General features: G+C 43.7%; 49 protein-coding genes and 1 pseudogene (1 of these 50 running past the window's edge). 18 read left to right on the plus strand and 32 right to left on the minus strand.

Annotated features, from left to right (window positions below; genetic code table 11):
- Positions 1–497 (minus strand): annotated as a pseudogene (locus IQP38_RS26305) (ATP-dependent RNA helicase HrpA); the annotation flags it as partial.
- A 185-nt stretch (positions 498–682) separates the two neighbouring features.
- On the opposite strand from IQP38_RS26305, the gene IQP38_RS05350 reads away from it, so the two are divergent.
- Positions 683–1,267, plus strand: coding sequence for an FMN-dependent NADH-azoreductase (locus IQP38_RS05350; protein WP_025766683.1), 585 nt, complete (start codon positions 683–685; stop codon positions 1,265–1,267).
- A 94-nt stretch (positions 1,268–1,361) separates the two neighbouring features.
- Here the strand turns inward: IQP38_RS05350 and IQP38_RS05355 are convergent, their stop codons facing one another.
- On the minus strand, positions 1,362–1,751 hold the full coding sequence (locus IQP38_RS05355) for a hypothetical protein (RefSeq protein ID WP_228009997.1): 390 nt from the start codon (positions 1,749–1,751) through the stop codon (positions 1,362–1,364).
- Positions 1,752–1,813: 62 nt separating this feature from the next.
- Positions 1,814–3,118, minus strand: a complete 1,305-nt coding sequence (locus tag IQP38_RS05360; protein ID WP_193837385.1) for a MipA/OmpV family protein — start codon at positions 3,116–3,118, stop codon at positions 1,814–1,816.
- 235 nt (positions 3,119–3,353) lie between these two features.
- Between IQP38_RS05360 and IQP38_RS05365 the strand changes: the two genes are divergently transcribed.
- The 3 genes from IQP38_RS05365 (at position 3,354) to IQP38_RS05375 (ending at position 6,284) form a co-directional block, all read left to right on the plus strand.
- Entirely contained in the window at positions 3,354–3,704 is a 351-nt protein-coding gene (locus IQP38_RS05365; RefSeq protein ID WP_005377676.1) for a hypothetical protein, read from the plus strand.
- Positions 3,705–3,713: 9 nt separating this feature from the next.
- Entirely contained in the window at positions 3,714–5,654 is a 1,941-nt protein-coding gene (locus IQP38_RS05370; RefSeq protein WP_193837386.1) for an alkaline phosphatase D family protein, read from the plus strand.
- 189 nt (positions 5,655–5,843) lie between these two features.
- The gene (locus tag IQP38_RS05375) at positions 5,844–6,284 is read left to right on the plus strand and encodes a TerB family tellurite resistance protein (RefSeq protein ID WP_017820644.1); all 441 of its coding nucleotides are present in this window, start codon (positions 5,844–5,846) and stop codon (positions 6,282–6,284) included.
- A gap of 241 nt (positions 6,285–6,525) precedes the next feature.
- Here the strand turns inward: IQP38_RS05375 and IQP38_RS05380 are convergent, their stop codons facing one another.
- Entirely contained in the window at positions 6,526–7,056 is a 531-nt protein-coding gene (locus IQP38_RS05380; protein ID WP_005377684.1) for a 3'-5' exonuclease, read from the minus strand.
- 83 nt (positions 7,057–7,139) lie between these two features.
- The gene (locus IQP38_RS05385) at positions 7,140–8,681 is read right to left on the minus strand and encodes a sensor domain-containing diguanylate cyclase (RefSeq protein ID WP_005377686.1); all 1,542 of its coding nucleotides are present in this window, start codon (positions 8,679–8,681) and stop codon (positions 7,140–7,142) included.
- A 291-nt stretch (positions 8,682–8,972) separates the two neighbouring features.
- Here IQP38_RS05385 and IQP38_RS05390 point away from each other — a divergent pair, with 291 nt between their 5' ends.
- The 3 genes from IQP38_RS05390 to IQP38_RS05400 are packed head-to-tail and all read left to right on the plus strand — an operon-like array spanning position 8,973 to position 14,450.
- Positions 8,973–9,605, plus strand: coding sequence for a DUF2760 domain-containing protein (locus IQP38_RS05390; protein WP_005389474.1), 633 nt, complete (start codon positions 8,973–8,975; stop codon positions 9,603–9,605).
- The gene (locus tag IQP38_RS05395) at positions 9,605–11,569 is read left to right on the plus strand and encodes an Hsp70 family protein (RefSeq protein WP_193837387.1); all 1,965 of its coding nucleotides are present in this window, start codon (positions 9,605–9,607) and stop codon (positions 11,567–11,569) included. The genes IQP38_RS05390 and IQP38_RS05395 overlap by 1 nt, the downstream gene beginning before the upstream one ends.
- 55 nt (positions 11,570–11,624) lie before the next feature.
- Positions 11,625–14,450 carry an Hsp70 family protein gene (locus tag IQP38_RS05400; RefSeq protein ID WP_193837388.1) on the plus strand — a complete coding sequence of 942 codons (2,826 nt, stop codon included), beginning with the start codon at positions 11,625–11,627 and terminating at the stop codon, positions 14,448–14,450.
- A gap of 85 nt (positions 14,451–14,535) precedes the next feature.
- Here the strand turns inward: IQP38_RS05400 and IQP38_RS05405 are convergent, their stop codons facing one another.
- Complete coding sequence (locus IQP38_RS05405) at positions 14,536–14,730, minus strand: hypothetical protein (protein ID WP_005377692.1); 195 nt, start codon at positions 14,728–14,730, stop codon at positions 14,536–14,538.
- 86 nt (positions 14,731–14,816) lie between these two features.
- On the opposite strand from IQP38_RS05405, the gene IQP38_RS05410 reads away from it, so the two are divergent.
- The gene (locus IQP38_RS05410) at positions 14,817–15,503 is read left to right on the plus strand and encodes a DNA-3-methyladenine glycosylase I (protein ID WP_005533850.1); all 687 of its coding nucleotides are present in this window, start codon (positions 14,817–14,819) and stop codon (positions 15,501–15,503) included.
- Positions 15,504–15,593: 90 nt separating this feature from the next.
- Here the strand turns inward: IQP38_RS05410 and IQP38_RS05415 are convergent, their stop codons facing one another.
- Positions 15,594–16,571, minus strand: coding sequence for a Gfo/Idh/MocA family protein (locus tag IQP38_RS05415; RefSeq protein ID WP_193837389.1), 978 nt, complete (start codon positions 16,569–16,571; stop codon positions 15,594–15,596).
- A gap of 11 nt (positions 16,572–16,582) precedes the next feature.
- Positions 16,583–16,870: a putative quinol monooxygenase gene (locus IQP38_RS05420; RefSeq protein ID WP_193837390.1), complete on the minus strand. Its 288-nt coding sequence runs from the start codon at positions 16,868–16,870 to the stop codon at positions 16,583–16,585.
- A 103-nt stretch (positions 16,871–16,973) separates the two neighbouring features.
- On the opposite strand from IQP38_RS05420, the gene IQP38_RS05425 reads away from it, so the two are divergent.
- From IQP38_RS05425 to IQP38_RS05450, 6 genes are all read left to right on the plus strand, one after another.
- Positions 16,974–17,852 carry a LysR family transcriptional regulator gene (locus IQP38_RS05425; protein WP_025998568.1) on the plus strand — a complete coding sequence of 293 codons (879 nt, stop codon included), beginning with the start codon at positions 16,974–16,976 and terminating at the stop codon, positions 17,850–17,852.
- A 426-nt stretch (positions 17,853–18,278) separates the two neighbouring features.
- On the plus strand, positions 18,279–19,622 hold the full coding sequence (locus IQP38_RS05430; protein ID WP_017634031.1) for a sodium/glutamate symporter: 1,344 nt from the start codon (positions 18,279–18,281) through the stop codon (positions 19,620–19,622).
- 204 nt (positions 19,623–19,826) lie between these two features.
- Positions 19,827–20,318: a type II secretion system protein gene (locus IQP38_RS05435; protein WP_005377704.1), complete on the plus strand. Its 492-nt coding sequence runs from the start codon at positions 19,827–19,829 to the stop codon at positions 20,316–20,318.
- Positions 20,319–20,589: 271 nt separating this feature from the next.
- Positions 20,590–22,329 carry an ABC transporter transmembrane domain-containing protein gene (locus tag IQP38_RS05440; RefSeq protein ID WP_193837391.1) on the plus strand — a complete coding sequence of 580 codons (1,740 nt, stop codon included), beginning with the start codon at positions 20,590–20,592 and terminating at the stop codon, positions 22,327–22,329.
- Between the two features lie 3 nt (positions 22,330–22,332).
- Positions 22,333–24,108, plus strand: coding sequence for an ABC transporter transmembrane domain-containing protein (locus tag IQP38_RS05445; protein WP_193837392.1), 1,776 nt, complete (start codon positions 22,333–22,335; stop codon positions 24,106–24,108).
- A 251-nt stretch (positions 24,109–24,359) separates the two neighbouring features.
- Positions 24,360–24,908, plus strand: a complete 549-nt coding sequence (locus IQP38_RS05450; RefSeq protein WP_017634028.1) for a hypothetical protein — start codon at positions 24,360–24,362, stop codon at positions 24,906–24,908.
- A 42-nt stretch (positions 24,909–24,950) separates the two neighbouring features.
- Here IQP38_RS05450 and IQP38_RS05455 read toward each other — a convergent pair whose 3' ends face one another.
- The 8 genes from IQP38_RS05455 to IQP38_RS05490 all read right to left on the minus strand — a co-directional run bounded on the left by IQP38_RS05455 (position 24,951) and on the right by IQP38_RS05490 (position 35,596).
- Positions 24,951–27,173 carry a TonB-dependent siderophore receptor gene (locus IQP38_RS05455; protein WP_193837393.1) on the minus strand — a complete coding sequence of 741 codons (2,223 nt, stop codon included), beginning with the start codon at positions 27,171–27,173 and terminating at the stop codon, positions 24,951–24,953.
- 199 nt (positions 27,174–27,372) lie between these two features.
- Positions 27,373–29,349 carry a Fe(3+)-hydroxamate ABC transporter permease FhuB gene (gene fhuB, locus IQP38_RS05460; RefSeq protein WP_193837394.1) on the minus strand — a complete coding sequence of 659 codons (1,977 nt, stop codon included), beginning with the start codon at positions 29,347–29,349 and terminating at the stop codon, positions 27,373–27,375.
- Positions 29,346–30,230: an iron-siderophore ABC transporter substrate-binding protein gene (locus IQP38_RS05465; protein ID WP_193837395.1), complete on the minus strand. Its 885-nt coding sequence runs from the start codon at positions 30,228–30,230 to the stop codon at positions 29,346–29,348. The genes fhuB and IQP38_RS05465 overlap by 4 nt, the downstream gene beginning before the upstream one ends.
- Before the next feature lie 11 nt (positions 30,231–30,241).
- Positions 30,242–31,006, minus strand: a complete 765-nt coding sequence (locus tag IQP38_RS05470; protein ID WP_005377721.1) for an ABC transporter ATP-binding protein — start codon at positions 31,004–31,006, stop codon at positions 30,242–30,244.
- A gap of 324 nt (positions 31,007–31,330) precedes the next feature.
- Complete coding sequence (locus IQP38_RS05475) at positions 31,331–31,549, minus strand: hypothetical protein (RefSeq protein WP_005377723.1); 219 nt, start codon at positions 31,547–31,549, stop codon at positions 31,331–31,333.
- Positions 31,550–31,636: 87 nt separating this feature from the next.
- Positions 31,637–32,761, minus strand: a complete 1,125-nt coding sequence (locus tag IQP38_RS05480) for an HD-GYP domain-containing protein (RefSeq protein ID WP_193837396.1) — start codon at positions 32,759–32,761, stop codon at positions 31,637–31,639.
- 274 nt (positions 32,762–33,035) lie between these two features.
- Positions 33,036–34,241, minus strand: coding sequence for an aromatic amino acid transport family protein (locus IQP38_RS05485; RefSeq protein ID WP_033905238.1), 1,206 nt, complete (start codon positions 34,239–34,241; stop codon positions 33,036–33,038).
- A gap of 161 nt (positions 34,242–34,402) precedes the next feature.
- A complete protein-coding gene (locus IQP38_RS05490; protein ID WP_170890611.1) occupies positions 34,403–35,596 on the minus strand; it encodes an iron-containing alcohol dehydrogenase in 1,194 nt (397 codons plus the stop codon).
- Between the two features lie 629 nt (positions 35,597–36,225).
- Here IQP38_RS05490 and IQP38_RS05495 point away from each other — a divergent pair.
- Positions 36,226–37,491, plus strand: a complete 1,266-nt coding sequence (locus IQP38_RS05495; protein ID WP_025766702.1) for an HD domain-containing phosphohydrolase — start codon at positions 36,226–36,228, stop codon at positions 37,489–37,491.
- A 54-nt stretch (positions 37,492–37,545) separates the two neighbouring features.
- Here IQP38_RS05495 and IQP38_RS05500 read toward each other — a convergent pair whose 3' ends face one another.
- Both IQP38_RS05500 and IQP38_RS05505 read right to left on the minus strand, forming a co-directional pair.
- Positions 37,546–38,148, minus strand: coding sequence for a 2OG-Fe(II) oxygenase (locus tag IQP38_RS05500; RefSeq protein ID WP_062730627.1), 603 nt, complete (start codon positions 38,146–38,148; stop codon positions 37,546–37,548).
- Positions 38,149–38,308: 160 nt separating this feature from the next.
- Entirely contained in the window at positions 38,309–39,079 is a 771-nt protein-coding gene (locus IQP38_RS05505) for a TerC family protein (RefSeq protein ID WP_005377734.1), read from the minus strand.
- A gap of 411 nt (positions 39,080–39,490) precedes the next feature.
- On the opposite strand from IQP38_RS05505, the gene IQP38_RS05510 reads away from it, so the two are divergent.
- Entirely contained in the window at positions 39,491–40,429 is a 939-nt protein-coding gene (locus IQP38_RS05510; RefSeq protein WP_005377737.1) for a LysR family transcriptional regulator, read from the plus strand.
- A gap of 19 nt (positions 40,430–40,448) precedes the next feature.
- On the opposite strand, the gene IQP38_RS05515 is transcribed toward IQP38_RS05510, so the two are convergent.
- The 4 genes from IQP38_RS05515 to IQP38_RS05530 all read right to left on the minus strand — a co-directional run bounded on the left by IQP38_RS05515 (position 40,449) and on the right by IQP38_RS05530 (position 45,153).
- A complete protein-coding gene (locus IQP38_RS05515; RefSeq protein ID WP_193837397.1) occupies positions 40,449–41,330 on the minus strand; it encodes a YjjW family glycine radical enzyme activase in 882 nt (293 codons plus the stop codon).
- A 22-nt stretch (positions 41,331–41,352) separates the two neighbouring features.
- Positions 41,353–42,897 (minus strand): YjjI family glycine radical enzyme, encoded by a 1,545-nt coding sequence (locus tag IQP38_RS05520; protein WP_193837398.1) that lies wholly within the window; start codon positions 42,895–42,897, stop codon positions 41,353–41,355.
- 212 nt (positions 42,898–43,109) lie between these two features.
- On the minus strand, positions 43,110–43,733 hold the full coding sequence (locus tag IQP38_RS05525) for a LysE family translocator (protein ID WP_193837399.1): 624 nt from the start codon (positions 43,731–43,733) through the stop codon (positions 43,110–43,112).
- A 202-nt stretch (positions 43,734–43,935) separates the two neighbouring features.
- The gene (locus IQP38_RS05530) at positions 43,936–45,153 is read right to left on the minus strand and encodes an HD-GYP domain-containing protein (RefSeq protein WP_193837400.1); all 1,218 of its coding nucleotides are present in this window, start codon (positions 45,151–45,153) and stop codon (positions 43,936–43,938) included.
- A 487-nt stretch (positions 45,154–45,640) separates the two neighbouring features.
- On the opposite strand from IQP38_RS05530, the gene IQP38_RS05535 reads away from it, so the two are divergent.
- Entirely contained in the window at positions 45,641–47,344 is a 1,704-nt protein-coding gene (locus IQP38_RS05535) for a putative bifunctional diguanylate cyclase/phosphodiesterase (RefSeq protein ID WP_005377743.1), read from the plus strand.
- A gap of 107 nt (positions 47,345–47,451) precedes the next feature.
- On the opposite strand, the gene IQP38_RS05540 is transcribed toward IQP38_RS05535, so the two are convergent.
- The 5 genes from IQP38_RS05540 to IQP38_RS05560 form a co-directional block, all read right to left on the minus strand.
- Entirely contained in the window at positions 47,452–47,925 is a 474-nt protein-coding gene (locus tag IQP38_RS05540; protein ID WP_005377744.1) for a response regulator, read from the minus strand.
- A complete protein-coding gene (locus tag IQP38_RS05545) occupies positions 47,912–49,249 on the minus strand; it encodes an ATP-binding protein (protein WP_005389108.1) in 1,338 nt (445 codons plus the stop codon). Before IQP38_RS05545 ends, IQP38_RS05540 begins: the two co-directional genes overlap by 14 nt.
- 3 nt (positions 49,250–49,252) lie before the next feature.
- Positions 49,253–50,671 (minus strand): SLC13 family permease, encoded by a 1,419-nt coding sequence (locus IQP38_RS05550; protein WP_017634015.1) that lies wholly within the window; start codon positions 50,669–50,671, stop codon positions 49,253–49,255.
- A gap of 237 nt (positions 50,672–50,908) precedes the next feature.
- The gene (locus tag IQP38_RS05555) at positions 50,909–51,373 is read right to left on the minus strand and encodes a GNAT family N-acetyltransferase (RefSeq protein WP_137281954.1); all 465 of its coding nucleotides are present in this window, start codon (positions 51,371–51,373) and stop codon (positions 50,909–50,911) included.
- Positions 51,374–51,408: 35 nt separating this feature from the next.
- Positions 51,409–51,771 carry a hypothetical protein gene (locus IQP38_RS05560; RefSeq protein WP_025766707.1) on the minus strand — a complete coding sequence of 121 codons (363 nt, stop codon included), beginning with the start codon at positions 51,769–51,771 and terminating at the stop codon, positions 51,409–51,411.
- Positions 51,772–52,251: 480 nt separating this feature from the next.
- Here IQP38_RS05560 and IQP38_RS05565 point away from each other — a divergent pair, with 480 nt between their 5' ends.
- Positions 52,252–52,809: a DUF3750 domain-containing protein gene (locus tag IQP38_RS05565; protein ID WP_064353879.1), complete on the plus strand. Its 558-nt coding sequence runs from the start codon at positions 52,252–52,254 to the stop codon at positions 52,807–52,809.
- A 51-nt stretch (positions 52,810–52,860) separates the two neighbouring features.
- Here the strand turns inward: IQP38_RS05565 and IQP38_RS05570 are convergent, their stop codons facing one another.
- The 5 genes from IQP38_RS05570 to IQP38_RS05590 all read right to left on the minus strand — a co-directional run.
- The gene (locus IQP38_RS05570) at positions 52,861–54,438 is read right to left on the minus strand and encodes a sensor domain-containing diguanylate cyclase (protein ID WP_137281953.1); all 1,578 of its coding nucleotides are present in this window, start codon (positions 54,436–54,438) and stop codon (positions 52,861–52,863) included.
- Positions 54,439–54,623: 185 nt separating this feature from the next.
- Positions 54,624–55,094, minus strand: a complete 471-nt coding sequence (locus IQP38_RS05575) for a heme-degrading domain-containing protein (protein ID WP_053306491.1) — start codon at positions 55,092–55,094, stop codon at positions 54,624–54,626.
- Positions 55,091–56,131: an oxidoreductase gene (locus IQP38_RS05580; protein ID WP_137281952.1), complete on the minus strand. Its 1,041-nt coding sequence runs from the start codon at positions 56,129–56,131 to the stop codon at positions 55,091–55,093. Before IQP38_RS05580 ends, IQP38_RS05575 begins: the two co-directional genes overlap by 4 nt.
- 11 nt (positions 56,132–56,142) lie before the next feature.
- Entirely contained in the window at positions 56,143–56,916 is a 774-nt protein-coding gene (locus IQP38_RS05585) for a DeoR/GlpR family DNA-binding transcription regulator (protein WP_193837401.1), read from the minus strand.
- 184 nt (positions 56,917–57,100) lie between these two features.
- On the minus strand, positions 57,101–57,671 hold the 3' portion of the coding sequence (locus IQP38_RS05590) for an HAD family hydrolase (RefSeq protein ID WP_193837402.1). The gene runs 431 nt beyond the window's last position; only the last 571 of its 1,002 coding nucleotides appear in the window; the start codon falls outside the window, past its right edge; it ends in the stop codon at positions 57,101–57,103.

Genomic DNA, 57,671 nt, shown 5'->3' on the forward strand with positions numbered 1-57,671 from the left:
GCTGCAAGACGACGAGGCTGAGTATGACCAATCAGACCAAATTTACCGCGACCAAGCTCAGCACAGATTTTTGGTAGCTGAGTGGTTTTACCAGAACCGGTTTCACCCGCGACGATAACCACTTGGTTTTCTTCGATCGCTTTCGCAATATCGTCGCGTTTTTGGCTTACAGGCAGGATTTCTGGGTATTCAATCGTTGGTTTGTAGTTGCTGCGCTGCTCTGCGACCATCATGGATTTTGCGATGTCTAATGCGATTTCGTCGAACACAGCATTACGCGCTGCGTCCTTCTTAATTTTGCTTGCACCAGAAATACGTTTACTCAAGCGGAAACGGTCGCGCATCATGCACTGATTCAGCGCTTTACGCAGAGATGCCGCGCTATTCACTTGAGCCTGAGGTGTTTGAGCTTGTTTCGCTGTCGCTTTTTGCGCACCATTTGACGGTGTCGCTTGCTCTTCAGCTAGATTCTTTTTTGGGGGCTGTGACGAAGTCAAAGCGTTTCCTATTCTTTTCATTACAAAAACTGCGCGGATTGTATCACACAAGATCTGTAACAAGATAACCGAAAGCTCATTCAATTTTTTCGAACATGTTCAGCGAATCGCTAGGCTTTTGAACTCACTTACGTTGCTTATAATGGCTCCCATAGTCGAAAGCACTTATTTAAGGAATAACCATTATGTCTCGTGTACTAGCTCTAAAATCAAGCATCCTTGGCGATTACTCTCAATCAAACAAATTGGTTGAAGACTTCATCAAAAATGTAGACCAAGACAAGCTTACTGTTCGTGATTTGGCTGCAAACCCGCTACCTGTTTTGGACTTCGCCGTTGCGACTGCACTGCGCGCTACGGAAGACCTTTCACAAGAACAGCAAGCGGTGGTCGACTTGTCTGACACCCTTATTGAAGAAGTAAAGGCCGCAGACACTTTGGTTATTGCCGCTCCAATGTACAACTTTACCATCCCGACTCAGCTTAAAAACTGGATTGATTTGATTGCTCGTGCAGGCGTGACATTCAAATACACAGAAAACGGCGTTCAAGGTTTGATTGAAGGTAAAAAGGCGATTGTAATAACGACTCGTGGTGGTATTCATAAAGATTCACCAACTGACAACGTTACGCCATACCTACGCACTGTGCTGGGTTTTGTAGGAATCACTGATGTGGAATTTGTTTACGCAGAAGCGCTAAACATGGGTGAAGATGCGGCTGCAAAAGGCATTTCAGAAGCGCAAAGCCAACTTGCAACAATGGCGTAAGTTAGAATAAACCAGAATACAAAAGGGATTGGTTCGCGCCAATCCCTTTTTGGATCCTGATGCCTTGATCGTATTTATAGGGTCTCTAACATCGTCAAAAACGATTCACTTTCTCCAAGTTGCGTATTGCATCGAGGTAGACTTTTTCTAAAGACCGCTCAGCTTCGCTTATCATATTCTCGATCATCGCATTAAACGCGACATCGCTACGGATTTCTATATTGTCTCCCGCCTTAACGTCAAGAGAGTTGACGTACAACACCAACCATTCATCGCCCTCCAAGTGCCCTTCTCCGTGAATGGCAAAAAAGCGTTTGGCAAATTCAGCGTTGGTACAATTTATCGCTTCAATTTGAAGATTGAATGAGGAGTCGATACTCATGGTGCTTATGCCATCCGATTCATCAGATGCATCACAAACAGCCTTAACTCTGGCACGATATACGAAATTTCTCGTTGAAAGCAGCATAGTATTATTCATCATTACTCATAATGGGCGATAAATAAGTCAGTTGCAAATCCGACCTATATGCATCTCGCGATGCGCTAAAACTCGAACTGGAAATAAATAGTATTGTAGTTGCTCCCACCTTTAATTCGCCCAAACTGGGAAGCGCTTTCAAAAATCGCCGAGCGGTGATGCAATGAATAGCCCACCCACATATTGTTCCAGCTCTTTTGGTTGAAGAGATCGCCTACATTGACATCAAACGAGAAATCTAGGTAGTTGAGCAACTTGCTTGGTGTATAACCCTTGTCTTCCATTTCTGTGCCTTCAATATAGGTAATGCTATCAATGTATGACACACCTTCCGCTACACCAAATCGCCAAGTCGTAGGCCAATTAACCGTATAATAAGCCTTAATCGCCATGACGTATTCTGTGCTCGCAGACTGAACACTGGACGACCAGTGATGAACCAACCCTGGCGTTAAATAAATATCAAGAGGAAAACCAAACAGCTCGTCCGTTAATGGATGCCCATAAAACAATGAAGTAAGTTGATTGTCGTATGGGTCTTTTTCTCTCTCAAAGCTAAATATTTCACCGATGTTCGAAGGCGTCGCCCAACCATGCGCAATACGTAGATATGCTTTATTGCTCAGTGTTGGTTTCGGAGCTTTGTTTTTATCGTTGAAAAAGCCAAAACCAACAAACACTTCTCCCTGATACCGATCTTCTACAAGCTGACTGTTGTAGGCGTTATCATCTAAGCGAGTAACACTCGTCTCACCCAATAAATACAAATTTGAAGTTACATGGTAACGCGCTTTAATACCAAGATTGGTGTCAAGTCCAGATCCAATTCTCTCGCCAGTAATATCCTTAAAGGAATAATATTCACTGTTGAAATCAGCGTCTTTGTATCGAATCGTAATCGATGGCTCTAATTCCCAATCCCCAAATACATAATTGGCAGCAAGGCGGTAATTAGAGTGAAACTGGAGTTCGTCGTCCGTCATCAACTCTACTTCTGCGCGCCAAGTGTCGTTAATGCTATAACGCACTTGCCCACCGAAATCGACTCTGTCCCCTTCATTAGCATTTTGTAGCGACATGGGAATATCGACAAATCTCAATCGCATGAGTGCGCTCGCGCGCCAGTCGGAATCACTCTCGTTATACAAAAAAGCGCCACCTTCAATGCCATTGATATACACATGTTCGTTTTCAAAGAACATCATTGGTACAAATGTACTCACCGTAGAGTCATTATCGGCGGTGTAAAACGGAATCGATGCTGTGCGATACATCGCAGCAATCCCCCACGTTTGTTCGTCTGCACCATGCGCAGAAGAAACTGCCGCAGCTAAAGGTAAAGCGAGTGTTGTTAGAATTAATCTCTTCATGAGTTCGAAAAATGTTGGTTGAGAAGCAGGCAAACATCAATGATTTGCCATTAAAAGCTTATGTTCTGCTGATGATAGCCGTTACAATGGCAAATGTTGTCATCCTCGTGACAGTTTGAGTCCCAAGATCATATTAATATTGCACGACTAGGTGAGCTTGTTTGCGAATATTTTACCATCACAACAAGCGCTTAAACTCTAGCTTAGTTCTAAATCAAACATAATGAAGTAAAAAGTGAAAGCATCAGAACTCATCTCTACCTTGAATCATTTACCCGCAGATACAGACCCAGACATTGTGATGGGAGAAGCATGGCTGCCAGAGAGGTTGATAGGGACTCAACTCGATGGTGACATGTTGTTTTTGCACTTTGATAATGCACCAGAAGATGGTCAAGGTGACGAAGAAGGGCGTGGCTTCGTCGAACACGAAATCGACCTAATTAGAACTCGGCTTCAGCAAATTTTGGATGAAGACAGTGATAACGCGTCAAAAGCCGATGCGATGCTTGGTTTGTTCCTTATGGGACATGAACTTAGTAGCTCGCAAGTTATCGAAATATTAGAAGAAGAAGCTGACACATAAGGAGCCGTTTTGCCAGCATTGATGAACACGACTGAAATTTCTTCACTTCCTCTTGTCGTTGCAGGTCCGATCCTACGTAAAGTGACCGCAACTGAAATCAATATTTGGCTAGTCACCACCCAACGCTTGGAGGGTATGGTGCAAATTACGGATGAAAATGCCTCCATCCTTTATCAAGCCCCTTTAAGTGAACAAAAAGAACAGCTTCAAATCGGCCTCAATGCGTGGTGTTGCTTACTTAAATTAGAAGGCGAGTTTCCAACCCATCAAGCGTTACGCTATCAAATAAAAACGCAATATGGATTAGTGACGGAACTGCTCCCTCACCTGACTTATGAGCAAGATAATACGCCAAACTTGGGTATTGAGTTCCTCGTTAGTGAAAAAGCGGATTATCTCCTACATGGCTCTTGCCGTAATCCCCATCACTTCAGTGATGATACATTGGTCGCTGCGGATCATAAAATCGCGTCTCAATCCATTGAAGAAAGACCGGATATGCTCATCATGAGTGGTGATCAAATCTATGCAGACCATGTTGCAGGCCCCACTCTCGATGCCATTGAGCAAGTCATAGCTTTATTGGGTTTGCCAGGCGAAGAATTCGATCAAGCTCCGATAAAAAATACCAATGAGCTCTACCAACACCCTGCTTGCTATTATGGTCGAGATAAATTGTTGCCTCATTATGTGAGTGATGACAGTTTACTAAGTAAGTTTTTTCCACACCGAGGGACACCAATATTCAGCGCCAAAGAGTGTGAGAATCACCTAATAAGCTTTGCTGAGTGCTTTGCAATGTACTTATTGGTTTGGTCTCCGACCTTGTGGAAGCTTGTTCGAACGGATCGTTTGTTAGAAAACGAATTTACTGTCGGCGGAGAAGTTCTTGAACCCAAATGGCAGCAGCAATGGCGCGAAGAAAAAAAGCAAATTGATAAATTCGTCGCAGGTCTGGACAAGGTTCAACGCTTACTCGCTCACATTCCAACCTATATGATCTTTGATGATCACGATGTTACCGACGATTGGAATCTCACCATAGGCTGGGAACAAGCCGCATACAGCAACACGTTTGCAAAACGCATTATCGGTAATAGCTTGATAGCTTACTGGCTTTGCCAAGGTTGGGGAAATGCGCCAGAAAAATTCAATGATGAATTTATGAGCCTCGCTCAACGCTTTATCGATGAGCGAACCTCGCAAACCCAAGATGCATTTATTCAATATTTGTATCGCTTTGAGAATTGGCACTACACCATTCCTACGACACCAAAAGTTGTCGTGCTAGATACACGAACCAGACGCTGGCGTTCTGAGTCTAAAATGAACAAACCTTCTGGCTTAATGGACTGGGAAGCGATGATTGAGTTCCACCAAGAACTCGTGCACCAAGACAAAGTTGTTATTGTTTCTGCCGCGCCAATGTTTGGTGTGAAATTTATCGAAGCACTACAACGTGTGGTGACCATGCTTGGTAAACCATTGATGGTTGATGCTGAAAACTGGATGGCTCACCCCGGAAGTGCGAATACTCTTATTAGTATTTTCACACACACAAAGACACCAACTAACTTTGTTATTCTCTCTGGCGACGTACACTACTCTTTTGCATACGATATTAAGCTCCGCTATCGAAAAAACAGTCCGAATATCTATCAAATCACCTGTAGTGGAATTAAAAATCAGTTCCCTACACAACTGCTCAATATTTGTGATGGCCTAGATAGACTGCTATACAGCCCTCGCTCACCTTTAAACTGGTTCACAAAACGTAAACGACTCAAGATTTACAAACGCGCACCAAGTACGCACAACTTTTATCGCTTGGTTAACCATAGTGCCATTGGTGAGCTACGTCTTGATGATGAAGGCAAACCAAGTCAAATTAGTATTCTGACGAGTGATGGTGACGAAGTTCATTTTCCACCGACACGTGCTGAAAGCTGAGTATCAATCCCAAAATGACTTGCCCTTTGTAAGTGGCAAGTCACCTTGAACTAACTCAGGAGTTTAGGTTTTTTGGGGAGAAAGTGGCCGTTCTTAAATGTCAACGGCGTGCTAAATTTGGTATCGCACCTTGAGATCTTCCGTATTTATTACCATGTTAACCAAATAAACAATAGCTCGGTGTTCACTATGTTTAATTCTCTCACATCATTATTTAAACAACTCATTGATGGCTCTGATTTAAGCCAAACCAACACACTTTCCCCTAACATGGCTATCGCGTGTTTGCTTTGTGAAGTTTCTGGCGCAGACCATAGTGTCGATGATAGAGAACAAGAAACAAAGCGCTCTTTATTGATGAAACTGCTTTCGTTAAATGAAGAAGAATCAAATACTTTGTTAGAGCAAGCGCAACAGAAAATAAAAGATTCCGCTTCGCTGTACGACTTTACCTCTCAACTAAGAGAACTGACTCAAGAAACTCGTTACAACTTAATCAAAAGCATGTGGGAAGTCGCTTACGCAGACGGCGAAATTGACCCGCTAGAAGACGCGGTGATCCGTAAAACAGCAGAGCTACTCTATGTTGATCACAGCGAGTTCATTCGAGCGAAGTTACAGTCTCAGTAAAGTGACGAGATGAGTATATAAGTCGCTGGCTAACTCTAAGCTACCCCTAGAATGACAACAGATATCGCTTCTGTAGCCATAAAAAAACGCGCACTCTGCGCGTTTTTCAATAAGCCAATGACATTGTTATTAAAATACTGGTCAAGGTATGTGTTTAGCTCTTTCCACACTAAACAGACTGCATGACAAAACAACAATGGTTGGATGATTATTTAATTACAAGCTAGCTAGGTTCGAATAACTAAAACATGGTCAAAGCAAGCTTAGCTAAGTTGTATGCATCTACATAGCCAGAGTGTTGACGCCCTTCCCAGTCTATTCCTTTTGCTTCTTGAGCGGCTCGATGGCCTATACGTTTATCTTTAAGACGATTTTGAATACGGTAGAGTGTCGCTAAGTTGATGAACTCTGTGAACGGTGCTTCAATACCTTTTTGCTTACACTCTTCTAGAAGAATGAGGTCATCTCGCCCCCAAGATGCAAAGATTTTGTTGCGACCACCGAAGTTCTTAACCATGGATTTAAGCACTTCTTCTAGTGGGCGTCCTTGTTTTTCAATCTTACGTGGTGTGATGCCCGTTAACTCAGCGCAAAACAGAGACACTTCATCGTGTTCTGGTTTCACGTAGTATTGAGCACGCTTGACTATCTCACCTTTAGACAAATCTATTTCAGCTAACCCCACTTCGATAATTTCACCCGTGCTGCCGACGCCATTTTCGTTCCAGCAACACATTTCTAAATCGAAGCATACAATACGGTTATGGTTCATAGTTTGCCTTGGTTCCTAACATAAAAATTTAAAGCGTGCGATTCTATCGTAACACGGCGTAAAACTCGAATTTGTGCGCCCATTTAATCGCCGATCGACACATTATTACGGCCGTTTTTTTTACTCAAATAGAGTTGACTGTCCATTTTGTGATACAAGCTCTCAGGATCTTCTTCTTTATGGATAACCGCACCGATACTCAACGTACAGATGATTGACGCATCACCATAATCAAAAGCCGTACTTGCCACAACACTCCGTAACTTTTCTAGGTAAGCTTCTAGCACCGCTCTATCAATGACTTTAGAAATAATACAAAACTCGTCACCACCAGCGCGGTAAAACTTATCTCCCGGTTTTAAATTAGCACTGACCAGCTTAGTGACATGTTGCAACGCTTCATCTCCACCTAAATGGCCGTGTTTGTCATTAATCACTTTGAAGTGGTCGATATCAAAACCAACCAAGGCGAAGTTAACACCTTTGTTTATCTGATTAAGCAAGTGATCGTTGAATGCTCGGCGATTCAGTAGTTGAGTTAGAGGGTCTCGCTCTGCCATTCTTTTTAATTCAACGGTTTTGAGCTCCAACATGACCGCTAAGCGCTCTTTTTCTCGAGACTGTAAATTCACAATCCAACTGATCAAAAAGGCGATTACCAATCCGGCTAGCGTCGTGCCCGCTAAAATAGAACGCTCCCAAGCTGAGACTGCGTCAGAAAGTTTAAAGTCAATACGCCATTCACGGTTAGGCAGTTGAATGGTTCGGCTTATAACGGTTCCTCGAATGTTATCCCAGCTAGCACTTTGAAAGAGAACAGGGTCATCTGCTGCGTCGAATCCCAAGTCTTCTACGCGCACCGACATATCGAGCTCCGTCGCGGTTTTCGTAATCAAATCCTCAAAGTAAACCGTACTTCGGATAACACCGGTCACTACTCCTAATAAATATTTGTTCTCGAAGTCGAACACTGGATGGAACACCAGCAACCCAGTCTTAGGTATGGACTTGTCATAACCATCTTGCAGTAAGCGAACTTTATCCGAGACATTCGCTCGCCCATTTTCGGAAATATCATCCAAGATTAAATCGAAGCGTTTGCGCGAAAAATAGAAACCCAATAGAGAAAGGTTTTCCGGTGTTCTTGGGTAAATATCCGACGCGATAAAAATTGGCTCATTGTGTTCAAAAATGTACCCGTAGGTTTTGGGACCATCTTTAGGAACGGTAAACGGTTGGAAGTTTGGAAATTTTTGACGGGTCTTTAAAATATGTTCATCAAGATCTTCGAATTCGACCTTTTGCATCCATTGAAGTCCAATGAGACTTCGCGAGCTATTAATCACTTGTTCCGCATACATGGGAAACGATGGCCAATAGCTTCGCTCAATCGAATGGAAAAAGTTTGCGCCCGCACCAATGAACTTTAGATCATTCTCGACGTTTGCTTTAAGTGATTCTGCTTGTCGGTCGGCTAAAGTATCAAACGTCGTCTGTGTATACCGTTGCTGCATTGTATAAGCAGCACCGACTACACCAGCAGTGACACATAAAGTCGCCAAAAAAGCTAAAATAGAGTCTGAATGTCGTTTTATAAAGCTCTTATGAGCGGTGCTTTGTGTCATATCGTAATTTTTGATACTTCCGTAAGTTAAACTTCGGGATCTATTGAAATACTGCGTTAGCAATGCACAAACATCAAGCAACAACCTATATTGGGGAGTCTGATCGTCGATTTTTCACGCTGTTCGTACGGTATAGTCACGAATTATTACAGCCTTAAGCCTTGAATATGCTACCATCCGTCATCATTTTAATGTCTAAACTTGGTGCAAGATCGCAAAGACGATCGTTTTAGTGAACAAATATGAGCCAATACTGAGCACCAATAAATCAATAGAAAGAGAAAAAACGTCATGAACATTGATTTGAACCTAATTCCTCAAACGTTCGATATGCTTCACGCTGGCCTAACCGCATCGAGCGTTTTGCTTCTTCTAGTTGCAGTGTCGCGCAAATCAAAAGTGGTCGAGAAAGTGGTAGAAAAACCAGTCGAGAAAATCGTCGAGGTTGAGAAACCAGTTGAGAAGATCGTTGAAGTAGAAAAAGTAGTGGAAGTAGAGAAAGTCGTCGAAAAAGTGGTGGAAGTTGAATCAAAACTTGCAACCGCGTCAACGGACTCTGCAATGCAGCTGCTTTCTATCATGCAACAAGAAGCTCGCCTGATTGACTTCCTAAAAGAAGACCTAACGTCATTCTCTGATGAAGAAGTAGGCGCAGCCGCTCGCGTAATCCACACTGGCGGTCAGAAAGTACTGAACGACTACGTGACGCTAGCGCACGTTCGTAACGAAGACGAAGAAACTCGCATTACGGTTGAAGAAGGCTTCAACCCACAAGAAATCCGCCTAACTGGCAACGTAACAGGCAGCGCGCCATTCAACGGCACGCTAGTTCACAAAGGCTGGAAAGCAACATCAATGACGTTGCCTAAACTTGCTGAGAACTACGATGCTTCTGTGATCGCTCCAGCTGAGGTTGAGCTGTAATGGAACACATGAACCAAGAAAACCATTCTCAAGAAGCGTCTGTTGAAACTCAACAGACACCTAAATTCAGTGTTGGTATCGACTTAGGTACAACACACTGTGTCATGTCTTTTGTTGATACACACAACGAAGATGTTCGCGTTGAAGTGATGCCAATCCCGCAGTTGACTGCGCCGGGTACGGTAGAGACTCGTAGCCAATTAGGCTCTTTCCTTTACCAACCACACGAACACGAAATGAACCCGCAATCACGCGTTCTTCCGTGGTCGAGCGAGCCAAAAGCTCTGGTTGGTGCGATTGCACGTAACCTAGGTTCGAAAACGCCAATTCGTCTTGTTGCAAGTGCGAAATCTTGGCTTTGCCACGCTGGTGTAAACCGTCGTGATGCTTTCCTGCCAGCAGGTAGCCCAGAAGAAGTGGAAAAAGTATCCCCTCTTCGCGCGACAGAGCTTTACCTAGAGCATCTAAAAGACGCTTGGAATCACGCGAATCCAAATCACAACCTTGCCGATCAAGACGTGACTATTACGGTTCCTGCTTCCTTTGATCCTGCTGCTCGCGATCTAACTGCAGAAGCAGCACGCAACGTTGGTTTTGTGCACCTAACACTTCTAGAAGAGCCACAAGCTGCACTTTACAACTGGATCGATAACAGCAACGACAAATGGCGCGATGAAGTTGAAGTTGGCGACATCGTGCTTGTGGTCGATATCGGTGGTGGTACAACCGACCTTTCTTTGGTTGAAGTAACTGAAGACGACGGCAACCTAACTCTGAACCGCATCGCGGTAGGTGAACACATCCTACTTGGCGGTGACAACATGGATCTTGCACTTGCGTACCGCTTGAAAATGAAGCTAGCGCAAGAAGGCAAAGAGCTACAGCCATGGCAAGTTCAGGCAATGACACACGCATGTCGTGACGCGAAAGAAGCGTTATTGAACGACAGCGAACTTCAGTCAGTGCCAATCGTAGTACCAAGCCGTGGTTCTAAACTGCTTGGCGCAACGCTGAAAACAGAACTGACTCAAGAAGAAGTACAACAAACACTGGTTGATGGCTTCTTCCCTCAAGTTGCAATTACTGACCACCCTGTTCAACGTAACCGTGGTGCACTAACGCAAATGGGTCTGCCTTACGCACAAGATGCAGGCATTACTCGTCACATTGCAGCGTTCTTGTCTAAGCAAGCCAATGCTCTTTCTGCTTCAGGAAATGGCGCAGAAGCAGCAGCTCAAGATTTCAACCCATTCGCTAACATGCCTGGTATGCCAGATTCGGATGCAGCGCAATCGGCTGACTTCATCAAGCCAACGGCAATCCTATTCAACGGTGGTGTTCTGAAATCGAAACTTCTAGCAACTCGTCTAGAAGACACGATCAACGAATGGTTAATTGAAGCAGATGCAGAATTGGCGAAGCGCCTAACAGGTGTGGATCTAGACCTTGCGGTTGCTAGCGGTGCGGCTTACTACGGCTCTGTACGTCGTGGTCAAGGCGTTCGTATCCGTGGTGGTATTGCTTCGGCGTACTACGTGGGTATCGAAAGTGCGATGCCTGCGATTCCTGGCATGGCGCCTCCAATGGAAGCACTTTGCGTTGCACCATTTGGTATGGAAGAAGGTTCCAGCGTTGACGTACCAAGCCAAGAGTTTGGTTTGATCATCGGTCAGCCGGTTAACTTCCAATTCTTTGGCTCAACGGTTCGTCGTGATGACCTAGCAGGTACTCACCTAGACTACTGGGCACCAGAAGAGCTTGAAGAGCTTCCAGAGATCCAAGTAACGCTGCCTGTATCTGAAGGTCGTCGTGAAGGCGAAGTGGTTCCAGTAACCCTAGCCTCTCGCGTCACTGAGCTTGGTACGCTTTACTTAGAAGCCATTGCCGCTGATAACGGTCAAAAATGGCATGTTGAGTTCGATGTGCGCGAAGACGCGAAAAGCAACTCAAACGAAGAAGAATAAATAGAAATCAAACGGCATCCAATCGGGTGCCGTTTTTAAATACACGAAGGTTTGTATGGCATCTCCTCGTTTTCTTGTTGGTATTGACCTTGGCACCACAAACACTGTGGTGGCGTATTGTGAAATTACCGACAACCTTGAACAATCCGAAGTATCCCTATTCGACATCGACCAATTGATTGGTCCGGGTGAAGTGGTTCGTAAGCCATTGTTGCCCTCTTTCCGCTATCACCCAGCGGTTGGTCAAATCTCCCCTTCTGACCAAACACTTCCTTGGGAAAACGAACCTGTATCTGGCGACATTAGTAATGTGATCGTGGGTGAATGGGCTCGTGAATTAGGCGCTAAGGTGGAAGGACGTCAAGTATCCAGTGCTAAAAGCTGGCTATCGCACCAAGCAGTGGATCGTAGTTCAGACATTCTTCCTTGGGCTGGTGCGCAAGACGTAGATAAAGTCTCTCCCGTCATTGCCAGCGCAAGCTACCTCAACCACATTCGCCAAGCATGGAACTACCGTCATCCTAGCAATAAGTTAGAAGACCAAGATGTGGTTGTGACCGTTCCAGCGTCGTTCGATGAAACCGCTCGTAAACTCACGCTTGAAGCGGCACAGCTAGCTGGTTTAAAGAAAATCGTCCTGCTCGAAGAACCACAAGCCGTATGTTACGACTGGTACGCACGCCACCAGCAAACCGCAGCTGATGAACTCAAAGAGTTACCGCTGATTCTGGTGTGTGATGTGGGCGGTGGTACTACCGACTTGAGCTTGATTGAAGCCAGTTTCTCTTCTCAAGATGAGCTAGCCCTTGACCGCATTGGCGTTGGCGAACACTTGATGCTTGGTGGTGATAACCTCGATTTAGCATTAGCGCACCTTGCGGAGAGCCGCCTTTCTCAAAATAAAGGGGAACAAAGTAAGAAGCTCACTGCCGCAAGCCTGACTAAGTTGATTCAGCAAACGCGTAAAGCGAAAGAAAACCTGCTTTCAGCGAATGCACCTGAAGAAGTGAAAATCACCATGCTGGGCAGCGGCTCGAAACTTCTTGGCGGAACAAAGAGTATTGGGCTGAGCAAACAAGAAGTGCACCAAATCGCTTTAGATGGCTTCTTCCCGCTTTCTGATTTCAGTGAAGTACCAGATAAACGCCGCAGCGCGGTTGTCGAGTTTGGTCTTCCATACGTTGCTGACCCAGCGGTGAGCAAACACGTAGCCGAGTTCTTAACTCAGCACCAACAAGTTGCTCGTGCCGCTCTCGGCATTGAAGACGACAAACAAAATGCAATTCCAGTCGGTTTGCTACTTAACGGTGGTGTGTTCAACAGTGAACTTGTGATTGAGCGAGTCACTACCCTACTGTCCGATTGGCGCGGCGCTCCGGTTACGGTATTAGATAACCCACATCCAGATTGGTCTGTTGCACTAGGTGCTGTTGCGTTTGGTAAAGCACGTCGTGGTGCACAGCTAAAAATTGGTGGTGGTGCAGCGCGTTCTTACTTCTTGCATCTTCAAGAAAAGAACAAGATGGGCAAAGCGCTCTGTTTGCTTGCAAAAGGGACAGAAGAAGGTCACGAGATCCGCTTAAGTGGTCGTCGTTTCTCGCTTACCTTGGGTGAACCCGTTCGCTTTAACCTGCTGACTTCTACCCACGACACCTTAACCAATAACACCGCCATTCAAAACGGTGTAATGGTTGACGTTGATCCGGACTTGTTTGCTCCCCTGCCGCCTTATATCACCACCCTTGAAGGTGAAGGTGCTGAACTGCAAGCCAACCAGAAAGAGCGCGTAGAAGTGCAACTGGCGTGTCAGTTGACTGAAGTCGGCACACTTAAGATGGAATGTGTCAGCGCAGAAGATGACAGCAAACGTTGGGAGCTGGAATTCGAAGTTCGTAACAAGCAAACCGACGACAGTGAACAAGTTAAACTTCACCCTAAGTTGAACGAATGTAAGGAGCTGATCGCTCGCCTTTACAGCGGTAACAAGAAAAGCGCAGAAGGCAAAGAGATCAAAACCTTAGCCAAAGACCTTGAGAAGAAGCTCGGCAAACGTGACGCATGGGACTTCACCACACTCCGTCAACTTTTCGATACTTTTGCACAAGGTCGTAAGCGTCGCCGTCGTTCTGAACAGCACGAGAAAAACTGGCTTCGTTTGGCGGGCTTTGCACTGCGTCCGGGCTTTGGCGATCCAACAGACTCTTGGCGTATTGAGCAAGTTTGGGGACTGTATCAACAAAATATTCAGTTCAAAAACCATCAAGGTTGGACAGACTGGTGGGTATTCTGGCGACGTATCGCAGGTGGTTTGAGCCAAGAGCAACAAGAGACCATCTTGGCGGACATCGCGAAATACCTACACCCTGGCGCGATGAAAAACCCACAATCCGCCAAAGCAGCGCAAGATATGGGTTACGAGTCAATGGTGCGCTTGTCTGCCTCTCTGGAGCATTTAGAAGTCGAAGACAAAGTTCTATTGGTAACGTGGTTCTTGAGCAAAGCCATCAACCAAAACCAGTTTGAACAAGCGCACTGGTGGGCATTGGGACGCTTGGCATCGCGAACGCCACTTTATGGCAGCCAGCACAACGTCATTCCTCGTGAACAAGCGGAACAGTGGCTACCTAAATTACTGGAACAAAACTGGCAGAAAGAACCAATGATCGCGTTCGCAGCCGTAATGATTTGTCGTAAGACGGGCGACCGCCTATTTGATATCTCAGACGACTACCGTGAGCAGGTACTGGCTAAGTTGAAGCAAAGCAAGGTGCCTGAATCTTGGGTATCACTGGTTGAAGAAGTCAAAGAGCTATCTGAGAGCGAATCGAAGCGTATCTTCGGTGATGCACTCCCAAGCGGCCTGACGCTGGTAAATAACTAAGCTCCCATGCTTATAAACGCAACAAAGCCCTTCGAGTGAAGGGCTTTGTTTTATCTGATTCTGCTTGCTGACGATAGTCGACTCGTTAGTTCATTTCCGTATTGATTACCACATCACGCGTTTCATTATCCATATCACTGATGCCGACCACTGAGATTTCACGGTCAGATAAATTCTCAATCATGCTGTCTTCTAACCCACCATCCGTCATCCACGCATAGAATTTTTCTGCAATACGATCCGAACCTTCTCCGACAAACGTTAATGTGACCTTCTTCATTTGTGACACTCCATCAATTTACGATTCAGCCACTTAAGCGTAGTATGTTTCGCAAATATCGACATAAACTAGGACTAACTTCTTTTATGAGTATCGAAAAATTTGACGCGATTTATCAGCGCGCTGCCGAGCGTAAAGGTGGTGAAGATCAACTTGAAGCGCTTTTGTCTCATCCACTAAGCAAAGAAGAGCTGGCAGCGATTCCCGACGACCGTTGGCTGGCCGCTTTTTCGATGAAAGTATTCCAAAGTGGGATTTCGTGGAGCGTGGTTCGCAACAAGTGGCCGAACTTCGAAGAAGTGTTCTTCGGATTTAAGATTGAGCCGCTGTTGATGCTGTCAGACGAGCAATGGGAAACCAAAGCAACCGACAAACGCATCATTCGCCACCTCACTAAAGTCATGTCGATTCCTGCCAACGCACGTATGATCCACGAAGCAAAAATCGAATATGGCTCGTTTGGCAAAATGGTTGCCGATTGGCCGCAAGAGAAAATCACCGACCTGTGGGCGTATTTGAAGAAACGCGGTAATCGCCTAGGGGGCAATACCGGTCCTTACACACTTCGCCAAATGGGCGTTGATACCTTCATCTTGTCTAGCGACGTTGAAGCTTACCTGCGTAATTGCAAGATCATTGAAGGTGGCAAAGATACGAAAAAATCGCTCGATGCAACCAACAAAGCGTTTGTTCAATGGCAGCAAGAAAGTGGCAGAAGCCTGACTGAAATCAGTCAAGTCATTGCATTTAGTACCGGCGACAACCGCATTTAATCCAGACTGAACACAAAATAAAAACGGCGCACTGATAATTGTTAGTGCGCCGTTTTTATTTTCATTGGTCTATTTCACCTAAACACAGGCTTACTTTGAAGCCAGTGATTCCCACTCCGTCAGTAGCTGCATAATACGGTGAGAGTCTTCCCATGTTGCACAAGGGTTCTCTAACGATGTACGCCCTGCTTCAACCGCTTGGCGAATATTGCGCACTTGATAGAAGAAAGCGTCTCCAGCTGCCGATACAGACACCTCGCGCTTCGACGTCTCGTAAATTTCCACACTAAACTGGTTGTCTTGCGTTGGTAGCCATGGATTCGAGTCTAACGTAATACTGCCTTTACTACCCAGAATAGTGAATTGGTGTTTCAATCCATGATCTTCGGCGGTGTGTACGCTCGCCGTTTGTTGCTCACCGAATTGCATCATCAAACTCGATTCACAGATATTCCCATCGTTACCTCGTCGACCAATCGCCGTCATAGAGCGGTTTCCAACGGCTTGTTCACCCAACATGGTTTTCACCACCAAATGCACTAATGACATTGGGTAGCAACCTAAGTTATACAAAGCACCTTTGCTGTCTGGATTAACAAACTGCGCAATCGACGCAATATAAGACGTGTGGATGGAGTGAAGTTCACCAATCTCTCCCGATTCAAGCACCGAAATCAACTCGCTGATCAACGGGTGATGTAAATACATTAAGCCTTCAGCAAAGAACACCTTGTGTGCTTCTACTGCTTGAAGTGCCAGCTCGGTTTTTTCCATATCGACAGAAAGCGACTTTTCACACAGAATCGCTTTGCCCTGCTCAGCCGCTTTGACGATAAAGTCATGATGAAGGTGATTTGGCAATGCGATGTAAATAATGTCGACTTGCTCATCGGCAATCAACGCATCGTAATCGTTGAACGTATTCTCGATGCCATATTGCTCAGCGAATGTCTTTAAGTTCTGCTCCGAACGCCCAGCAACCGCGTACAGTTCACTCTTGTCATCGCCTTGGATTGCCTCAGCCATGACACCTGAGATAAAGCTTGTGCCTAAAATACCCCATTTCATGTTCGCCTCTCCTATTGAGCTTGGGTTTCGAATGCTTGAACTAACTCCGCCATTTCAGCCGCAATAAACGCTTGTGTATGCGGCATAGCAAAATGCGCTTCAATCACGGTGCGGTTTTCATATCGCTCCCAAAGAATCACACGTTGTGGATCTTTAGAATCGTAGGTCGCATTCGCTTGCAAGCACCCCGCTTCGCTTTGCATATCAAGGCAAAATTGTTCAATGGCTTCAACTACTTGTTGTCTTGGCTTATCGGCATTCATTTTCAGTTCGGCGGTAACAAAAATCGTCTCATTCATGATGGATCTCTTTCTCCATTCTTAATCATACGCCCACTGTAATTAACCTCGTTTGATTGATAAACTCTGCTTTAGTTATTTCTTTATCAACTCTGGGTGTGCAATGGATAAATTAACAAGCATGAAAGTTTTCGCTTACGTGGTCGAACACGGCAGCTTTCGTAATGCTGCACACCACTTTGATATTTCACCGACTATGGTTGGCAAGCACGTGAGCTTTCTTGAGCAAAGCTTAGGTACACAGCTGATTCATCGCACCACGCGTAAACAGTCCCTGACCGAAGCTGGCAGACTCTACTACCAAGAGTGCCACCGCATTATTGAAGACATCACCAACGCAGAGAACCTGATCCAGACGCTGATCAACCGTCCAACCGGAACTGTAAAAGTTAACTGCCCTGTCACGTATGGCAAAAAGGTCATTGCTCCTATCGTGGCTGACTTCTTAGCTGAATTTCCCGATTTGAACGTTGAGCTGATGTTGGACAACAATTTGATTGACCCATATCGAAGCGAAGCTGACGTGATTATTCGAATCGGTGAGTTGGTCGATTCGTCGTTAGTCGCGAGAAAATTGGGTGAATACCACATGACTTACTGCGCCTCACCCTCTTACCTTGAGCAACATGCCCCTATCCAATCACTTGATGACTTAGCACAGCATCATTGTTTGGGGTTTCAGTATCACCAAGGAGAAAGCCAACAAGTGGTGAACATGCCATCTAATACCTTTGGAAACAGCAACACCCGATTAACGTCTAATAATGGCGATGTACTTAAGTTTGCCGCGTTAAAAGGCTCTGGTGTTCTTCTGCAACCAAAGATCTTAGTTGAGCAGGAAATCCAATCTGGCGCCTTGGTAGAAATTCTCCATTCACACATTCCCAAGCCAAAACCGATCCACCTGCTTTACCGTTCAAAACAGCTTTCCCTTAAAAATCGCACCTTAGTCGATTTTGTTCTTTCGCATGTGAATCCGTAACGCCACACCATAAAGCGGCGACAATTTAACCATTTAATTAACTTTTATTGTCGATATGACAAATATTATTGCTTATTAATTGTCTTTATTTTTCATGTTGTTAGTAAAGAACGCTCATTTAGTGAACATCATTTATTGATTCACACCAATTGCATTGCTCTGACAAAGTGACTACGATTGCCGCCTTTCCTGAGTGAACTATCAAAAAAATATCGAGAAATTTAATCTAATTTCTCTTCCTGTTCGTGTGCAATCACAACATTTACACTCATTTCAAATTGCATAAGCACATTCCTTTGCTTATGAAAACGACATTGATTTCTCAACGCTTTTAGTCACGTATGTGACTTTTTGGCTTGAGAGAGATTTTTATTCAAGGTAGGTCACAAGGACGCTACCCCTTGACTGCATTTACTGGAGGATAAGATGCCTAAAGGTCTAATGCTGACTGACTTAGCCATCGCTGGCTTACTATTGATTTTGGCAAAAGTCATTCGCGTTCACGCGCCATTACTACAGCGTATGTACATTCCATCGGCGGTTCTCGCAGGATTATTCGGTCTAATTTTTGGACCAGCCCTGTTAGACGTACTGCCTTGGACCGATACGTTTACCGCTAACGCAAGCCTATTAACTGCTGCACTTTTTTCTGCGTTAGGTCTGGCAACGGATGTTCCATCACCTAAAGCCGTCGCACAGCGTGCTGGCTCATTGTGGGCATTTAACCAAATCGCTTCTGTTTCTCAGTGGTTGTTTGCGGCAATGTTTGGTCTAGTTCTCACAACCTTCTTCTGGCCAGAGATTAATCCCGGCTTTGGTGTGACAATGTCTGCGGGTTTTATGGGCGGACATGGCTCTGCATCTGTTGTTGGTGAAATCTTCACGGGGCTTGGCTGGGAAGATGGCTTCACACTTGGCTTAACGTTCGCAACCGTGGGTATTTTCATTTCAATTTCTGTCGGCATGCTCATGCTGCAATTCGCATTGAAGATGGGTTGGATTCGTAGCTTTACGACATTCGATAGCATGGATGAACACGAACGCAAGGGGCTCGTTAAGCCTGATGATCAAGAGCCGGTAATGAAAGACACCATGTCTTCCCTGTCGGTTGATTCTTTTGCGATTCACGCGGCGTTGGTTGTAGTGGTAACAGCTTTCTCGTATGTAGCGGCTAACTACTTATCTTCTTTCCACGATAAGGTACAAATCCCTACGTTCGTAACTGGCTTCCTTGGCGGCATGCTCGTGCGAATCGTCGCGAAACAAACGAAAGCTTCACGCTATCTTTGTGACGGTGCATTCAAACACGCTGCGGGCATCAGTACCGATTATTTGATTATCTTTGGTATCTCAGCCATCAAGATTACCGTCTTAGCCCAGTATTTAATGCCGATGGTAGTGCTTGCAATCGGCGGTATCGCCTTCACACTATGGCTAATCTTCTGGGTTGCCCCACGTATCATGGGAGAAGATTGGTTCGAGAAAGGCATTTTCTCTTGGGGTTGGTTAACCGGTACGGTTGCCATGGGTATTGCGTTGCTTCGTATTGTTGATCCAAAAATGCGTAGCAAGGTGCTTGATGATTACGCCATCGCTTATGTCCCTGGCTCAATCACTGACATCTTCATCATCTCTTTGATGCCAATCGCGATGTATAACGGCATGCACTGGCAAGCGCTTGGTGTAGGATTAGGTTACATCGCAATTGTCTTATTTATTTGGCGATTCATTTTTAAACGTAACAGCAGTGCTCTGACACACGAATCTTAGTCGCTTTACTCGGGAGGATTTTATCCTCTCGAGTTCATTCCTTGGTTTTTATCAAAATCACTCCTCATCTCGAAAGTAAGCAACTTGTTTTATATTTGAGATTTGCAATCCCGATCTCTTACTATCATCCTTTTTTAATACTTGACCTGAAAGTTTCTATATCAGAATAGCCGCCTATTCGTTTCTAAAACATGGAGAAAGGCTGTGCGTCGCTCTCAAGGATTTACTCTTATTGAACTCATTGTGTGCATCATCATTCTTGGTATTGTAAGCGTCGTTGCATTTCCTAAATTTCTTGGCTTACAAAAAGATGCCAGAGTGGCGGTTCTATATGGAGCCAGAGAAGCACTCATGACCGCCAACAACTTTGTCTACACCAAAGCAGTGATTCAATCTCAAGAGACAGTAGATGGCGGCATACAATATAACATTGATCTAGATAATGACGGCCATAACGACCTAATTGGTTACTTTGGATTTATCAAAAATGTTATTCCAGCAAAAGAGCTAGCAGGCTTTGATCCGCAACTCACTATCAACACTTGGTATGGGGTAGATAGCCCAGACGAGCCCTACTTCCTTATTGGTTTTGCAAACAAGCCTGTTGGTCCAGAACATATGTGTTATGTCGAAGTTTACTACCCAGAAACTCCTGGTGGCCAAGTGAAATACAAAATACAAACTGACGATTGCTAATTCCCATAGAGAGTGGCAGTAACACTTTTACTTTTGGTGTCTTCATCGTTATTGCAAGGTCATGGCTCCAAAACCACCATTAACAACTATTTCACATAATGTCGTCGCACAGTTAGCTCATAGAGATAAAACCAGTAATTTGCGCCGACACATGGTTATAATTGAAACAATCTATCGTTTTTAAACCCGCCTATAACTTGTGCTTGTAAACTCATCATTTCGCTCAATAATAGTTCCATAACCAATTCAATAATTTAAAGCGGGAGGCGTAATGAGAATATTCTGGCAGCTACGTTGGTATTTCCAACAAAAGTGGAGGCACTATGTCGGATCCATTCTGCTTTTCGCTGTGATATCAGCACTACAGCTTGTTCCTCCCAAAGCGGTCGGTATCATTGTCGATGGCGTGGTCGATAATACCCTCGAAACCAGTACCTTAGTTATGTGGTTATTGGGTCTTATTGTGCTGTTTTTTGCGATATATGGCTGTCGAATACTGTGGCGGATCTGGTTATTTGGCGCAAGTTGGGAACTAGGCACCATTTTGCGTAATCGCCTTTATCGTCATGTCTCTACTCAGCCCCCTCGATTCTTTGAACGCTACAAAACTGGCGACCTGATGGCGCGTGGAACGAACGATGTTCGCAACATTGTTATGACCGCAGGTGAAGGCGTGTTAACAGCGGCCGATTCTCTGATCACAGGTATTGCGGTTTTAATCATTATGGTAACGCAAGTAAGCTGGAAGCTCACCGTAATGGCGCTTCTTCCAATGCCATTTCTTGCCATCATCATCTTCTTTATCGTTCGTATTCTGCATAAACGATTCAAAATCGCACAAGAAGCCTTCTCTACGATGTCAGACATGACTCAAGAGTCACTAAATGGAGTACGTATGCTGCGTGCTTTCGGATTAGAAAACCAAGAGCAGCAACGTTTTGAAGAGGTTGTGGATGATACAGGCGAGAAGAACATCGCCGTTGCCCGTGTTGATGCGCGCTTTGATCCAGCCATTCAGCTGACTATTGGTATGTCTTTCTTTTTGAGCGTGGCGTCTGGTGCCTACTTAGTTGACCAAGGTGATATCACACTCGGGGATTTGACCGCATTTACTATGTATTTGGGTCTTATGATCTGGCCTATGCTGGCATTCGCGTTCCTATTTAACATCTTGGAAAGAGGCTCTGCCGCATGGAACCGACTACAAGAGATCTTTGATGAAAAGCCAGAAATTATCAGTGGCAATAAGCCAATAGAAAATAAACCACTTCCGTTGAAAATTGATATCGACGATTTCCACTGGTCTAGTGATTTACCACCCGCTTTGACGGAAGTAAACATCGAACTGGAACCCGGAAAAATGTTGGGAGTTGCAGGGCCTGTAGGAAGCGGAAAATCGACCCTGTTAACACTACTTTTGCGTCAACATGATTTAGAAAACGGCTCAATTAAATTCGGTGATGTCGAGATCAAGGATGCCTTACTACCGCAGTGGCGCAACCGTTTTGCCGTGGTTAATCAAAGCCCGTTTCTATTCTCCAAATCTATCTTCGACAATATTGCCTTAGGCAACCCTAATGCAGAGAAAGAAGAAGTCTATAGAGCAGCAAAGTTAGCCTGTATACATGACGATATTGAGAAGTTTCCTGAAGGCTACCAAACAGAAGTCGGCGAAAAAGGCATTACACTCTCCGGCGGGCAAAAACAACGTATTGCGATAGCACGCGCTATGCTGCTGAATGCCCAAGTGTTGGTTTTGGACGATGCACTTTCCGCTGTCGATGGACGGACCGAACATCAAATCCTTAAGAATTTAGAAACATACTACCGTAATCAAGCCCTAATCGTTATTGCGCACCGCCTCACCGCTTTGGAAGCAGCAGACGAGATCATTGTATTGAATCACGGACACATTACTGAACGTGGGCAACATAGCGCTTTATTAGCGCATAAAGGCTGGTACGCCGAGATGTTCGAGTACCAAAAACTAGAGCAGGCGATGGAGGAATAATGAATGAACCACACCAGCACGTTTAAACGGTTAATGTCTTACCCATTATCTCAACCAAAGCCAATGATTAAAGGACTCGCCTTACTGTTTATTGCAGCGTTAGCCAGCGCCGGCGGCCCTTGGTTGATTCAATATTTCATTGATGAGCACATCGCTAAAGGTGACTATTCACAAAATGTTCTGATTTCGCTAGCAGTAGGTTATATCGCTCTTCAGATCGTATCGGCAACATTCCAGTATTTTCAGTCATTGCAATTTAGCATTGTCGCGGCTAACACGATCAAAGCGATTCGTAAGCAAGTATTTTCTGGCGTGATTAAGCAGCCGTTGTCTGCGTTTGATTACACTCCTGCTGGAAAATTGGTGTCGCGAATCACCAACGATACGGAATCTTTACAGCAATTTTATGAGCTTTTGATCGTGACCGTGGTGAAAAACGTGGTCATGATTGTCGTAATGCTTGGCGTTATGTTTTTCATGAGCTGGAAGCTCACACTCGTTGTGCTTGTATTGCTGCCGATCGTCATCGGCTTTATGTACTTGTTTAAGCAGCTAAGTACAGAAAGCTACCGAAAGATGCGTGACCTATTGACCGATATAAATGCGAATCTGAGTGAATCCATTCAAGGGATGAGTGTCATTCAATTAATGCAACAAGAAGAGCGTTTTAATAAACAGTTCAACGAGCTAACCGCAGAGCATCTGGTGGCATCTAAACGAGTGATTCGGCTAAACGGCTATCTGCTAAGACCATTAATGGACTTACTCGCTGGTCTTGCGTTGCTTTGCTTGGTTGCGATCTTTGGTTTTAATGGTATTGAGTTGATTGGTGTGGGGGTACTGTATGCATTTATCAGTTATCTTGCGCGAGTTACTGAACCACTAATTGAGATGACTCAGCAACTTGCTCTACTTCAGCAGGCGTTAGTATCAAGCGAACGTGTTTTTGAATTGATTGATGCGAAAGAACAAACTTACGGGGGCGATCATCAACCATTAAGGTCAGGTGCTATCGAACTTAAAGACCTCACATTTAGCTACGATGGTAAACAGGACGTCCTAAAAGACATTTCGTTGAAGGCCAACCACCAAGACTTTATCGCGCTTGTCGGGCATACAGGAAGCGGTAAAAGCACCTTAGCGTCACTGTTAATGGGCTTTTATCCAACTCAATGTGGTGAACTGCTCATAGATGGTCGTCCACTTAAAACATTAGGGAAAGACGTACTTCGCAAAGATGTGGCAATGGTTCAACAAGATCCACATATTCTCCCTGCTTCAGTCAGAGAAAACATCTCTCTCAGTCGGGCGGTTGATGACAATCAAATATGGGATGCGTTAGACAAGGTAGGTTTGGCAGAACAAATTCATCGTTACCCTAACGGGCTAGACACGCAGTTAGGTCAAGGCGAAACTAATTTATCTGCAGGTCAGAAACAGCTTTTGGCGTTAGCACGTGTGCTTGTGGTAAAACCTAAGATATTGATATTAGATGAAGCAACCGCAAATATTGACTCAGGAACAGAGGCTTTAATCCAAAAGAGCTTGGCGGTCCTCAGACAAGACATGACGCTCGTTGTTATTGCTCATCGGCTTTCAACTATCTTAGATGCAGACCAAATCATTGTTCTTCATCATGGGGAGTTAGTCGAGAAAGGCACACACAAAGCACTCTTAACGCAAAATGGTCGTTATGCTCAAATGTATCAGTTACAGCAAGCAAACCGACATCTACAACAGATTGAAGAAGACACCAAGCAACTCGAAGAAGCGGTGTGATTTTAAGCCCGTGCCTTCTTTTTATTTAGTCGGCATGGGCATAATTGGTGTAACTTCAAAATTTAACCTTGTTAGCTTCCAATTTCTTCATAATGTGAACTAATTTTCTATTTCTTACCTATTATTGACATAACCCCTCGCTATATCACGCAAGGTCGTTGTAAAATCGTACGGTACTTAAGTCTACTGCCTGTGGCATTGGGCTGAATTCCGCTTTCTAATTATGCACATTAATCTCATGACACAAGTCCATGGACAAAGATAAGTTTACTAACATCTATCGCTTGCCTGGTTCGATTCAAATTCGTATCGGTAAATGGCAAAAGACGTTCCGCGGCACCTCTGATTTAGTTTTACATCAGGCGCTAATGGAGCGTAATAAGCAATTTAAGAAGCCAGACTTTTTACCTAAAGGCTGGTGTGTCACTCCTATTGATGAAAACGACATTACCATTACGCATCACGGTAAATATATCCAAACCGTTATGCGCACAATGCTGGACAGAAAGGTCTCATACAAGCGACTGTTCCTATCTCGAATGAGTCTCGAAGAAGGTGAAAAAGTGCTCCACAATTACAAGCTGGAGTGGGTAAGAAAACATAACCAGATCGCCAAAAAGTACAATCAAATTAAAAAGAAACAATATATGAACTTTGCAAGAGAAGAAGAGGAAACCCTCTACCCTTCGATTCCAAAGGGTGAGTTTGACAAAACGTTATGGAACAAACTTGTCGTATCATCGTTTGGCCCGCAGAAAAAGTACAAAAACCCGCACTTTGTCCGTAAAGCCGATTTCTAAATAAACACCCCTAAAGTTAGGGGTGTTTATTTATACGTTAACTCACCAGTCGTAAGTTAAACTTGCAATAACATTTTGTCGGTCGCCATACCAACAAAAGCCATCACATGTCGCTATGTACTTTTTATCCGCGATGTTTTTAGCTGCGACTTGTAGCTTGTAATCGCCGATTCGATAACTGACCGTCGCATCCATTAAGAAATAACTTGGTACTTTTAGTCTCTCTTCATTGTCTCCGTATGACTCACCTGTATAGCGCGCGCCTAAGCCAACAGCAAAGCCATCAAGAGGTCCATCAAAGAAACGATAATGTGCCCAAGCTGATGATACGGTATTCGCCACTTGGGAAGGTGTTTTGCCAACCCATGCCTTATTGATGTCTTCTTTTATCTCTGCATCAACGTACGCAATGTTCCCGATCAATGTTAAGGATGGTGTCACATTAGCTACAGCTTCAAACTCAACGCCGTTATTTTCTATTTTTCCTATTTGCGTTAATTCACTCAAGTAGATACGAGCCAAGTTTTCTTTTGTTGCCCGATACGTTGCAACATTGAAATAACCATCAAATGAATCCGGTTGGTATTTCATACCGATTTCAAATTGATCACCGCTTTCAGGCTTCGCTGGCTTACCATTGCTGTCTTCTTGAATAATTGGATCAAAGTACTGAGAGTAACTAAAGTATGGCGTGAAGCCAGAATCAGAAATATAAGCCGTTCCCACGCTAAACGTCCACTCTCCATTATCGACTTTCGTGCGAGCACCCGTGGTAACATTATGTACTTCATTACTTGTATCGTCGTAACGTGCCCCCAATAACATCGCCCATTTATCGTTGATCAGCATATGATCTTGAAAGTAGACGCCGAGTTGCTGATTATCGATTTTCGTTCTTTGCTTATCGGTTTCGCTCAATGGTTGTAGCGTATTCGGATCGAGTAACATTATGTTATCCGAATAAGTAGGATTAAATACATTAAACCTAGGATCGGGCAAAGCTCCCATTGGTGTGTTTAATAATGCACTACCATTAGCAACGATAGGGTCATTGGCAAAATCTTTACCATCGATACTGATCATTTGAAAATCTATGCCCAACATCAAGTTATGCTCAACACTTCCCCCATTTACTTGGTGCATCAAACGATTATCGATATTAAAAGCATCAGATGACCCATCTTCTGTTGAAGCACCCCGAAGTATGGTTTTGCGTTCATTTGATGGGTCCAAAGCCGGCCCCAACGCAGGCACGTCAGCCGAGTAAACGTACGAATACATTTGTCTTAGCTTAACATCCATTTCGCTGTAACGAGCTGCTTGAACAAATGAAGTGGTATCATTAAATGCATGAGAAAACTCATAGCCTAAAGACACCTGCTCACGCTCAAACGTCTCCCAGTTAGGATTGCCTATCGCTAAACTATCACTGATCTTTCCATTTTTGTTTGGCGTTAACGTTCCTTCAACTGGCAAAAATTGCAGATAAGGATCTGAGTCGTCTTTTTGATAGCTCGTTAGAAAGGTAATTTCAGACGTCTCATTAAATTTGTACGTCATCGATGGAGAGAGAAGAATGCGCTCTGCTTCTACCCCACTAATTCTCGTCCCATTTTTTCTCGCTAACCCTTGAAAGCGGAAAGCTAGCTGCTCACTCACCTCAGAGTTTACGTCAAGAGAAAGTTGTTTACGGTCTTCAGAACCGTACTCCAAAGATACAAGTCCTGACCCCCCATCAAATTGAGGTCGCTTACTGACAAGATTGATAACCCCACCTGGAGGGTTTTGCCCATAAAGAACAGACGCTGCACCACGTAAAACTTCAACCCTCTCTAACGCAAACGGATCTATTTGCCAACTATAGAAGCCAGAAGAATATAAACGGGTACCATCTTGATACAACCCGCTGTTCGCTTGTTTAAAACCACGAATAATAAACCAATCTTGCTTGTTATCTTCGCCGAAATAATTAGTTTGAATGCTTGGTGTGTACTGTAGTGCGTCAGAAATGCTAATAGAGGCACGATCATCCATTTGCTCTCGCGTAACAACAGACACCGCTCTTGGAGTCTCATTGATAGCAATATCAGTTTTCGTCGCTGCCCGACTCTTCGCTCCGAGATAACTAAAATCTGGACCAACTGCACTGTCTTGCTGCTGTCCAATCACAACTATATTTTCATCTTCCTGAGCCAAGACATTTGGCGTTGATACAGCTAATACAACTGCCATCGACGTTGGTGTCAGCATAAACTGCCGAGTCATATTCTCTCCTTTTTGTCGGCAGCCAAACCAACCCTTCATGACTTCAGCGACCGCTGAAAGAAAAGCGAGTTACGGCATCGCCAGTTGTTTCCGTAAAAGACAAACCAGAGGTTTTGCATAAAGCACTCGCATAGGTTACGAATGCCACTACGAGTGCTTATTTGTATAAGTACTTTCTTGGTTGAGGCTTAGCTCATTTCTATAAGCGGCGTAAACCCCACATTAAATACAAACCGCCAATGAGAGACGCCATAAGCCCTGTTGGTATTTCTTGCGGGTAAAGGACCTGTCGTCCCAACCAATCAGCCAACAACATCACCCCTGCCCCCAGTATCGCGGCGCATAACATGTGTTGTGACGCTTTGTTAAAACCAAATAAGCGAGCTAAATGCGGAGCCAACAACCCAACAAAGCTAATCGGGCCAACAACCAATGTCGCACTGACCGTGAGACAAGCAACTAAAAGAAGCAGTATTGCGCGTGAACGATCAACTCGAATTCCAAGTGCTTTAGAGGAAGCGGCACCGACAGGAAGAATATCTAGCCATCTTACGCAGAGAAAACTCAACCCTATAAAGACAAGCGCAGATAAAGACAATGGGAGTAACGTTTCAACCGAGACATAGTAGGTAGACCCAGACAACCAAGCCAATGCTTGATAACTTCTTGGGTCACCAGTGGTTAGAATAAAGCTCTGTATTGCATTCATCAGTGCGGTTATTGCAATACCAGTCAACAAAATACGCTCCGGCTGAAAGCCTGACTTACGGTTTAGCAGCACAATGACTAATACCGTCGCTAATGCGCCTACGAGCCCGCCTAGAGAAAGAGTGAAAATTGACGAACCAAACCCAGTAAACATCGCGATGATCAATCCCATCGCTGTCCCTGAACTGATACCGATCACTTCAGGACTTGCCATTGGGTTTCCACTTAGGCGTTGAATCATGGTTCCAGCAATCGCTAACATTGCCCCCGCAATTGCTGCTGCAAATAATCTAGGTGCGCGCCATTCCAAAAAAATCCAATTTTGGCTAGCAAATAAATTTGTCCACCCTTCATTTTGCACAGCAACCGTGGCAAAAAGAACAACAGAAATTAACGTGCCGATCAACGCCAATGAGATCGCTTTAGGGTTTAGCTTGTAAACATGTTGACGGTGTCGAGTTAACACTGTTTGAGTATGGCTCTGCGTCTTTTGTGATAAACGAGGTAACAGCCATAACAGTAACGGAGCGCCCAATGCAGCCGTTGCTGCTCCCGTTGGTATAAAACTCGCCATTAGCCCTGGCAGTTGCTGAATAACCAAATCGGTTAAAGTCAATAACATGGCACCAATCAGCATTGATACCCAAAGCTTATGCTGGATTTTATTGATACCTATCAATCGAGTAATCGCTGGCGCCGCTAACCCGATGAAACCGATGATTCCTACGGCAGAAACCACCCAAGAAGTGATTAACACCGCAAGCCCAAGACAGACAAAACGCAACTTAGCTAACGAGACACCTAAACTCTTGGCACCTTGCTCGGAGAGTTCCAACAGACTTAACGGCTTTGCAATCACAAATGCAACGACCGTAGCAAGTGCGATTCGAGGTGCAAGATACGAGAAATCTCCCCATCCACTCTGAACAAGCGAACCGGCTCCCCATATCATTAACCCATTCAGCTTTTCGGTATTCATCATCAGAATAACCGTACTTAATGATGCAAAGTACAGGTTTATCACTAACCCAGAAACGACGACAACCGTTGGAGATAACGCTCGTCGCCATGACAACAGCATCACCAACCCCATCGATATCACACCGCCGATGAGAGCAACCAAATTAGGCGCGATATCCAACATCCAAGGTGCGAATAGCGTTGCTAACATCAAAGCAAAACTTGAACCGCTCGCCACACCAAGTGTCGTGGGTGAAGCGAGAGGGTTACGCAGCACTTGCTGCATCAATACCCCAGCAACCGCTAATCCAGCACCAGATATAATCGTGGTGAAGACTCGAGGCCACCAGCTAAAGTGAAGTAAAACAGAATCGATAGATTGAAAGTTAGGCTCCCATAAACTGCTTAGAGCTAACGAAAATGAGCTTACTTGGTACAATTGGAAAGCACCAATAGAAAAGGTAAATGCCGAAAGTAACACCACAAAGCTTAAAGGCATCGTTTTCATTGTGTTAACTCCTCGACCTTACTCGCCGTAACTAACTCTGCGAAACGGAGGGCTGAAGGCATAGAACCAAAACTCCAAACGGGCGCGACTTGCATGACCTTTTCACCAGATTGTTGAACAACATATTGCCAAAATGGGTCTTGAGAGAGCTGCTCCGCTCCACCATAAGGTAATGGCTCTACGATAACGATTTGAGCTTTTATGCCAGCTAACTTGTCGATGCCAACTAGGCTGAAGCCCCAGCTATTCGTCTTTTCATTCCATGCATTACTCAGCCCAATCTTTTCGATAGCCTGGGAGTAAAGACTATTTTGACCAAAAACACGTACGTGCTTTGTATCCATAAACTGAATCATTAGAAGTGGCGGCTGGCCTTTATTTATACGCTTTTTTAATAAAGACAAACGTTTTTCATATTGTTGGATAAGCGCCTCTGCTTCCGCCTCTCTTCCCAGCTCTTCACCAAACCTCCGAGTGAAACTGGTAAGTACCGACCAATCCGTAATCCCGCTTTCATATAAGTCAATGGTGGTAACCGGGGCGATATCAACTAAGCGATGCTTCATTGAGGAGAAGTACGGGGCAATAAAAATACGATCAGGTCTGAGCTCGTAAATGCGCTCTATATTGGGTTGAGTTCTTAACCCTACATCCTTCGTTTGAGGTGGTAACGGTGGCGATTTTACCCAAGCATCGTAATCTTGCCCTTGAGCAACGCCTACAGGTACGACCCCTAAAGCCAACATCGTTTCAGTTTGTGTCCAATCAACCGACATCACCCGAGGTGATGCGTCAGCTAGTGCTTGAAAAGAACTGACCAAAAGCGCACTAAGTGAGAGAGCGAAAGAGAAATGTTTAAGTCGAGTGTTTGTACTGCTCATTATTCCAACCTTTAGCTTGGCATCGCCACCGGATAACCCGCAGGGTGGTCAGAGATCATCATCTCTATCCCATATATGTCCCTCAACTTAGGTTCAGTAAACACCTGTTCAACATTGCCTTGTGCAATCAAATCACCTTGATGTAATGCAACGATGTAGTCGCAAAATCGTGCAGCCAAGTTGATATCGTGTAATACGATAATAACGCCCAAACCCAGTTCTTGACTGAGTTTAGAGATAAGCTTCAACATATCTACTTGATGGCTGATATCTAGCGCAGACAAAGGCTCATCAAGAAGCAAATACTCGGTTTTTTGGGCTAACAGCATAGCTAGCCACACACGTTGACGCTCTCCTCCAGATAACGTGTCCACTAAGCGATCTGCGTATTTTAGTGTGCCTGTCATCGCCATTGCTTCTTCAACAATGTCGTGATCTTTCTTACTCAAACGTCCAAGTAAACCATGCCATGGATAACGACCAAAACCGACTAAATCTCGACCTAAAATACTGTCGGTCACTGGAAGATGCTGAGGCAAGTAGGCAATGTGTTGGGCAAACTTTTTCGCTGAGAGATCGTTAATGCTCGTTCCATGCAGAACCACGTCACCAGCGGTGTATGGCTGTTGCTGTGCCAGCAACTTTAACAATGTGGATTTTCCTGAACCATTGTGTCCAACAAGAGCGTATGTTTTTCCGGGTTCAAATGTCACATCAAACGCTTTTAGCAATGACTTGCCTTCAATCTCAAACTGGAGTGCTTTAGCTTCCAACATCCCTACTTCACCTAATAGCCATTTACGAATAACAGTTATTCAAAGCTCTCATTCGTTGATCACGTTTGCCGTTCTTATTCAACAGAACGATTAATAAGGGAGGTTTTATATAACAACAAAGATACAAATGCAAACCGTTGTCATTATCATTACATCAACAAAATCATTGAGAGAATTGCTAAGTGTTAGTGATAATTTGCTCTGCTGAACTTCATTAGTAAATTATAGGCAGGTCAACGAGAGCAGCGGTCTCCCACTGCTCTCGCATAAATTTGAACGAATACTGCAGCGTATGAAGAAATGAAAAATGCCGCAGTGAATACATTAATGACGAGCGTCAGCGCCAAACTCTACTTCTTTATAGATATCGGCCAGCGACTTTTTACCTTGTTTGTCTTTGGCTGAACGCTTTTTCTTAGTTTGATAATGGTATTCTTGCTCCTGAAGTGCTTGTTCGTGCTCTTTTGCTGACTCAACAAACTCAGGATTTGCAAGTGCTTGTTGGCGTAAGCGGTTTACTCTTTCAAGGGTTTCCCACAACATACTTCACCTCCAAACTTATTACTGTATATAAAAACAGTATTGTTTAAATATTCCTCCTCGTCAACATTTCAACTTTGTTACTGCTCTTCACATTAACCCCAAGCCTGTATAGTGCTCGGGATATTTGTGGATGATTTGCTTTATATAACCTTGATGCTCTCGCAGAGCATCAACACATTCTCGAGATAACCATCCCTGATATACCCATTTTTCAAGTTCTAACAATGCGTATGGGATGGACCACGCTTGTCTGTACGGATGGTGCGTCGTCATAAAATCAAAGGCATTCGCGACAGCCGTAATTTGCGCGGCGATTGGTATATCATCACTGGTTAAACCATACGGATAACCAGTGCCATTTAAATTTTCGTACTGATAAATAATCATCTGCAAAAACAAAGTCACACTCGGGTGAACCGGATTTCCGATACGGGCAACTATGTCATCCGCTGAATCGATACAACGCTCAATATGTTGAATCAATATCGCCTCTTGTTCTTGAGAGTAATTTGTTCGGCGGCTAGCAATTTCAACTGGCAGCTGACTATCACCGAGCGCATGGAACTGAGCAAAAATACCAATATCTTCGACCATTTCGTCATTCAGGTGATAACGATCCGCTAACTGCGTTGCGATAATTTGACTGTAGTACTTCATGCGTTTGGTATGCGCGTAATACTCAGGTGAATAGCCTGGCATCATACATTGCATTCGGTTCGCTAGCGTTTCTATCGCATTGACTACTTGAGTCTCTGATTCAACCGCAAATCGAATCATTTCGAAATAAGGTTTAAGACCATTCAGCGCTTCTAAACTAAACGCATCACGTTGAGTGGAGTTCAAAAATACAAAACCAGTAAAAGCTTTATTGTCATAACAAGGAATAGCAGCCGACGACTGATATCCGTGTTTGAGTAAAATTTGAACCCGAGGACAGTGCTTAATATCATGAAGGTCTTCGACGATACGAGGAACCGCGTTTTTAGAGGCAATATTGAGGTGGTGGAGTTTACGGAATGCTGATTCGTGATGGGCTAAACACCAAGTGTCGAACTCACTTTCTGCAAATGACTTGAGCACATCTTGGTCTGGGTGATATTTTGCAAATGACACCCTATCAATACATGGCAAGTGCGCCTGCATCCTGCCTTTTAGCGTTTGCAGTTGCTCGTTAAGCGGTTTTGCAAACGGGTAAAAACTCCGGTGCGCCATGCTTCACCTCCACACCAAAGCAGAGAAACAAGAAAAGCTCATTGTGTTGCAAATTCAATGGTATTTTGAGCGGTTTTCTCCACTTAAATTATCGATATACCACAACTTAAGTGTACGAAATAAAAGCACATTTCTACCAATTTTTTCACCGGATATCTTACGGTAATTTGATCCAGATTAAAAAAGCCAACGAGCGAAACTCGTTGGCCTAACAATACTGATTGATTACGATGGATTCAGTAACTAGAAGTTATTCAAAGAACGTTCTAAACAACTAGCCTAGAGCAGGAAGCACACCCAGCGTAATTAACACCTGAGCGAATACGATGCCAGTGCCAGCGATGCCCGTTATCACTAACGCACCTTGACCACCTGCGACGCGGTACTCCCCAGTAAAATCATCCGATTTACGAACCTTGATCACCATAACCAAAGGCAAAAAGATGGCTAAAATCGCTAAGGCAATCGCTGCATAGCCCAAAGCCATAATAAAGCCTTGAGGATAGAAAAGTGCGAAGCCTAGCGGTGGAGTAAACGTCACTAGTGCCGCAATCAAACGATTAGGCTTATCGTTACTTCCTTTGATGGTATCACCCAAAAATTCGAATAGACCCAAACTCACGCCAAGGAACGATGTCAACAATGCCAAGTCAGCAAACACACCAACAATGCTACCCAAATTTGATTGGTGTACTGTCTGAGATAGTTGACCAATCAGTGCGCTCAACCCTCCGTTCTCAACAAGCGTACTTTGGCTAACCACACCCAACGTCACGATTTGCCAAAAGATATAAATAACGAGTGGAATCGTCGAACCAATAATAACGGCTTTGCGTAAAGAAGAAGTGTCACCGTCTAAGTAATTCACAATTGCAGGTATACTTCCGTGGAAACCAAACGAAGTAAAGATCACCGGAATCGCCGCTACAACAAGGCCTTGTTCGATTGGCATACTTAACAAGTAAGATTCCGTAACGTTTGGAGCAAGAAAAGAAAGCACCGCAACCATCGCAATGAGCTTCATCGCGAACAGAACTCGGTTTACTTTATCGACCGTACCGGTACCCACTGTCACAACTAAAGTCACAATCAAGGTAAAGATTATCGTTGATGTAGGCCCTGAAATATCGAGGTCAAACCATTGTGCAAGGCGGTCTCCGAACTGAGCACCACCGCCAGCGATATACGCTGCACATAATGAGTAGAAAAGAAACAACATCGCAAAACTTGCCACCCACTTGCCTTTTTGACCTAGGATCTGTTTCGCCAAAGTATGAAGTGTAGCACTACTCTCCGCATGTTGATGAAGCTCAAGCATAAGCAAGGCAGTGAAAGCCATCAGAGCCCATAAGCCTAGCATGATGATAATAGAAGTTGAAAAACCAATGCCGGCAGAGGCAAGTGGAAGCGCTAGCATACCAGCGCCTATTGTAGTGCCCGCAATAATTAGCGTACTACCGAATACTTTAGAACGACTCATTGTATATTAATCTTTACACTTTATTAGAAATTATCAGTATTAGATCGGGCAACGGCGGACCGAAACCAACACCATATTTGTATTTCCGTCGATATTGTAGGATCTTTAGCAGAAGATCAAGCAAAGTGTAAGGATAAAAAACCACACATGTAAACTACAATTTACACCTTACTGATATTTAACAATAACTGTGTGCATTCTTCCCTGTTCATGAACTTGGGAACAGGGTAATTCCAGTGCGCCTCTTTCAGAATTAAATCAACAAGCGCATCAGCATCTTCACGTTGAATGAGCGCACTGGTTTGCTCAATATCAATAGTTGAAAACAAGGACTCCAGATTCGCCAAAAAATGCTGAGCACTTGCGTTACCTAACTGCCCCTCGGCCGTCAACTCATCGAGCTTTCTTAGTTGAGGCTCAATCTCTGATAATGAAAAGCGCAGCACAGGCAACAAGGCTAATCCGTTTGCCATACCATGAGGTATTCCATATCTCGCACCGAATGTGTGAGCAAAGGCATGAACATAACCCAAACTCGCTTTGGTAAATGCTAAACCCGCGTAATAGGATGCCATAGCCATTTTATGACGAGCTTCGACATCATCCCCTTGCATCACAGCCCTAGGAAGATATTTAAAAATGAGTTTAATAGCGGCAACCGAATAAGCCATCGTTTCTTGAGTAGCGTTTTTCGATACATAGGCCTCAATAGCATGGGTTAATGCATCAACGCCAGTATCAGCCGTGATCTTAGGAGGTAAACCAATCATTAAATTCGCATCTAAAGCTGCCATTAGTGGCACCAACTTTGGATCCATTAAAGGGGTTTTAATGTGTGAGGAGGGATCTGACACGACCGCAGCGATAGTAACTTCACTTCCGGTTCCAGCCGTTGTTGGAATAGCAAAAAGCGGCGCTGGCATTCGCCATACCTTCAATAGTCCAGCTAATTTTTTTATTGGCCGTTTATTGGTAACTTTCGCAGCGATGACTTTTGCACAATCCATTGCAGAGCCGCCACCCAAAGCTAATATGCCCTCACAATGAAAACGATGATAAGCCTCTAGACCGCTCTCTACCTGATCATAGGTAGGATCGGGCTTAACTTGCGAGAAAACATCTAACTGTAAATCGAGTTGTGCTGCAGCCTCAAGCACCTTATCTACAATACCGACTTGGACTAACCCTTCGTCGGTAACTAACAAAACGCGTTTAAATCCCAGCTCGGTCATCGATTCTAATAGCTCATTCATCGAACCAGGGCCGGAAAACAAGGTTGGTCTCGGCATAGGAAGGATAAGGGCTGCTATTTTTAACCCAGCGGTGTAACTCCGATATAAACGATGCTTCAACATACGAAATCCTTTTCATTTAGAGCTATCATTCTAGCTACTTTTACTACCTATGCTTACTTTGCAATCACACATTTTCAATAAACTTATCTCACTAAAAGGGCTAGCATCGCTGGGAAACCGTACCATTTTATTATCTTCCCTCAACGACATGAGCTACAGAGAAAATGTTTTCAACGACGCTCTATTGTCATGTAGTTAACAAGCTGCTTTCCCTATTACTCTGTTAGTTACAGAGCAAGCCTCGAAGAAGTCTTCTTATTTTTTGCCTTCAAAAGCAACAATATGAATTCTGTTAATCAGACATCAATACCGTGTGTCTCTGGTTGAGCCCGAACACGATCTACAAAAATAAAAATAAGAATGCGTTACATCATGATTTATTGTCGTTTTCAAATAAGTCAACAAGAGCAACAATAATCTTTCAAAACTTATACTTAGTTCAAATATCTGACTCTTAACCATGAGCTTCAGGTGATATTATTATGCAACTAGGATTATTATCCCGCCCATAATCAAAACTATGTCTAAACGCCCACCTTTTTGGGGTCTATTCGCTGTCGTACCCAATTTTTCCTATCACCTTCTGATTTGGGTTTAGCGTGGGCTAATTAGCAATGTCGGTATAAACCATGAATCATTCTTGCCATTCCCATACGGACATGGGCTTTGAAGTCGATCTGAAACAAGCACTTATCTGGGTTGCTCGAGCACTCGACTATGTCGGTGTTGATGATACGCACCATAGCCATCGTGTCGCTTACATCGCTTACCAATGTGCTCGGGTCATGAACTGGGAACCAGAAAAAGCGGAGTTTTGCTACTTCGCAGGGATGATCCACGATTGTGGGGTCTCCGAAACACAAGAACATAAAATGTTACTTGAGGAGTTGGTGCCACAAGATGTAAAAACACATTGCTTAAGAGGATACCGAAGCCTCAAGCAGTGTCGTTTGTTACGTCAGTTTGCGACACCTGTTCTTTACCACCATACACATTGGAGTGAACTAAAATATCTTGATTTACCGCCTTTTGAAAAAGAGGTCGCTGCCCTACTCTATTTAGCCGATCGTCTCGATTTTATGCGTTCCAAATACGTCATGAACTGCCACTGTGACATTGTCACACTTCATGAAGAACTAATTGCAGAATGCATCATGGCAAACGCTGGAACTTTGTTTAATCCAGACATGGCTAAGGCAATGGTTAAGCTCGTTATGACCGACGCATTTTGGTTCGCGATGGAGTCTGAAAATATAGAAACCATCGGATTAAACTTTAAAAGCATTGATTGGCTTCAAAAACAGCTCACCATCCAAGATATGAATAGTTTGGGAATGTTTATCGCTCGAATTGTTGACGCAAAAAGCCCATTTACTTATCAACATTCGCAAAAAGTGGCGGAGTTATCTCGGTATCTAGCCATCAAGCTTGGGTTCTGTGAGCACGACCAAGAGATGTTATTTATTGCTGGGTTGGTGCATGATATCGGAAAGTTAAAAACACCAGATGAGATTCTTCATAAAGAAGGCTCTCTTAATAAACAAGAGTATACGCGTATTAAACGCCATACAATTGATACTCAGCTCGCATTACACAAAGTGTTTCCCAACGCTAAAATAGCGGAGTGGGCCTCTAATCATCACGAGCGTTTGGACGGTTCTGGCTATCCTTATCATAAAACAGGAGACGAACTCGATGTACCATCGCGTATTGTCGCGGTTGCCGATGTTTTTCAAGCTCTGTCTCAGGACCGTCCCTACCGAGGACGAATGGCTCAAGCACAAATCGCCGCGATTATGGGCGAGCAAGTCGCTAAACAAGAACTTTGTTCTGACGTCTATGCAGTGCTAGAGCGAAACATGACCGAGTGTTACGAGCTATCAACTAATGTTTAATCGATAAAGGGCGTATCTACGCCCTTTGCTGATTTTGTGCAGGTTGCAAACCAATCATTTTGCAATATCAAGTACATTGTCTCGCACACCATTGATTCTGAACCAACCTGCAATACTGAAACGCTCAGCATTGGTCGGTAAAACCTCATGCGGGAATTGCTCAGATAAGAATAAAAGTAAGCGTCCCGATTGAGGAGGGATGGTTGCTATCTTATTATCATTTAGATCGTAAACCACCAATTCACCTGCATCCTTTTCCGTCCAAGATTCGTTCATGTAAAAAACGGTTGTCAATCGACGGTTTTCATTGCCCTTAAAACAATCTAGATGCTTTTGGTAGAAATCCCCTTCCTCGTACTTGGCAAAGTGAGCTTCATACTCAAAAAGCCCCAGAAACAAGTGACGGTTCACTTCTTGGCGTATTTCTTCCATCTTATCTAAGTAAGAAGTAACCGCGTGCCCCATATTGGGCGATAACCATTGAATTTTGTCACTTCGAATTGACTCAATACGTGTCACATCGTCATTACGACCAATACGCGCTTTTTTCCAGTTACTTGGAATGCAGTCTCGTAATTGAGTCACTTCTTGTTCAGAAAGAAAATCATCCCAGATGTAGTAGCCATGGGTTGCTAACGCATCGATCATTTTATCCATTATTGTCGTTCACTCATATTAGTTGGGCGGTCTATATAAAAAATCTTCAACCCCACAACAAATGCGATTTTTTGTCGAAACGACAACAAAATAAAAAGAGAGTAAAAATAGGTGATGACGAATATAAAAATGCCGCTCATATGAGCGGCAATATCTTTTATTATTGACGAGCTTCTAATCTGGTTGGATGAACTCGCAACGGACTAAGACGTTTAATAGTCGGGCGTTGTTTGTTTTTTAACTGGATATGACAAAGTTCCAGAATTAAGCCGAATGCCATCGCAAAATACACATAACCTTTGTTGATATGAATTTCGAAGCCTTCTGCCATCAATAAACCACCTAACAAAACGAGGAATAACAAAGCAAGTGTCTTAAAACCAGGGTAACACGACACCAGGTTATTGATTTTTTCGGCTGTCATGACCATCACGATAGCAGAAGAAACAATCGCTGCGACCATAAGTGGGACATCACTTGTCAAACCAACGGCGGTTATCACCGAGTCCATCGAGAATACAGCATCCACGGCAACAATCTGCAACAGAACTACCGCTAAACCAGTACGGGCGTGAGTTGAGTGAGCCGACTCGTTGTGATTTAACCAACTCCACAACTCTTTCAGGCTTTTAGCCAAGAGGAATGCACCACCCGCAATCATGATAACGTCTCTTCCGGTAAACGCTTGGTTCGCCAAAGAAAATAGCGGTTGAGTCAATTGCATGATCCAAGAGATTGAAAACACTAAACCAATACGAGCAATAACAGCAAGACCAATACCAAGGTTTCTTGCCAGCTTACGTTGGTGCAGCGGCAGTCTTTCACATAAGACAGAGATAAAAACGACGTTATCAACGCCTAAGACAACTTCAAGCGCAAACAAAGTGGCGAAAATAGCCCAAGCTTCTGGTTGCATAAAAAGTTCTAGCATGAGTATGTCTCCAATAATAAGAAGACATATGGTGAAGGATTTTGTCGACTAAAGGGGTCGTCCATTAATTATTTATACCTTTGTTACTGAGGGATCATGAGTAAATCACCAAACAATCAACAAAACAATATCTATTTTAATTAACAAGGAACAAGTTTAATTCGTGTACAAATCAATCAACTCCTCCAAATTGATTAAAATTACATAGAAGCTTTAGAATTGAATAAATGAAAGCATTAAAGTCCAACAAAACTAAGATAAATTTCTAGACTTATAAGCACCATCAACCCTTATGCAACCCATTAAATGCATTGAGCTCAAAGAGAAACAGGCGTGTTTCCGAGATAAACAATAGTAAAAATTTGTTTCATGCTGATATACTGCCAAAAATCATAAGAAACCATGCTATTTATGGACTACATTGCTCTTTCGCGTATAAGCCTTAAACATCTAACTGTTTTACATATGTTGTTAACCACTCACAGCGTCACACTTGCGGCAGAACGCTTGTGTGTAACACCATCGAGCGTCAGTAAAACGCTCGGACAGTTGCGCGAAACGCTAAAGGATGACCTTTTTTATCGTGATGGCACTCGCTTAGTGCCGACAGCATTTGCGCTGCATATAGGCCCATCAATCCATGGCATACTCTCCAGTATGAATGGGTTATTACATCAAGGCTCTTTTAATCCGGCTTACTATCAAGGTAGTTTTTCATTAGCAATGCGTGAAAGTTCGTTTGAGCTCTTTGCGCCAGTTCTACAGCACTTGTCCCAACAACTGAGCAATCACGCGCACTTGAATGTCCATGCGAAAGAGGAAATGAGCTTCGATGCATTAGCAAGAGGTCAAGTGGATTTTTTGTTGCTTCCTCACGATCTCAGCCAACCACCCACACAAAATAAAGACTTGGTCTGGAAAACCATTTTGAAAGACGAAATGGTTTGCTTAATGAGAGCATCGAACCCACTCGCTGAGCAACCCCTATCTGTTGAAAGTTACCTTTGTGCAAGACACATCGGTATTCATGATAAAGATCTGTCACAACCTTATTTTGAGCAAAATCTCACCCAAAGGCATTCAAAGCGAAACTTGGCCATGCGTGTAGCCGACTTTGGTTCAGCTGCGGTGATGTGTCAGCACTCGGATTACTTGTTCACATGCTCCAAGCTTTGGGCAAGAGCGGCAATGCAAGCAAAAGGTTTGGTTGAACAAGCTCTTCCATTCGATTACGGACAGGTAGCCTACAGCCTCGTTTGGAACAAAGCGAGCTTAAACGATCCCGCTTTAAAATGGTTACAGCAACAATTACTCGACGCCTGCGCCATGTTAGATGCCTGTGATGCGTAAGCATAGATAAACAACGGTACTACGTGAGTACTGTCGGCACGGTGATAGGGTTACTCACGTAGCATCGAAGCTCTGATTTTAAGCGTTCGATATCATGATGAGAGCACGTATCCCAAGTTAACGCCTCCCCCACTACTCCGTGATGCTGAAAGGCATTTAAACGGATAAGCACCGATTCAGGAAGAGTACTCAAGTAACGTCCAATTGCTACGATTTCTATATCTAAATCACTTTTTTGGGGAATATGCAGTAAGCGGACCTCGTACAATTTTTCGTGTTCAACTAGGTATTGAAGGGTTTTAAATACACGATGATTATCACGCCCAGTTAGCCACTGATGCGTCTCCGTCTGCCACGCTTTCAAATCGATCATTGCGCCATCCAGAAAAGGTAGAATACGCTGCCAACCAGCAACCGCTAAAGAACCGTTACTGTCGATGAAACAAGAGAGGTGCCGTAATTCAGGATCTTGTTTTATCCCTTTAAACAGCTCAATAATGAAAGGAAGTTGTAAGGTAGATTCCCCACCGGATACTGTAACACCACTGATGAAAAAGCGATGCTTGCGTATCAAATCGAGCATTGTTACTACAGAGTAGTCAGTAATTTTTGGATTAGATTGGTTCTGACATATCTCTATACAATGATCGCAGTGGGTGCACTCCTCTTTAAGCCAAACAACGTTGTTGTTTTCGTCGAACTTCAATGCGCCTGCTGAACATTCACTCACACACTCACCACAATGATTACAATGGTTTATCGTGTGAGGATTGTGGCAGTTCAAACACTGATAGTTACAACCCTGTAGAAAGATGACTAGACGATTTCCTGGCCCATCAACACAAGAGAAAGGAAGGATACGAGTGACTTTTGCCAAAAGGCTTCCACTTCGTCTAGACATCTTGTTCTTTCCTAAACCGAACTTATGCCTGCGTGTAAGTCGGTGTTACTTCATGACTCACCACACGTGGCGAGCGTTCTAAAATTTTGGTATTTTTTGCTGCTTCTGCACCTAGAAACGTCGTGTTGGTTCTCGAACCTTCTTCATCATATTTCGCAACATCTGAAAGTTTGATCATGTAGCCTGTCACGCGAATTAAGTCATTTGAAGTGACATTCGCGGTAAACTCACGATAACCAGCATTTAGTGCCCCTTTACATAAATTGAACATCGCTTCTGGGTTAGATTTCACCGTTTCATCAATCGTCAAAATATCGCTGATACCCGCACGATAATACTGATGATGCTTCGTCGTTGCTTGTACATAAGTGACAGGGTCTGGCTCAGCACCATAAGGCAGACGTACACCTGGCGTAACATCATGATCTAAGCTAATGCCGCCTTGTGCATGTAAGAGCGCTTTGCCATCTAAACCATATTTCACCGGGGTTGAGTCCACCAGTTTAGCCAGTGTTGCTGAAACATCATGAGCAAAAGTATTTGCTCGATCATTTTTTCCGTATCGCCCTATTTGCCCTTCTTTTTCAAATAGAAGGTTTACCGCTTCGGCCATGCCGTACACGCCATACATTGGCGCGAAATAGGACTCTTTTATCAACCCTTCTTGCGTCAAAAAGCCTTGAAAGAAGTTCGATTTTTCATGCAAGTGCGTGCTTCTTGCGTTTATGAGCTCGACCATTAATCGATGGTAAGAAGGCAACGCACTGTTTAAGAAGTCGTTACAGTCTGATGCTCGTTTTGCAACTTCTTTTAAATTCATTCGCACCAATGTGTTCGAGCCACCTGCTAATGGAAGCGAGTTGTAGCAACTTACAATACCAAAGCGTGAGCCGTTGTAGGCTTTCGCGTGCATTGGGTAATTGGCAATATGCGGTTTACTGCATTCACAAATATTCTGTGTCGCTTGACGAAGTAAATCATCAGGTGTAACTGTCTCGTCGTACATAAAGGTGAGATTCGGTGCGATCTGCTTGAGCTCCGCATCTACTTTTAAAACAGTGCGACAAATAATGTTGTCTGTCGGTCCGACATTCACATGCATAAACGCATCTGGCAATGTGCGATCCAGCATGACCCAAAAATGTTTTAACTTTTTGTAAATCTGGCTCTCTGTTAGGTCGCCTATGTAAGGCAACAAGACATCATCTAACTGACCTAAGTAAACCGGAATGTTCGTTACCGAAGGAACATGATGGTAAATGATGGTCAGCATGTTCAACGCATCATCGAAATCATCAGCCGGAGACAACTCTAGATAGTCTGAGCCTTGCGATAGAAATTTAGCGTAATCAGGCAACACGTAGCGAGGTTTAAACGGTGCATGACCTTCAAACATATCGCAGATGATGCCTTCATCCATTGCTTGTCTCAGTGATGGAGATACGGTCATATAAGGAATGTACGATTCCGCCTCTAACGCTAAAAAACTCGACTTCTGTTTTGGAGAAAGACGGACGTCGGTCGCGATATCTAGAAAACGTTGTTGTAGTTTAGAAAGGCTTGTCATCTAAGATATTCCTACAAAGTAACCACAAGCCCACAAGACAAAATACGAGCTCTACCCCTAAAGAGTAACGTGATTTTACTCCTGCTTGACTGTTGCCACTAATGAAAATAAACAAAACGTCTATTTCCATTCTGGAAATAAGACAAAGCTAAATTAGCGCATTCCAACTTACTATATGGGAAAACCTAACTGCGTACCGAAATCTGTCTTATTTATCGGTTTGCCGTCGACAACATCACGCCTGCACCAATAAATACTCCACCAGTCAAACGATTGAACAACTTGGCCCTTCCAGCGACAAACAACCAATCGGAGGCTTTTACCCCTAACAATGCATAAAATGTTAGCCAGCTAAGCTCAAAAACCACAAATGTAGACGCGAAAATCGCGTATTGAGCCAGTAGCGGTGCGGAAGGTTCAATGAATTGAGGAAACAAAGCGGTGAAAAAGACTATCGCTTTGGGGTTACTAGCGCCAACAATGAAACCACTAGTGAACGCGCTGAACGCTGTCGCGGAACTTTGAGTCGTTGCCGTTTTATTAAAATCTGTCTGAGATGAGCGCAACGCTTGAATACCTAACCAGATTAAATAAGCGGCGCCACACCATTTGATAATATTAAAAACTAACTCAGATGAAGCAATGACAACTCCCAGCCCGGTAAATGAGAGCGTAAGGACGATCGTAATCGCAGATAAACTGCCAAGCGCAGTCATGAAAGCAATACGAAACCCACTACTCACTCCTTTACTTAAACACAACAGTGAGCTTGGTCCTGGTGAAGCTGTGAGCACGAGAATGGCAAGAGTGTAAAAAATCCATGTATCTATTTGCATTGGCATCCCTTCCAGCAAAATGAGGTTTATAGCCCATTGTGTATAGAACTATTTTATCGCCCGGTTTCTATCCATGAAGCCGAGGTCTTAATAACCATCTTGCATCTAAATAACTTAGAAAAAATTAATAGATAGTTATGCAAATAAAATACGATCTACATGCAAGGATGTAAAGCCTGTTGTATAAGCTTATCTATTTCTCTTAATCATAAAAAGGCTTAGGATCGATCTCTAACGATGAAGGCGCTATCGCTCTTTCAATTTTGTACGCACTCGTTTTTAAGTCCACCATCGTGACATCAGTGTATCGTTTATACTTGCGGGAGTAGAAACATTTCACTTCTGGCTTTAATGCTTGAGATTCATTTGAAGACCAAACAATACCAACACGCCCATCGTTCAACTCGACAATAGAGCCTACGGGGTACATCCCAATGCAATTAATGAATTTGTAAACTAAGTCGGCGTCTAAATGAAATGGCGTTAGACTCAACAAGATTTTAAACGCTTCGGCAGAACTCATGCCTTTTTTGTAACAGCGATCAGCCGTTAGCGCATCGTAGATATCTACAATACAGCTCATACGGCCGTGAATTGGAATCTCCTCCCCCTTCAAGCCTCTAGGATAACCATTGCCATCTAACTTCTCGTGGTGCATCAAACAAACATCACGGCTTACGTCACTAAGTCCTTTTACGTGAAGGATAATCTCACCTGCGAACACTTGATGTAGCTTCATATGTTCAAATTCTTCAGGCGTTAGCTTCGCTGGCTTGTGCAAGATCTTATCATCGACTTTAATTTTACCTACATCATGAATAATGCCACCTACAGCAAGCTGTTTTAGCGTTGGCTTATCCAAGCCCAAGTACTTACCGAATGACACTAAAAGACAAGCGACATTGACGGAGTGTTCCAATAAGTAAGAGTCTTTTTTTCGGAGTGCAGAGACACACTGCAACGCATCTGAGTCAATCAAAACACTTTCAATGACATCGTCAGCCCAAGCTTCTACTTCATCAACTTCAATGATTTTTCCTTCAAAAGTTTGATTCAATAGTTTCTGCGCCAAATCTTTTGCTTCGGCGATCAGCTTTTTGGCTCGCTTGTGTTGGATGTCTCTCGAACGATAAGTTCGTTGACCCCTCTTAAAATCTGAGTGTTTCTGCTCTCTCGTCTCTTTAGTGGCATCAGTTGATTCATCTACAGGCTTGAAGACACACTGCTGCGAAGATAATGTTTGATCTACCCAAACATACTTTACGCCACTTGTAGCAAGCTTCTTAATGCCTTCAGGGCTAGATATCCGCCCTGCATTGGCTAAATTGACGCGCTTGTTGTGCTCTATCGCGGTAACAAACATACCAACGCCGATATCAGCGAGCGCAATTTTGATTGAATTTTTCGGATCGTACTGCATATAAAGAAGGCTTACTCGATATTAACGTCCGCATTATAAGAGATTTGATTACTTGGCGTGATAATAAATTTGAATTGATTACAATTAATGAGCATCCTGTCAATTAATAATCGGTCGCGCTCATTAAGTCCTTTTTGTTATTATGGTTTTATCCAAGATAACATATATACAAATGACGTTAGAAAACAGCACATTGATACCGACACAACTGAAAATAACTTTAGGATAATTATTCATAAATATTTATAGATTGCGGACGGCATCAATAACTGTATTTTATAAATGATTTTTACTGTTGACTATTTTTTATAAATGTCGATGATTAGCCGCCTAATCTTAGTATGTTATTAACCTAGTAGCGCATAAAATGATAGCCAAACAATTTGAACTGACACTTTTGTGATTGTAATGTACGCCAGCAGATCAACTCTATGTTATCAACCCCAACACTCATCTCTGATGCTAAAAGGCTCGAGGAGGAAATATCTTGACCACCATATTTGACCAACAAGTCTCAGATAGTGACCGAGAGTTCCTAAAAATCGTCGAAGAACGATTCATTCATATCTTCGATGTATTTAACGAAGGCCTCTTTTACATGGATGAGTTTGGCACCATGGTATTTTATAACAAGGGCTTTTATGAGCAGCTTGGTATCAACGCTGGTCGAATCAGCTTAGAGCAATGGTTAGACCTTGTTCACCCTCTCGATCGAGAAAGACTCTCCACTCGGGTCGATGCTCACATCATTACCAACAACACGAGGGTCACAACGACCTACCGCGTGCGTAAACCCAATGGACAGTACGTCTGGATTGAAGGCGTAGCCATGACCAAAGAAACAGAACATGGTCATTATATGGTTGGTAGCCACCGTGATATTTCTGAACGCAAGCTGATGGAAAGCTACATTCATCAAGTCGCATTTCATGACAATGCGTCAGGTATGGCTAATCGCGCCCATCTCTTGCTGGATATTGAAGATAGTGTGCGAGCCACTGATTCTTGTGCATCTATCTGTTACATTCAGATAGAAGAGATTAAATCTTACTTAAATCAATATGGCAGCGAGTTGGTCGATGGGTTAGTGGAAAAATTGCTACAAACTCTCAGTCACCTACCTTCTCCAAATAGTTCTGTATATCGCGTACATGATGATGACTTTGCGATTTTGATTCACGATGAATGCTCGGTAGAAACGCTGCAAAGTTACGCCGAAAGTTTAAAGGAAACCTACCACGAGGCAGTGATTGAAGAGGGCCAATACTTAGGAAGTAACATTAGTATTGGTTTGTATCCTTGCATAGATCCAAGTCACTCAGCAGAGGAAATATTGCGTAAAGCAGCACGAACTTGTCAGTACGCAAGCGAGCAGAATAAAGACCGTGTTGCGGTTTACAGTGAGAAAACTCAGCATGCCGTAGACCGTTATTTCTTTATTGAACAAGGTCTAAAAAGTGCACTAGAAAAACAGACATTAAGCGTTAAGTTTCAGCCAATTATTGACGCAAAAAGCTCAAAAGTAGTGAGCTTCGAATCTCTGGTTCGCTGGCGTAGCAAAGAGTTTGGCGAAATTTATCCAGACGAATTCATCCCCGTCGCAGAGAACAAAGGTTTGATTGTCGAGCTCGGATATCAAGTCTTTGCCAAAGCGTGTGAATTTATCAAAAACTACCGTGAGCGTTACCAAAACCAAGTTCGTGTAAACGTGAATGTTTCTGTACTTCAGTTAATGAATAGTGAATTCCCTGCGCGAATTAAAGCCATGGCGGATGAGGTTGGTGTCGATCCTGAGTCTATTGTGTTGGAACTAACAGAAACGTTTATTTTGGATAATAATCAGACAGCCATTGCCCCTCTGAATACCCTCAGGGAACTAGGATTTGCACTCTCTCTGGATGACTTTGGATCTGGTTACAGTTCATTAAATAGCTTCTTCGACCTCCCGATGACACAAATCAAAATTGATAGGTCGATGGCGTGGAAAACACTAACCAACCGCTCTTCACAAGAATATCTGAAGTTTCTTATCACTATGTGCCAGGAAAATAATATTGAAGTAGTGATTGAGGGAATTGAAGACGCCAAAATGTGTGAATTTTTTACCGAAATGGGCGTCGATTATCTGCAAGGTTATTGGTTCTCTAAGCCACTTTCTGTTGCCAGTGCAAGCCGCTATTCGTTGAGTTAAGCATACTAGAGCAATATTCCGCACGGCCACGTTAAACATGCTGAACTATTCACTATAGATTTCAGACACTAACTGGCCGTGACGAAAACAAAGCTTAATGCCCCCTATTAACGTAGGCGTTCAAACACAACACTCTGATCTAAATGCTCGTGATACTGAGTGTAATCTAAGCCCACATCAAAGATATATTGGGTCACCAAGTTTCTAACACACTCTATTAATTGGCTTGCTTGCCATGGTTTTTCAAAGTAGCGGTCAATGCCTGCGGAGTTGATCGCATTAATCGTATCGGTGTGCGTCGCTTGCCCGGTAAGAAGCACTTTCCTCGTAAAGCCAAAACGACCGTCTTTTGATACATCGGTCAGCAGTTCTACTCCCGTTTTACCTGGCATCACATGATCGGAAATAATCAATGCGATCATCTCGCCTTCTGCATCAAATTCATCCATCAGTTCTAGAGCCTCACCTGCTGATTCGCAGTCTTCGACATTCAACCATTGATTTAACGGCTCTAAATCTTGTAGAACCGCGCTTAGTACCTCTCGTTGGTCATCAACGCAAATTACATTAAGCTTCTCCATGTTCACCCTCTACTGGTAACTTGATTCTAAAAATCGTTTTTTCACTGTCGCTCTTTACCACAATAGAGCCGTTATATCCGGCGATAATGCGCTTTACAATCGACAGACCTAACCCTAAACCAAACGACAAGCCCCCCTTTTTAGTGGTGAAGTTTGGCCGGAAAATTTTTCTACGTGTCGCTTCATCAATTTCTGGTCCGTTGTTAGCAATCGTGACCAAAATTTTACCCTTACTCTCCCGAGTATGTATTTCGATACCGGGTTTCTCCGTTTCACCAAGTGCATCGCACGCATTCTTTAAGATATTTACCCAAACTTGGACGAGTTCGGTTTGAGAACCAATAAAAGCAGGTAAATCCGCAGGGCTAAAACGAACACTCACTCGTCTTAAGTCACTTTGCAATAGAGCCAAGGCGCGATTGATTGAATCATTGATGTTAATCGCTTCATCCAAGTCGATATCCGTGCGCCCCAATTGTTTTACGGATCGCACAATGCCAACGGTATGTTTAGAAGCGATGCGTAAGTCATGGAGATCTCGCCCCATTTGCCAGAAACGTATCGCTTCTTCTGGTCTTTTTAGCCAATGTTCCGAAAGGAAATTATTTGGAACGGCACGTGCAAGATCACGAGCAACCTCCTTGGTTAAACCGTAGTATTTTTCGAAGTGGCGCCCCCGCTTTCTCGCTTCGCTAGAAGAGACTTTCTGCCCTTGCATTAAACCAAAATCAAAAAATTGACTCGCTTCCGGATGAACTTCTTCAAGCAGTTCCATGATAACTGTCTCTAGCCGTTCTGATTTACTGCTTACAACGCCTATCGCATTGTTCAACTCATGAGCAATACCCGCTGCAAGCTGCCCCAACGTTGTCATTTGCTCTGCGGTATGAAGCTTTTGTAGTGCTTTTTCTTTAGCCAATGCCTCTTGCATTGCGCGCCGTTGACGACGAGATAATTCGTTAACCATCACAGGCATAAATTGTGTCGTCAATGGTCCGTATGTCGCCTCTTCCACGGCGGGCGTATCGCGCTGTATCCAAGCCAATTCAACATCGGTTTGAGCAATCACTGTCGAAGAGGCAGTCCACGTACCAGAAAAGAAACTGTGTACGCCAATAAACGCACCTTGAGACGCAGAAAATACCTGGATCGGTTTCTTGTCATCTTCCGCGTAATAGCCCGCCAGCTCTCCCGAAAGCACATAGTACAAGCGATCGTTGTAGCCTGCTTGCTCAATAAGCACCGACCCGGATAAAACCGTTAATCGGCGTTCAAGGTGATTAAAGTAGCGTTGTACTAACGCGTCTAACTTCGTTTCGTACATGGGTTATCCAATATGCCCAACAGTATGTAAAATCCACACCATCACAAAACTGAGTAATACGCCAATCACGCCTAGCACGGCACCGATACGAGCCATTTGGCCGCTCTCGACATGCCCTGTTGCATGAGCTAACGCGTTTGGTGGCGTACTGATTGGTAACGACATACCGAGTGAAGCGGCAAATGTCACGACCAAGATTAGAGTAACTTCACCGCCGAGAGGCGTTAGCGAAGCCATAGAAGTACCCAGCGCAGCCATAATCGGCATCAGCAAGTTTGCGGTGGCTGTATGCGACATAAAGTTTGCCATTAACAAGCACAAGAAAGCCGCACCAAACAAGACAACATATGGCGAGAACTGATCAAACGGAATGCTGTGTACCACCAGCTTCGCAAGCCCGGTTTTATCTAGAGCAAGGCCCAGAGCAATACCGCCTGACACCAACCAAAGCACATCCCAAGAGATTTTCTTCAAGTCTTCTTTGTTGATGATGCCCGTCAATGAGAACACTGCGACCGGAATTAATGCTACTGTGTAAGAATTCATTCCATGTGCAGACCCCATCAACCAAAGAATAATCGTGCCGGCAAAGGTGACGTAAACCATTATTGCTTTGGGTGTTTTCAAAAACTTGCTTTTAATGTTCAGATCGATGGTGGTTTGTTCGGCTTTATACAAAAAGCCAATCAGAAACCAGGCTAACGCCATCATCACAATAACAAATGGCACACCAAATACCATCCATTCACCAAACGTAATTAAGTTGTCACCAACCAAATATTTTAGGGCGATGGCATTCGGTGGCGTGCCGATTGGAGTACCAATGCCACCAATGTTGGCTGCAACAGGAATACACAAGGCGAATGCAATTCGACCTGGGTCTTTAGGCCCGAAAACCGCTATCACAGGGGTTAAAATGGACAACATCATCGCTGTTGTTGCGGTGTTTGACATAAACATGGAAAAAACAGCGGTGATCAGCATCAACCCCAGCATAACGAACTTTGGCTTTTGTCCAAATGGTTTGAGTAACACTCGGGCTAAGTTGACATCTAACCTGTACTTTGTCGCCGCCATAGCCAAAAAGAAACCGCCGAGGAAGAGCATGATAATCGGACTAGCGAAGGTCGCCATTATCTCGTTGTATTGTAATAGCTCACCAAAATGTGGCTGCCCTTCTTGCAAACGAAAGAGCACAATACCTTTATTTGATACAAGCAATAGCTCTAGGACAATGATCACAACCGAAGTGGCGTAGATTGGAATTGGCTCGAATACCCAGCAAAGTGCGGCAAGCAAGAAGATTGCAATCACTCTTTGCTGGACGATAGTAATGCCATCAAATGGGAACGCAGAGAGAGGCATCAACCAAACAAGCAATGGTATCAATGTTGGAACAACGTATTTGAGATAAGGGCGCATAGTACTACTTCTCTTCCTGAGATGGTTAGCCAGACACATTTGGCGTTTGGAACGCTATTACCCGCCGCAAAACCAAAACTTTCAGACTGTTTTTAAGCCTTCAGAGACGAAATGCGGTAATGGCGTTCCAGAGAAGATTATGTACACTGTTTTCAAACAAAACGTTGGTGCGAGATCAATGAACTCGTTTTCACATTGGAAAACATTTTATATCTGTGTTCAAGCTCACTATTTAAGTTAAATATACTTTTCCATCATAAAGTTAGTTAAGGTTTCTCCCCTAACCTCAACATGTTGTCGAGACTTAACTGTGAAACCCATTTTCTCGTAAAAAGGTCGGGCGGTAATACTCACTTCAGAATACAGTCGTTTTATCCCCTGTACATTCGCCTGTGAACAAAGAAAAGACATCAAATCACGACCAACACCTTGTCCTTGGTATTCATGATGGCAAAAGAAATGATCAATCAAGCCGTCACCTTGCAAATCACAATAGCCAACGACCTGCCCTTCTATCTCCGCGACGTAGGGTTGAATATCGTCCATTTTGCGTTGCCACACATCGAGGTCAAAATCTGATGGTGCCCAAGCGGAAACTTGTGATTCCGTATAATCACGACGATTAATGATTCGCACAGTATGGTAAAAGAGTGCCCACAGTGTTGGGGCATCCTCGGTGCGATAGCAGCGTATTGAGAGCATCAATTTCCTCATTCTTATTCAATAAATACTAAGCATTAACGCAAAGTGATACTAGTGAACTCATCATTTTCAATGCCAATCACTAAAGGCTTCCCAATCTGATCACTGTTCATCAGTACGGTTGTATTCAGCTCTCGGCTTGATCTGCGTATTTTGCTTTTTCTTATGATATGAACATTCACAATATAATCGGAATACTCCTTTATGATTCCTCCGGAAAATTCTACGTGCTCACTTTCATTGTCTCGGACAACATGAAATTTTCGATTGGCTTGAATATCAGTACTGATGGAGGAGTCACCATAGTTCAGCACAACGGACGTTGGTTCGCTATCTTGATTGGCAAAACAGCCAAATGCGAACATGCTTAATGCGAGTATACTTTTTGATTTAAACATTAATTATTCTATTTCTAGTTATTTTTCTACTATTTGCATGACCAAACAGCACTTGTTCTGTGAGCGCCTATTGTGCCATAGCTGAGCGCTGACTCTAAACGCGCAAAAAGATGAGCGATGAAAATTCCGCCCAAAACAAGCAAATGCGAGACAATGTGAGGGTCCCAAACTCACTCAATCAGTCAAAGTCCACTGTAAACCTCTGTTTTTTTAATGTTTTTAATTCATGTGGCCGTGTAAGAAATACATACAACCTCTTACTTTTTCATACGCAACTAGACGAATCGTTCGAGAAATACGACATCGTCTATGCCAGATGTTACAAATCGGCTTACCTTATTATTACGTATGAACTGGAATTATGGCACTAACTTCCCTCTCTCTTTTAATAAGGAGAGGATTTCAACTATCAGACTTGCCACGTTTTTATAGCTAAAATCAATATAGCGTTACCAGCATCGGTTGGTCTAGGAGCAATAAATGAAAGACCCTCTCAACTTTACTCACCTTGTAAAAATTTGGCTCATGTCAATCGCGGTTATGCTGGGTGGATGCACTCAAGGAGATTGGCGTACCGCAAGCAGAGAACCTGCGGGTATCGCACCCGATCCTTCCAATGTCAAGCATGCTGTGATTGAGTTTTACGCCGCAGACGCGTTTGGTTGGCGAGGCTGGTTTGCCGTTCATACATGGTTTGCAATAAAGCCTGAAAATGCGAACGAATATACAGTGTATGAAGTAGTCGGCTGGAGAGTGAATCGCGGACAACCCGCTCTATATCAGTACCAAACTGGGACGCCAGATCGATATTGGTATGGTGCAAAACCAGAAAAGATCCTCTCCATACAAGGTGAAAAGGCCCGCCAGCTTATCCCTAAAATACAAAGTGTGATTAACCAATACCCTTGGGCTGAAGAATATACGCTGTTTCCAGGGCCAAATAGCAATACATTTCCGGCTTGGGTGGGTAAACAAATTCCAGAATTAGAGCTGAACTTGCCGTTTCGCGCAATTGGTAGCGGTTACGCCAGCGATTAACAGCAAAGGTTAGTCACTGGCTCGTTTTATGTTCAGCATAAAGCGCAATATCTATTGTGCGTCGTCACCCAACTCCGTTCTATTTCTTCCATTATGTTTCGCTTTATAAAGTGCATTATCGGCGTCTTTCATTACTGCTTCAATTGGTGTGTCATTGCCTTTCCAGTGAGAAACGCCCAACGAAACCGTGACCTTACCAACCACCTGGAAGTCATGTTGTTCCACGTTGTGTCTAATACGCTCTGCAACATCCATAGCGTGGTTTACGTCTGTTTTTTCCAAAAACATCATAAACTCTTCACCGCCAGAACGACACAGGTGATCATTAGAGCGAGCTTGGTCTTTCATTAACTGCGCAAACTCTCTAAGTAAATTGTCACCCACGTCATGGCCATAGTTATCGTTTACGCTCTTAAAGTGGTCAATATCTAGCGCCAAAACAGAGAACGCGGTATTTTCCTGCTTAAACAAACCAAGAACTTTATCTAATCCACGTCGATTCAATAATCCAGTCATCGAATCTGTTAATGTATCCAGTTGCAGCTTATCAATGGTTTTTGACACGATACCAAATGCTTTAAGAAAGCTAAGCTTCAAATGTGAGACCTCAAAATACCAAGACTTAACCAGTTTGAGATCATCGATAGAGGATGAATGTTCTTCGACACCTCGCACAGCACCCGCTAACTGCCAAAGTGGTCTAGAAATAAGAAGGGACAAGAACCAAATTAGCAACAAAGTTAATAAACCAATTGGAATCGACTTAAGGAAAACATTCCACATCTGTTCATCTAGCACAGATAACGTCATCGATTTCGGGCGCTGAGCAACAATTCCCCATCCTGATGACTTTACTGGTGCATAACCAGCAAGCATTTCGACGCCGCGAGAGTTAACAATTTCTTTGTTACCGCTCTGCCCCATCGTCACCGCTTTGATTACCTCATTATCGTCGATTACTTCACCAACTCTCGACTGATCTGGGTGATAAATCAGAGTGTTACTCTCATCGACAACGTAAAGGAAAGAACCATCTTTGTATGCGTGCTGGCTGAGTAACTCTGCAAGAATATTTTCTTTTTCTAGATAAATAGTGCCGCCGATATAACCTAAATATTCATTAGATTGAGAAAATATAGGGTATGAGATGGTTAACAAGTAATTTCCAGCTGGCGATATAAATGGTTCAGTAACAACCGGTGCTTGAGCGTTTAAAGACTGGCGTTTTCTTTCACCCACTAACCTTACACCTTTCACCTGAAGTGTTTCAGGGGATACAGAAATAATAACCCCTTTTGCATTAACGACAACCACAGAGTTAAATGATTTGGTTTGCGTTCTTAATCTCTCAGCCTCTTTATCAAGAAGCTGAGCGTCATGCATCTTGTCTTTTAGCACGTTCGCACTGTATTTTAGCTGCGACATTGAGCTTTCTATGAAAGAGTCTGTCATTTCAGACATTTTTTGGGCGTAAACACGGTTTGATTCTAACGTGTTATTGATGATGAGATCCCTTTGAACACGATAAATCGAGTAGAATGCGTTGATCAAAGTGACAAGCACACTGAACACACATAGGGTGACAATAAGATTTCTAAGATTGAGTTTTTCTTTTCTTCTAAAAGACATTGCCAATGGCCAACTTTGAAGGCTTTCTATATGAATGAGCGTATAGGTTATATGAAATTGATTTGATTTTCAGGTAGTAAGTTGGGATCAATGTTAATATTTGCTCACATTAAAGAACACTTTATGAGCTAAAAAGAGAATTCAGTAGCACGATAAAGAAACCGTGCTACTTTCATATTTGGCGTTTAAGAGGGTTTTGTCTCTGTCATCGTTTTTAATATATCCACAACTAGCTGATGATCATCTAACTGCGGTAAACCCGATACCGTCACAACCCCAACCAAACCAGACCCAGAAAGCCGAATTGGAAACGCGCCACCATGAGCGCAGTACTCACGAGCATCGAGATGAGGCTGATTTTCGAAATCACGTTGCTTTTGCTTGTTGTACAGAGAAAGATAGTAAGAGCTGTGGCCATACCTTAATACTGAGTTTCGCTTCCTACGGACCCAATCTACATGATCAGCGCAGGTTCCTGCCATCGCGTATTGAAATAGCGTTTGTCCAAAGCCGTAAACCTCAATAGCAACAGCCGCGCCGCGAGCTTCAGCCTCTTCTTTTAGAGCGAGGCCGATAGACCACGCAATATGGTGATTAAATTCCGCCAACTGAAGTTCATGCTCTTGCAGGGCCACGAGTTCAAGCGTCAAACTCATGGTTTCACCTGAATCGTTTTACCCGTTTTACTGCTTTCCAATGCCATCTCAATCAGAGCGATATTCTGTACTGCTTGAGCGGCAGGAACCGGGTTATCAGTGCCCAAGCGAATGGAGTCTGCCACACCAACAAAGTAAGCTTGGTACGCGCCTCTCTCCGTTTTGATAGTTTGCGCACCGTCTTCGTCGTAACGGACGCCGTATAACGCCTCATCTTCTTCCGACCAAGCATCGTTTTCCGGCAAACGGCCTTCTTTTAAGTAGCCCTCTTGAGGATCTAATCCAAACTTTTCATATTTAGCTTCCGTACCCAATACTTTGTAGCGGAGATTCGGCTCTGGGCTATACAAGTTTGAATGCAAGTGCACAATATGCTCAGGGTAATGAAGTATCAAGTTGTAATAATCAATCGTCGTCGCACCCGGGCGCATCATTCGACATTGTGCGTCTATCGCATCTGGCAAGCCAAACAACACCAATGCTTGATCGAGAAGATGAGGAGCAAGGTCGAATAAAATACCACCGCCATCTTGAGCCTGCTCTCGCCAGCGTTGACGAACTTCAGGACGGTAGCGATCAAAGTGCGACTCAAACAGCTTTATATCACCTAACTTACCTTGTTCGATAAGAGATTTAACCGTGAGAAAGTCTCCATCCCAACGTCTATTGTGAAAAACGCTCAGCACCAGACCTTTCTCTTCGGCTAATGCGATAAGTTCATTACCATCTTCTATCCGAGTAACAAACGGTTTCTCGACGATGACGTGTTTCCCATTGTTCAACGCACGCTTTGCAAGTTCGTAATGTACGTCATTTGGCGCAGTAATGATTACGAGCTCTGCATCACTATCATCGAGTAAAGTATTCGCATCAGAAAACCACTTAGCATCTGGCCAATCATTTTGAACCGCCTCCTGTTGACGAGAGCTTATCGCGCTCAGCGTTAAATTTGGTAGCGATTTAATGAAGGGTAAATGAAACGTTTTTGCTGAATATCCGTAACCAATCACAGCGGTTTTTACGGGATCGTAAGCCATTCTAAGATTCCTTATTTCGGTGACACAACAATACATTCAATATCATTGTGATCGAGGAGTTGTTGAAAATCTGATTGAGGGGGATGATCGGTAATAATGATGTCGATCTTTGACAAATCACATACGTGGTGGAAATTGTCGCTACCAATTTTTCGGGATTCACAAACGACGATGACCTGCTGAGCTTGAGCAATCATCGCTTGTTTCATTGTTGCTTCTAACAAACTATTTGTTGTCAGCCCTCGGGATGACAATGCACACACGCCAATGAACGCTTTGTTCACGTGATAATGCTGCATTTGCTGCTCTGCTTGCGCCCCTAAAACTGCTCTGGCATAAGGGTCAAAGTGTCCGCCTAAGAAATGAACGTCCATTATGTCGTTTGTTTCAGCAGCAGTCAGCACATCAATGCTGTTAGTGACGACGTTGAGCTTGTTTTCTCCACAATGCGCTTTTCCTGCATAGAGTGGGAGCAGAGACAAAATGGTGCTGGTATCAATAACAAGATGGTCGCGCTCATCCAACAACGCTGCGGCAGCTTGAGCCAGTCGATGTTTAACGTCACTCACGGGTCGACTCGCGTATGCCTCGGTATGGGAAGAGATCGGCGCAAGCATGACACCACCTCGTATTCTTTGTAACCCAGGTTGCTGACTCAACTTAACTAAGTCTCGACGAGCTGAATCTCGCGAGATACCAAAGTACTCACAAACTTCAGACAACGTTACTTTGTTTTGCTGCTCCAGCTTCGCTCTGAGTGCTACGAGTCTTTCTTCTTGTGTCATGACTTAAATTCACTTAAGTGGTTTTAAGTCATGATGCCACATATCAATCAAATAACCAACGTAGGTCAACAAAAATGGTTGGAACAGACACTGAACATAAATTGTTAGAGAAATGGTAAGCGTACTGATGATCATCATCCCCCATCACAAAAATTTCTACGTAGGGTTCATCATGATTAGTGAGCTATTGTTTCATGGCCTCTTTAAACACTTGATTCCAATCTTGTTTCATATCGACAAATAGCCAACCTTGCTCTTCACCTACTTTAAACGATTTATCTAACTTACCAACATGAGAATCTTTATCATACGCCCATTCGCGCTTGTCATCCGTGTGATGGATAATCGCAGAAAATCTTGGACCTGAACCTGCTTTCGTCCACTCTAACATCTGTAAATCACCATCAGAATTACCAAACGCCATTACCGGACGTTTGCCAATGAAGTTTTGGATCGTCACAGGCTTTACTGCTTTGTCATTGACAAAGTCTATTTCCGGCATACGTTGGATGGTAGGTTTTCCATCAACACTTTGATATTCCGCCTTTAACGTCGTTCCCACGATGTTTTGCGTTGGAATGCCGTATACTTCCGGCGCCCAAACGCGCATAAATTCAATTCCGCCTCCAGAAACGATGTAGGTCTGATAGTCGTTCGCTCTTAAATAGTCGAGCAGTTCGAGCATAGGTTGATAGACCATTTCAGTGTATGGTCTACCCGTTGTTGGATGGACAGCCGTTTTCAACCATTCCTTA

It is taken from the genome of Vibrio sp. OPT41, from assembly GCF_015163595.1.
GTDB lineage: Bacteria > Pseudomonadota > Gammaproteobacteria > Enterobacterales > Vibrionaceae > Vibrio > Vibrio alginolyticus.

What these genes read in the sequence shown, in the direction of transcription:
- IQP38_RS05480 (WP_193837396.1), bottom strand. Translation starts at nt 32,761, where the DNA reads ATGGCGCACCGGAGTTTTTACCCGTTTGCAAAACCGCTTAACGAGCAA.
- IQP38_RS05510 (WP_005377737.1), top strand. Translation starts at nt 39,491, where the DNA reads ATGGACTACATTGCTCTTTCGCGTATAAGCCTTAAACATCTAACTGTT.
- IQP38_RS05440 (WP_193837391.1), top strand. Translation starts at nt 20,590, where the DNA reads ATGAGAATATTCTGGCAGCTACGTTGGTATTTCCAACAAAAGTGGAGG.
- IQP38_RS05360 (WP_193837385.1), bottom strand. Translation starts at nt 3,118, where the DNA reads ATGAAGAGATTAATTCTAACAACACTCGCTTTACCTTTAGCTGCGGCA.
- IQP38_RS05580 (WP_137281952.1), bottom strand. Translation starts at nt 56,131, where the DNA reads ATGGCTTACGATCCCGTAAAAACCGCTGTGATTGGTTACGGATATTCA.
- IQP38_RS05375 (WP_017820644.1), top strand. Translation starts at nt 5,844, where the DNA reads ATGTTTAATTCTCTCACATCATTATTTAAACAACTCATTGATGGCTCT.
- IQP38_RS05575 (WP_053306491.1), bottom strand. Translation starts at nt 55,094, where the DNA reads ATGAGTTTGACGCTTGAACTCGTGGCCCTGCAAGAGCATGAACTTCAG.
- IQP38_RS05560 (WP_025766707.1), bottom strand. Translation starts at nt 51,771, where the DNA reads ATGTTTAAATCAAAAAGTATACTCGCATTAAGCATGTTCGCATTTGGC.
- IQP38_RS05505 (WP_005377734.1), bottom strand. Translation starts at nt 39,079, where the DNA reads ATGCTAGAACTTTTTATGCAACCAGAAGCTTGGGCTATTTTCGCCACT.
- IQP38_RS05545 (WP_005389108.1), bottom strand. Translation starts at nt 49,249, where the DNA reads ATGTACGAAACGAAGTTAGACGCGTTAGTACAACGCTACTTTAATCAC.
- IQP38_RS05350 (WP_025766683.1), top strand. Translation starts at nt 683, where the DNA reads ATGTCTCGTGTACTAGCTCTAAAATCAAGCATCCTTGGCGATTACTCT.
- fhuB (WP_193837394.1), bottom strand. Translation starts at nt 29,349, where the DNA reads ATGAAAACGATGCCTTTAAGCTTTGTGGTGTTACTTTCGGCATTTACC.
- IQP38_RS05500 (WP_062730627.1), bottom strand. Translation starts at nt 38,148, where the DNA reads ATGGATAAAATGATCGATGCGTTAGCAACCCATGGCTACTACATCTGG.
- IQP38_RS05425 (WP_025998568.1), top strand. Translation starts at nt 16,974, where the DNA reads ATGGATAAATTAACAAGCATGAAAGTTTTCGCTTACGTGGTCGAACAC.
- IQP38_RS05450 (WP_017634028.1), top strand. Translation starts at nt 24,360, where the DNA reads ATGGACAAAGATAAGTTTACTAACATCTATCGCTTGCCTGGTTCGATT.
- IQP38_RS05485 (WP_033905238.1), bottom strand. Translation starts at nt 34,241, where the DNA reads ATGAGTCGTTCTAAAGTATTCGGTAGTACGCTAATTATTGCGGGCACT.
- IQP38_RS05470 (WP_005377721.1), bottom strand. Translation starts at nt 31,006, where the DNA reads ATGTTGGAAGCTAAAGCACTCCAGTTTGAGATTGAAGGCAAGTCATTG.
- IQP38_RS05420 (WP_193837390.1), bottom strand. Translation starts at nt 16,870, where the DNA reads ATGAATGAGACGATTTTTGTTACCGCCGAACTGAAAATGAATGCCGAT.
- IQP38_RS05520 (WP_193837398.1), bottom strand. Translation starts at nt 42,897, where the DNA reads ATGACAAGCCTTTCTAAACTACAACAACGTTTTCTAGATATCGCGACC.
- IQP38_RS05405 (WP_005377692.1), bottom strand. Translation starts at nt 14,730, where the DNA reads ATGAAGAAGGTCACATTAACGTTTGTCGGAGAAGGTTCGGATCGTATT.
- IQP38_RS05570 (WP_137281953.1), bottom strand. Translation starts at nt 54,438, where the DNA reads ATGTCTTTTAGAAGAAAAGAAAAACTCAATCTTAGAAATCTTATTGTC.
- IQP38_RS05445 (WP_193837392.1), top strand. Translation starts at nt 22,333, where the DNA reads ATGAACCACACCAGCACGTTTAAACGGTTAATGTCTTACCCATTATCT.
- IQP38_RS05465 (WP_193837395.1), bottom strand. Translation starts at nt 30,230, where the DNA reads ATGAGCAGTACAAACACTCGACTTAAACATTTCTCTTTCGCTCTCTCA.
- IQP38_RS05525 (WP_193837399.1), bottom strand. Translation starts at nt 43,733, where the DNA reads ATGCAAATAGATACATGGATTTTTTACACTCTTGCCATTCTCGTGCTC.
- IQP38_RS05400 (WP_193837388.1), top strand. Translation starts at nt 11,625, where the DNA reads ATGGCATCTCCTCGTTTTCTTGTTGGTATTGACCTTGGCACCACAAAC.
- IQP38_RS05495 (WP_025766702.1), top strand. Translation starts at nt 36,226, where the DNA reads ATGAATCATTCTTGCCATTCCCATACGGACATGGGCTTTGAAGTCGAT.
- IQP38_RS05380 (WP_005377684.1), bottom strand. Translation starts at nt 7,056, where the DNA reads ATGAACCATAACCGTATTGTATGCTTCGATTTAGAAATGTGTTGCTGG.
- IQP38_RS05555 (WP_137281954.1), bottom strand. Translation starts at nt 51,373, where the DNA reads ATGCTCTCAATACGCTGCTATCGCACCGAGGATGCCCCAACACTGTGG.
- IQP38_RS05430 (WP_017634031.1), top strand. Translation starts at nt 18,279, where the DNA reads ATGCCTAAAGGTCTAATGCTGACTGACTTAGCCATCGCTGGCTTACTA.
- IQP38_RS05490 (WP_170890611.1), bottom strand. Translation starts at nt 35,596, where the DNA reads ATGTTGAAGCATCGTTTATATCGGAGTTACACCGCTGGGTTAAAAATA.
- IQP38_RS05455 (WP_193837393.1), bottom strand. Translation starts at nt 27,173, where the DNA reads ATGACTCGGCAGTTTATGCTGACACCAACGTCGATGGCAGTTGTATTA.
- IQP38_RS05355 (WP_228009997.1), bottom strand. Translation starts at nt 1,751, where the DNA reads ATGATGAATAATACTATGCTGCTTTCAACGAGAAATTTCGTATATCGT.
- IQP38_RS05390 (WP_005389474.1), top strand. Translation starts at nt 8,973, where the DNA reads ATGAACATTGATTTGAACCTAATTCCTCAAACGTTCGATATGCTTCAC.
- IQP38_RS05585 (WP_193837401.1), bottom strand. Translation starts at nt 56,916, where the DNA reads ATGACACAAGAAGAAAGACTCGTAGCACTCAGAGCGAAGCTGGAGCAG.
- IQP38_RS05540 (WP_005377744.1), bottom strand. Translation starts at nt 47,925, where the DNA reads ATGGAGAAGCTTAATGTAATTTGCGTTGATGACCAACGAGAGGTACTA.
- IQP38_RS05475 (WP_005377723.1), bottom strand. Translation starts at nt 31,549, where the DNA reads ATGTTGTGGGAAACCCTTGAAAGAGTAAACCGCTTACGCCAACAAGCA.
- IQP38_RS05515 (WP_193837397.1), bottom strand. Translation starts at nt 41,330, where the DNA reads ATGTCTAGACGAAGTGGAAGCCTTTTGGCAAAAGTCACTCGTATCCTT.
- IQP38_RS05530 (WP_193837400.1), bottom strand. Translation starts at nt 45,153, where the DNA reads ATGCAGTACGATCCGAAAAATTCAATCAAAATTGCGCTCGCTGATATC.
- IQP38_RS05565 (WP_064353879.1), top strand. Translation starts at nt 52,252, where the DNA reads ATGAAAGACCCTCTCAACTTTACTCACCTTGTAAAAATTTGGCTCATG.
- IQP38_RS05410 (WP_005533850.1), top strand. Translation starts at nt 14,817, where the DNA reads ATGAGTATCGAAAAATTTGACGCGATTTATCAGCGCGCTGCCGAGCGT.
- IQP38_RS05385 (WP_005377686.1), bottom strand. Translation starts at nt 8,681, where the DNA reads ATGACACAAAGCACCGCTCATAAGAGCTTTATAAAACGACATTCAGAC.
- IQP38_RS05550 (WP_017634015.1), bottom strand. Translation starts at nt 50,671, where the DNA reads ATGCGCCCTTATCTCAAATACGTTGTTCCAACATTGATACCATTGCTT.
- IQP38_RS05395 (WP_193837387.1), top strand. Translation starts at nt 9,605, where the DNA reads ATGGAACACATGAACCAAGAAAACCATTCTCAAGAAGCGTCTGTTGAA.
- IQP38_RS05415 (WP_193837389.1), bottom strand. Translation starts at nt 16,571, where the DNA reads ATGAAATGGGGTATTTTAGGCACAAGCTTTATCTCAGGTGTCATGGCT.